At 68.6% G+C, this 54,959-nt stretch carries 55 protein-coding genes and 10 pseudogenes; 31 read left to right on the top strand and 34 right to left on the bottom strand.

Features of this window, described 5'->3' with window-relative positions; all coding sequences use genetic code 11:
* Window positions 1-71: 71 nt before the first annotated feature.
* Window positions 72-983: a helix-turn-helix transcriptional regulator gene (locus tag AB5J53_RS44250; protein WP_369251227.1), complete on the top strand. Its 912-nt coding sequence runs from the start codon at window positions 72-74 to the stop codon at window positions 981-983.
* A 7-nt stretch (window positions 984-990) separates the two neighbouring features.
* On the opposite strand, the gene AB5J53_RS44255 is transcribed toward AB5J53_RS44250, so the two are convergent.
* Complete coding sequence (locus AB5J53_RS44255; RefSeq protein ID WP_369251228.1) at window positions 991-1,905, bottom strand: helix-turn-helix transcriptional regulator; 915 nt, start codon at window positions 1,903-1,905, stop codon at window positions 991-993.
* A gap of 247 nt (window positions 1,906-2,152) precedes the next feature.
* Here AB5J53_RS44255 and AB5J53_RS44260 point away from each other — a divergent pair, with 247 nt between their 5' ends.
* From AB5J53_RS44260 to AB5J53_RS44285, 6 genes and pseudogenes are all read left to right on the top strand, one after another.
* On the top strand, window positions 2,153-3,127 hold the full coding sequence (locus AB5J53_RS44260; RefSeq protein WP_369251229.1) for an aldo/keto reductase: 975 nt from the start codon (window positions 2,153-2,155) through the stop codon (window positions 3,125-3,127).
* A gap of 64 nt (window positions 3,128-3,191) precedes the next feature.
* A complete protein-coding gene (locus AB5J53_RS44265; protein ID WP_369251230.1) occupies window positions 3,192-4,226 on the top strand; it encodes a zinc-dependent alcohol dehydrogenase family protein in 1,035 nt (344 codons plus the stop codon).
* A gap of 133 nt (window positions 4,227-4,359) precedes the next feature.
* Window positions 4,360-5,148, top strand: a pseudogene (locus AB5J53_RS44270) (oxidoreductase); the annotation flags it as partial.
* Window positions 5,149-5,230: 82 nt separating this feature from the next.
* A pseudogene (locus AB5J53_RS44275) lies at window positions 5,231-5,560 on the top strand (2,3-dihydroxybiphenyl 1,2-dioxygenase); the annotation flags it as partial.
* Window positions 5,517-5,942, top strand: a complete 426-nt coding sequence (locus AB5J53_RS44280) for a DoxX family protein (protein WP_369252851.1) — start codon at window positions 5,517-5,519, stop codon at window positions 5,940-5,942. The pseudogene AB5J53_RS44275 and the gene AB5J53_RS44280, both read left to right, overlap by 44 nt.
* Window positions 5,939-7,456, top strand: a complete 1,518-nt coding sequence (locus AB5J53_RS44285; RefSeq protein WP_369251231.1) for a bifunctional 3-(3-hydroxy-phenyl)propionate/3-hydroxycinnamic acid hydroxylase — start codon at window positions 5,939-5,941, stop codon at window positions 7,454-7,456. Before AB5J53_RS44280 ends, AB5J53_RS44285 begins: the two co-directional genes overlap by 4 nt.
* Here the strand turns inward: AB5J53_RS44285 and AB5J53_RS44290 are convergent.
* The 8 genes and pseudogenes from AB5J53_RS44290 to AB5J53_RS44325 all read right to left on the bottom strand — a co-directional run.
* Window positions 7,438-7,557: pseudogene (locus AB5J53_RS44290) on the bottom strand (ATP-binding protein); the annotation flags it as partial. The gene AB5J53_RS44285 and the pseudogene AB5J53_RS44290 overlap by 19 nt on opposite strands.
* Window positions 7,558-7,940: 383 nt before the next feature.
* Window positions 7,941-9,722 carry an MFS transporter gene (locus tag AB5J53_RS44295; RefSeq protein WP_369251232.1) on the bottom strand — a complete coding sequence of 594 codons (1,782 nt, stop codon included), beginning with the start codon at window positions 9,720-9,722 and terminating at the stop codon, window positions 7,941-7,943.
* Entirely contained in the window at window positions 9,719-10,063 is a 345-nt protein-coding gene (locus AB5J53_RS44300; protein ID WP_369251233.1) for a MarR family winged helix-turn-helix transcriptional regulator, read from the bottom strand. The genes AB5J53_RS44295 and AB5J53_RS44300 overlap by 4 nt, the downstream gene beginning before the upstream one ends.
* Window positions 10,064-10,776: 713 nt before the next feature.
* Window positions 10,777-11,031 (bottom strand): annotated as a pseudogene (locus AB5J53_RS44305) (DUF6336 family protein).
* An 879-nt stretch (window positions 11,032-11,910) separates the two neighbouring features.
* On the bottom strand, window positions 11,911-12,144 hold the full coding sequence (locus tag AB5J53_RS44310) for a DUF397 domain-containing protein (RefSeq protein ID WP_369251234.1): 234 nt from the start codon (window positions 12,142-12,144) through the stop codon (window positions 11,911-11,913).
* Window positions 12,141-12,272: pseudogene (locus AB5J53_RS44315) on the bottom strand (Scr1 family TA system antitoxin-like transcriptional regulator); the annotation flags it as partial. The pseudogene AB5J53_RS44315 and the gene AB5J53_RS44310, both read right to left, overlap by 4 nt.
* A gap of 250 nt (window positions 12,273-12,522) precedes the next feature.
* Window positions 12,523-13,374, bottom strand: a complete 852-nt coding sequence (locus tag AB5J53_RS44320; RefSeq protein ID WP_369251235.1) for a helix-turn-helix domain-containing protein — start codon at window positions 13,372-13,374, stop codon at window positions 12,523-12,525.
* Between the two features lie 10 nt (window positions 13,375-13,384).
* Entirely contained in the window at window positions 13,385-14,137 is a 753-nt protein-coding gene (locus AB5J53_RS44325; RefSeq protein ID WP_369252853.1) for a DUF6879 family protein, read from the bottom strand.
* Between the two features lie 165 nt (window positions 14,138-14,302).
* Between AB5J53_RS44325 and AB5J53_RS44330 the strand changes: the two genes are divergently transcribed.
* From AB5J53_RS44330 to AB5J53_RS44350, 5 genes are all read left to right on the top strand, one after another.
* A complete protein-coding gene (locus AB5J53_RS44330; protein WP_369251236.1) occupies window positions 14,303-14,503 on the top strand; it encodes a hypothetical protein in 201 nt (66 codons plus the stop codon).
* The gene (locus AB5J53_RS44335; protein ID WP_369251237.1) at window positions 14,500-14,721 is read left to right on the top strand and encodes a hypothetical protein; all 222 of its coding nucleotides are present in this window, start codon (window positions 14,500-14,502) and stop codon (window positions 14,719-14,721) included. Before AB5J53_RS44330 ends, AB5J53_RS44335 begins: the two co-directional genes overlap by 4 nt.
* Window positions 14,718-14,900, top strand: a complete 183-nt coding sequence (locus AB5J53_RS44340; RefSeq protein WP_369251238.1) for a hypothetical protein — start codon at window positions 14,718-14,720, stop codon at window positions 14,898-14,900. The genes AB5J53_RS44335 and AB5J53_RS44340 overlap by 4 nt, the downstream gene beginning before the upstream one ends.
* Window positions 14,897-15,112 carry a hypothetical protein gene (locus AB5J53_RS44345; RefSeq protein ID WP_369251239.1) on the top strand — a complete coding sequence of 72 codons (216 nt, stop codon included), beginning with the start codon at window positions 14,897-14,899 and terminating at the stop codon, window positions 15,110-15,112. Before AB5J53_RS44340 ends, AB5J53_RS44345 begins: the two co-directional genes overlap by 4 nt.
* A 757-nt stretch (window positions 15,113-15,869) precedes the next feature.
* Complete coding sequence (locus AB5J53_RS44350; protein ID WP_369252855.1) at window positions 15,870-16,571, top strand: hypothetical protein; 702 nt, start codon at window positions 15,870-15,872, stop codon at window positions 16,569-16,571.
* Between the two features lie 73 nt (window positions 16,572-16,644).
* Here AB5J53_RS44350 and AB5J53_RS44355 read toward each other — a convergent pair whose 3' ends face one another.
* Window positions 16,645-17,211 (bottom strand): flavin reductase family protein, encoded by a 567-nt coding sequence (locus AB5J53_RS44355; RefSeq protein WP_369251240.1) that lies wholly within the window; start codon window positions 17,209-17,211, stop codon window positions 16,645-16,647.
* A 309-nt stretch (window positions 17,212-17,520) separates the two neighbouring features.
* On the opposite strand from AB5J53_RS44355, the gene AB5J53_RS44360 reads away from it, so the two are divergent.
* Window positions 17,521-18,729, top strand: coding sequence for an acyl-CoA dehydrogenase family protein (locus tag AB5J53_RS44360; protein WP_369251241.1), 1,209 nt, complete (start codon window positions 17,521-17,523; stop codon window positions 18,727-18,729).
* A gap of 18 nt (window positions 18,730-18,747) precedes the next feature.
* On the opposite strand, the gene AB5J53_RS44365 is transcribed toward AB5J53_RS44360, so the two are convergent.
* The 9 genes from AB5J53_RS44365 to AB5J53_RS44405 form a co-directional block, all read right to left on the bottom strand.
* A complete protein-coding gene (locus AB5J53_RS44365; RefSeq protein WP_369251242.1) occupies window positions 18,748-20,091 on the bottom strand; it encodes a PucR family transcriptional regulator in 1,344 nt (447 codons plus the stop codon).
* A gap of 327 nt (window positions 20,092-20,418) precedes the next feature.
* Complete coding sequence (locus AB5J53_RS44370) at window positions 20,419-21,465, bottom strand: NAD(P)-dependent alcohol dehydrogenase (RefSeq protein WP_369251243.1); 1,047 nt, start codon at window positions 21,463-21,465, stop codon at window positions 20,419-20,421.
* 23 nt (window positions 21,466-21,488) lie between these two features.
* Window positions 21,489-22,757 carry a cytochrome P450 gene (locus AB5J53_RS44375; RefSeq protein WP_369251244.1) on the bottom strand — a complete coding sequence of 423 codons (1,269 nt, stop codon included), beginning with the start codon at window positions 22,755-22,757 and terminating at the stop codon, window positions 21,489-21,491.
* Window positions 22,758-22,818: 61 nt separating this feature from the next.
* A complete protein-coding gene (locus AB5J53_RS44380; protein WP_369251245.1) occupies window positions 22,819-24,222 on the bottom strand; it encodes an NAD(P)/FAD-dependent oxidoreductase in 1,404 nt (467 codons plus the stop codon).
* Entirely contained in the window at window positions 24,219-24,437 is a 219-nt protein-coding gene (locus AB5J53_RS44385; protein WP_369251246.1) for a ferredoxin, read from the bottom strand. The genes AB5J53_RS44380 and AB5J53_RS44385 overlap by 4 nt, the downstream gene beginning before the upstream one ends.
* A 415-nt stretch (window positions 24,438-24,852) precedes the next feature.
* The gene (locus AB5J53_RS44390; RefSeq protein ID WP_369251247.1) at window positions 24,853-25,059 is read right to left on the bottom strand and encodes a hypothetical protein; all 207 of its coding nucleotides are present in this window, start codon (window positions 25,057-25,059) and stop codon (window positions 24,853-24,855) included.
* A gap of 913 nt (window positions 25,060-25,972) precedes the next feature.
* A complete protein-coding gene (locus tag AB5J53_RS44395) occupies window positions 25,973-26,530 on the bottom strand; it encodes a TIGR03086 family metal-binding protein (RefSeq protein ID WP_369251248.1) in 558 nt (185 codons plus the stop codon).
* 2 nt (window positions 26,531-26,532) lie between these two features.
* The gene (locus AB5J53_RS44400) at window positions 26,533-27,066 is read right to left on the bottom strand and encodes an SRPBCC family protein (protein WP_369251249.1); all 534 of its coding nucleotides are present in this window, start codon (window positions 27,064-27,066) and stop codon (window positions 26,533-26,535) included.
* Window positions 27,063-27,425: an ArsR/SmtB family transcription factor gene (locus AB5J53_RS44405; RefSeq protein ID WP_369251250.1), complete on the bottom strand. Its 363-nt coding sequence runs from the start codon at window positions 27,423-27,425 to the stop codon at window positions 27,063-27,065. The genes AB5J53_RS44400 and AB5J53_RS44405 overlap by 4 nt, the downstream gene beginning before the upstream one ends.
* A gap of 458 nt (window positions 27,426-27,883) precedes the next feature.
* On the opposite strand from AB5J53_RS44405, the gene AB5J53_RS44410 reads away from it, so the two are divergent.
* Window positions 27,884-28,819, top strand: coding sequence for an alpha/beta hydrolase (locus tag AB5J53_RS44410; RefSeq protein ID WP_369252857.1), 936 nt, complete (start codon window positions 27,884-27,886; stop codon window positions 28,817-28,819).
* A 275-nt stretch (window positions 28,820-29,094) separates the two neighbouring features.
* Here the strand turns inward: AB5J53_RS44410 and AB5J53_RS44415 are convergent, their stop codons facing one another.
* From AB5J53_RS44415 to AB5J53_RS44425, 3 genes are all read right to left on the bottom strand, one after another.
* Window positions 29,095-32,544 carry a phosphodiester glycosidase family protein gene (locus AB5J53_RS44415; protein WP_369251251.1) on the bottom strand — a complete coding sequence of 1,150 codons (3,450 nt, stop codon included), beginning with the start codon at window positions 32,542-32,544 and terminating at the stop codon, window positions 29,095-29,097.
* A 682-nt stretch (window positions 32,545-33,226) separates the two neighbouring features.
* Complete coding sequence (locus AB5J53_RS44420; protein WP_369251252.1) at window positions 33,227-33,781, bottom strand: hypothetical protein; 555 nt, start codon at window positions 33,779-33,781, stop codon at window positions 33,227-33,229.
* A gap of 206 nt (window positions 33,782-33,987) precedes the next feature.
* A complete protein-coding gene (locus tag AB5J53_RS44425) occupies window positions 33,988-34,359 on the bottom strand; it encodes a MerR family transcriptional regulator (RefSeq protein WP_369251253.1) in 372 nt (123 codons plus the stop codon).
* Between the two features lie 118 nt (window positions 34,360-34,477).
* On the opposite strand from AB5J53_RS44425, the gene AB5J53_RS44430 reads away from it, so the two are divergent.
* Both AB5J53_RS44430 and AB5J53_RS44435 read left to right on the top strand, forming a co-directional pair.
* Window positions 34,478-35,560, top strand: a complete 1,083-nt coding sequence (locus AB5J53_RS44430; RefSeq protein ID WP_369251254.1) for an alkene reductase — start codon at window positions 34,478-34,480, stop codon at window positions 35,558-35,560.
* A gap of 19 nt (window positions 35,561-35,579) precedes the next feature.
* Window positions 35,580-35,732: a hypothetical protein gene (locus AB5J53_RS44435; RefSeq protein ID WP_369251255.1), complete on the top strand. Its 153-nt coding sequence runs from the start codon at window positions 35,580-35,582 to the stop codon at window positions 35,730-35,732.
* A 594-nt stretch (window positions 35,733-36,326) separates the two neighbouring features.
* Here the strand turns inward: AB5J53_RS44435 and AB5J53_RS44440 are convergent.
* Window positions 36,327-36,674 (bottom strand): hypothetical protein, encoded by a 348-nt coding sequence (locus AB5J53_RS44440; RefSeq protein ID WP_369251256.1) that lies wholly within the window; start codon window positions 36,672-36,674, stop codon window positions 36,327-36,329.
* Window positions 36,675-36,762: 88 nt separating this feature from the next.
* On the opposite strand from AB5J53_RS44440, the gene AB5J53_RS44445 reads away from it, so the two are divergent.
* On the top strand, window positions 36,763-37,002 hold the full coding sequence (locus AB5J53_RS44445) for a hypothetical protein (protein WP_369251257.1): 240 nt from the start codon (window positions 36,763-36,765) through the stop codon (window positions 37,000-37,002).
* 168 nt (window positions 37,003-37,170) lie between these two features.
* On the opposite strand, the gene AB5J53_RS44450 is transcribed toward AB5J53_RS44445, so the two are convergent.
* A complete protein-coding gene (locus AB5J53_RS44450; protein WP_369251258.1) occupies window positions 37,171-37,764 on the bottom strand; it encodes a TetR/AcrR family transcriptional regulator in 594 nt (197 codons plus the stop codon).
* A 111-nt stretch (window positions 37,765-37,875) separates the two neighbouring features.
* On the opposite strand from AB5J53_RS44450, the gene AB5J53_RS44455 reads away from it, so the two are divergent.
* The 4 genes from AB5J53_RS44455 (at window position 37,876) to AB5J53_RS44470 (ending at window position 43,300) form a co-directional block, all read left to right on the top strand.
* Window positions 37,876-38,886: an NADP-dependent oxidoreductase gene (locus tag AB5J53_RS44455; protein WP_369251259.1), complete on the top strand. Its 1,011-nt coding sequence runs from the start codon at window positions 37,876-37,878 to the stop codon at window positions 38,884-38,886.
* Between the two features lie 858 nt (window positions 38,887-39,744).
* Window positions 39,745-40,602 (top strand): DMT family transporter, encoded by an 858-nt coding sequence (locus AB5J53_RS44460; RefSeq protein ID WP_369251260.1) that lies wholly within the window; start codon window positions 39,745-39,747, stop codon window positions 40,600-40,602.
* Between the two features lie 418 nt (window positions 40,603-41,020).
* On the top strand, window positions 41,021-41,527 hold the full coding sequence (locus AB5J53_RS44465; RefSeq protein WP_369251261.1) for a hypothetical protein: 507 nt from the start codon (window positions 41,021-41,023) through the stop codon (window positions 41,525-41,527).
* 993 nt (window positions 41,528-42,520) lie between these two features.
* The gene (locus tag AB5J53_RS44470; RefSeq protein ID WP_369251262.1) at window positions 42,521-43,300 is read left to right on the top strand and encodes an alpha/beta fold hydrolase; all 780 of its coding nucleotides are present in this window, start codon (window positions 42,521-42,523) and stop codon (window positions 43,298-43,300) included.
* A gap of 95 nt (window positions 43,301-43,395) precedes the next feature.
* Here AB5J53_RS44470 and AB5J53_RS44475 read toward each other — a convergent pair whose 3' ends face one another.
* Complete coding sequence (locus AB5J53_RS44475; RefSeq protein WP_369251263.1) at window positions 43,396-43,857, bottom strand: hypothetical protein; 462 nt, start codon at window positions 43,855-43,857, stop codon at window positions 43,396-43,398.
* A gap of 992 nt (window positions 43,858-44,849) precedes the next feature.
* Here AB5J53_RS44475 and AB5J53_RS44480 point away from each other — a divergent pair.
* The 4 genes and pseudogenes from AB5J53_RS44480 to AB5J53_RS44495 form a co-directional block, all read left to right on the top strand.
* Window positions 44,850-45,434 carry a DinB family protein gene (locus tag AB5J53_RS44480; RefSeq protein WP_369251264.1) on the top strand — a complete coding sequence of 195 codons (585 nt, stop codon included), beginning with the start codon at window positions 44,850-44,852 and terminating at the stop codon, window positions 45,432-45,434.
* 68 nt (window positions 45,435-45,502) lie between these two features.
* A complete protein-coding gene (locus AB5J53_RS44485) occupies window positions 45,503-46,042 on the top strand; it encodes a transposase (RefSeq protein ID WP_369243776.1) in 540 nt (179 codons plus the stop codon).
* Window positions 46,039-46,587, top strand: coding sequence for a transposase (locus AB5J53_RS44490; protein WP_369251986.1), 549 nt, complete (start codon window positions 46,039-46,041; stop codon window positions 46,585-46,587). Before AB5J53_RS44485 ends, AB5J53_RS44490 begins: the two co-directional genes overlap by 4 nt.
* 155 nt (window positions 46,588-46,742) lie before the next feature.
* Window positions 46,743-47,144: pseudogene (locus AB5J53_RS44495) on the top strand (alpha/beta hydrolase); the annotation flags it as partial.
* 206 nt (window positions 47,145-47,350) lie between these two features.
* On the opposite strand, the pseudogene AB5J53_RS44500 reads toward AB5J53_RS44495, so the two are convergent.
* Window positions 47,351-47,455: pseudogene (locus AB5J53_RS44500) on the bottom strand (IS5/IS1182 family transposase); the annotation flags it as partial.
* 171 nt (window positions 47,456-47,626) lie between these two features.
* Complete coding sequence (locus AB5J53_RS44505) at window positions 47,627-48,301, bottom strand: hypothetical protein (RefSeq protein WP_369251265.1); 675 nt, start codon at window positions 48,299-48,301, stop codon at window positions 47,627-47,629.
* Between the two features lie 392 nt (window positions 48,302-48,693).
* On the opposite strand from AB5J53_RS44505, the gene AB5J53_RS44510 reads away from it, so the two are divergent.
* Window positions 48,694-49,038, top strand: coding sequence for a DUF6236 family protein (locus AB5J53_RS44510; protein ID WP_369251266.1), 345 nt, complete (start codon window positions 48,694-48,696; stop codon window positions 49,036-49,038).
* 202 nt (window positions 49,039-49,240) lie between these two features.
* Here the strand turns inward: AB5J53_RS44510 and AB5J53_RS44515 are convergent, their stop codons facing one another.
* On the bottom strand, window positions 49,241-49,432 hold the full coding sequence (locus AB5J53_RS44515) for a hypothetical protein (protein ID WP_369251267.1): 192 nt from the start codon (window positions 49,430-49,432) through the stop codon (window positions 49,241-49,243).
* A gap of 427 nt (window positions 49,433-49,859) precedes the next feature.
* On the opposite strand from AB5J53_RS44515, the gene AB5J53_RS44520 reads away from it, so the two are divergent.
* Window positions 49,860-50,420, top strand: coding sequence for a hypothetical protein (locus tag AB5J53_RS44520; RefSeq protein ID WP_369252965.1), 561 nt, complete (start codon window positions 49,860-49,862; stop codon window positions 50,418-50,420).
* A 27-nt stretch (window positions 50,421-50,447) separates the two neighbouring features.
* On the opposite strand, the pseudogene AB5J53_RS44525 reads toward AB5J53_RS44520, so the two are convergent.
* Window positions 50,448-50,611, bottom strand: a pseudogene (locus AB5J53_RS44525) (transposase); the annotation flags it as partial.
* A 196-nt stretch (window positions 50,612-50,807) separates the two neighbouring features.
* Between AB5J53_RS44525 and AB5J53_RS44530 the strand changes: the two are divergent.
* Window positions 50,808-51,083, top strand: a complete 276-nt coding sequence (locus AB5J53_RS44530; protein ID WP_369251268.1) for a hypothetical protein — start codon at window positions 50,808-50,810, stop codon at window positions 51,081-51,083.
* Entirely contained in the window at window positions 51,047-51,403 is a 357-nt protein-coding gene (locus AB5J53_RS44535; RefSeq protein ID WP_369251269.1) for a class I SAM-dependent methyltransferase, read from the top strand. The genes AB5J53_RS44530 and AB5J53_RS44535 overlap by 37 nt, the downstream gene beginning before the upstream one ends.
* A 15-nt stretch (window positions 51,404-51,418) precedes the next feature.
* Here the strand turns inward: AB5J53_RS44535 and AB5J53_RS44540 are convergent.
* Window positions 51,419-51,520, bottom strand: a pseudogene (locus AB5J53_RS44540) (IS5/IS1182 family transposase); the annotation flags it as partial.
* A 125-nt stretch (window positions 51,521-51,645) separates the two neighbouring features.
* Here AB5J53_RS44540 and AB5J53_RS44545 point away from each other — a divergent pair.
* A complete protein-coding gene (locus AB5J53_RS44545; RefSeq protein WP_369251270.1) occupies window positions 51,646-52,143 on the top strand; it encodes an N-acetyltransferase in 498 nt (165 codons plus the stop codon).
* A gap of 18 nt (window positions 52,144-52,161) precedes the next feature.
* Here AB5J53_RS44545 and AB5J53_RS44550 read toward each other — a convergent pair.
* Window positions 52,162-52,721: pseudogene (locus tag AB5J53_RS44550) on the bottom strand (transposase).
* Window positions 52,722-52,765: 44 nt separating this feature from the next.
* Window positions 52,766-53,155 carry a VOC family protein gene (locus AB5J53_RS44555; protein ID WP_369251271.1) on the bottom strand — a complete coding sequence of 130 codons (390 nt, stop codon included), beginning with the start codon at window positions 53,153-53,155 and terminating at the stop codon, window positions 52,766-52,768.
* A gap of 260 nt (window positions 53,156-53,415) precedes the next feature.
* Between AB5J53_RS44555 and AB5J53_RS44560 the strand changes: the two genes are divergently transcribed.
* Window positions 53,416-54,594, top strand: coding sequence for a CapA family protein (locus AB5J53_RS44560; RefSeq protein ID WP_369251272.1), 1,179 nt, complete (start codon window positions 53,416-53,418; stop codon window positions 54,592-54,594).
* Between the two features lie 44 nt (window positions 54,595-54,638).
* On the opposite strand, the gene AB5J53_RS44565 is transcribed toward AB5J53_RS44560, so the two are convergent.
* Entirely contained in the window at window positions 54,639-54,830 is a 192-nt protein-coding gene (locus AB5J53_RS44565; RefSeq protein ID WP_369251273.1) for a hypothetical protein, read from the bottom strand.
* Window positions 54,827-54,949: a hypothetical protein gene (locus tag AB5J53_RS44570; RefSeq protein ID WP_369251274.1), complete on the bottom strand. Its 123-nt coding sequence runs from the start codon at window positions 54,947-54,949 to the stop codon at window positions 54,827-54,829. The genes AB5J53_RS44565 and AB5J53_RS44570 overlap by 4 nt, the downstream gene beginning before the upstream one ends.
* Window positions 54,950-54,959 lie beyond the last annotated feature (10 nt).

Raw genomic sequence — 54,959 nt, forward strand, 5'->3', positions numbered from 1 at the left:
TGACGTTCAGGGGTGTGACAGGACCCCCCACGCGCCTGCCGCGCAGGTCAGCGCGGTGTGACACTGGCGCTATGGCATCCGAGCAGAGCAGCAGCGCCGACATGGAACTGGGCCGGTTCCTGCGCGCGCGTCGCACCCAGACCCGCCCCGACCAGGTCGGTCTCACCGTGGGCGCAGGCCTGCGTCGCACCCCTGGTCTGCGCCGTGAGGAGCTGGCGACGCTCGCCGGCATCAGCATCGACTACTACGTCCGTCTGGAGCGCGGCAAGGAGACCCGTCCCAGTCCCTCCGTGCTCGACGCCCTGGCCCGCGCCCTGCACCTCGACGACGCCGAGCACCAGCACCTGCGCGAGCTGGCCGCCCGGGCCGCCAGGTACGCTCCCGAACCCGCGCCGCCGCCCAGCCGAACCGTGCGTCCGCACCTGAAGCTGGTCCTGGAGACCCTGCGGCCGAGCCCGGCCTACATCGTCAGCCGCAGCATGGACCTGCTCGCCTGGAACCCCGGCGGTCTGGCCCTGTACGCGGGCCTCGCCGACTGGCCCGCTGCCCAGCGCAACCTTGCCCGCTACCTGTTCCTCCACCCCACCGCGCGCACTCTCTTCCCCGACTGGGACTACCAGGTCCGGGGCTGTGTCGCCCGGCTCCGCGCCGTGGCCGGCACCGCCCCGGACGCCCCCGATCTCACCAACCTGGTGGGTGAACTCCTGCTCAAAAGCCCCGACTTCGCCAAGCTGTGGGAGCGCTACGACGTCATCGGGCGCAAGAACGTCCAGAAGACCTTCCACCATCCCCAGGTCGGCGTCCTCACCCTCAGCGGCCAGAGCATGCACCTCGAAGGCACCCCCGGCCAACGCCTGGGCGTCTACACCGCCGAACCAGGGACCCCCGACCACGACGCGATGCTCCTGCTCGACATGACCGCGCCTCAGCCCGCCGGACATCCCGACACGAAGGCGGAACAGCAACGGCGCACCCAGTCCTGACGAAGGGTCAGGTCGAGGACGAGGTGGTTTCGTCCTGGGACGAGGTCGGTTCGTGCGGCGTCGGCTGCGAACCGAGCATGTCGAGGAGGACGAGGGCGTCGTAGTCGGGGCTGCCCGGCTCGGCGTAGTACGTGATGAGCCGGTGGCCCGGCGTGCCCTCCAGCTCCATGGACTGATAGCCGAGGGTGAGATCGCCGACCTCGGGGTGGTGGAAGGTCTTGCGGCCGTGGGAGTGGCCCCTGATGTCGTAGCGCTCCCACAGGCGGGCGAACTCCGGGCTTTTGAGCAGGAGTTCACCGGCCAGCCGGGCGAGGTCGGGGGCGTCGGGGTCGGTGCCGGCGAGCGCTCGCAGACGGGCGACGCAGCCGCGGACCTGGGTGGCCCAGTCGTGGAAGAGGCCGCGGGCCGCGGGGTGCAGGAAGACGTAGCGGGCGATGTTGCGCTGCTTGAGGGGCCACTCCTCGATGCCGGCCAGCAGTCTCAGTCCGCCGGGGTTGGCCGCGAGCAGGTCGTTGGTACGGCTGACCACATGCGCGGGGTTCGGCCGCAGGCTCTCCAACAGCAGCTTCACGCCCGGCCGTACGGTCCGGGTGGGCGGCGTCGGAGGTTCCGGCGCGGTGCGGGCGGCGAGGAGGGCCAGGCTGCGCAGGTGCTCGCGTTCGTCCTCCTCCAGGCGCAGGGCACGGGCCAGGGCGTCGACGACGGACGGGCTGGGCCGGGTTTCCTTGCCGCGTTCCAGGCGGGAGTAGTAGTCGATGCTGATGCCGGCGAGGGTGGCCAGTTCCTCACGGCGCAGCCCGGGCGTGCGGCGCAGTCCCGGGCCGACCGTGAGACCGGCCTCGGCCGGGGTGATCCCGAGCCGGCGGGCGCGCAGGAAGCTGCCCAGCTCGGTACCCCCGCTGGTGGGCTGCTCACGTGTCATGCCTTCGAGTGTGCGGACGCAGGTGACCCGCGGGTAGGCGCGTGGGGGGCCCTGTCATACCCCTGAACGCGGTTCCCCGGCACGGCTCGGTCTGGCACGTGACGCGTGCGCGAGGGAGCGTTGCCGGTGTCGGGATCCTCATCCTGACGGCCTTGTGCGCCGGGTGGCCGAGCCGCCCCGCTTTGCGCCCGCACCGCCACTGATGAGGAACACCACCACAACCGCTGACAGGAAGCAGGCAGAGTTCATGCGCACGACGACGCTCGGCACCAACGGCCCGGAGACCGGCGTCCTCGGCCTGGGCTGCATGGGAATGTCGTACGGCTACGACATGGCGACCCCACGGGACGAGGAGACATCCGTCTCCGTGATCCGACAGGCGATCGACCTCGGCATGACCCTGATCGACACCGCCGACGTGTACGGCCCGTACACCAACGAGGAGTTGGTCGGCCGGGCCCTGGCCGACGGCTACCGTGAGCGCGCGGTCCTGGCCACCAAGGTCGGCGTGACCGTTCGCGACAACGCCGAGGCCGCTGCATCCCCACGCCCTGTACCCAACGGCCGCCCCGAGCACATCCGCAAGTCGATCGACGCGAGCCTGCGCCGCCTGGGCACCGACCACGTAGACCTCTACCAGCTCCACCGCGTCGACCCCGAGGTGCCCATCGAGGAGTCCTGGGGCGCGCTCGCCGAGACCGTGGCCGCGGGCAAGGCCCGGTACATCGGCCTGTCCGAGGCGACGGTGGACCACATCAAGCGGGCCCAGGCAGTGCACCCGGTGACCTCCGTGCAGTCGGAGCTGTCGCTGTGGACGCGGGACTGGATGGACGAGGTGCTGCCGTACTGCCAGGAGCAGGGCATCGCCTTCCTGCCCTACTCGCCGCTCGGGAAGGGCTTCCTCACCGGCCGGTTCGCCTCCTTCGACGGCCTGCCCGAGGACGACTTCCGGCGGTCGCTGCCGCGCTTCCAGCAGGACGCGCTGCGCGCCAACTCCGCCCTCGTCGGCAAGGTGCGGGACATCGCCGAGCGTATCGGGGCCACCCCGGCGCAGGTGGCGCTCGCCTGGGTGATGGCCCACGGCGAGTACGTCGTCCCAATCCCCGGCACCAAGACCCCGAAGTACCTGGCGGACAACGCCGGGGTGGCGGACGTCGCTCTGAGCGCGGCCGACTTGGCCGAACTGGACGCGCTGCCCGACCCGCAGGGTAGCCGTTACTGACGGCTCTTCAATCTTTACTGACCACCCATCAATTCTGTATCGAGCAACAAGGAAACTCACCGCTATGCGAGCGACACTCATGTACGGCGCAGGAGACGTCCGCGTCGAGAACGTCCCGGACGCGACGATCCAGCAGCCCACCGATGCAGTGGTACGCGTCCTGCGTTCCTGCGTCTGTGGCAGCGATCTGTGGCCCTACGGGTCCCTGCCGGCCACGGAACACGGCCAGCGGATGGGCCACGAGTTCCTCGGCGTCGTCGAGGAGACGGGCGCGGATGTGCCCGGACTCAGGCGCGGCGACCTGGTCGTGGCGCCGTTCGTCTGGGCCGACAACACCTGCGACTTCTGCCGCGAGGGACTGCACACGTCCTGCCGACATGGCGGCTCGTGGGCACGGAACGGCATCGACGGCGCTCAGGGCGAGGCGGTGCGCGTTCCTCAGGCTCAGGGCACGCTGGTCAAGCTGCCCGTCGCGGAGGACTCGGCGCTGCTGCCCTCGCTCCTCACCCTGTCCGACGTGTTCTGCACGGGCCACCACTCCGCGGTCACGGCCGGGGTCAACCCGCGGACGACCGTGACGGTCGTCGGTGACGGAGCGGTCGGGCTCTCCGCCGTACTGGCCGCCAAGCGGCTCGGCGCCGAGCGGATCATCCTGATGGGCCGGCACAAGGACCGCACCGACCTGGGCCGCGACTTCGGCGCCACCGACATCGTCGCCGAGCGTGGTGCAGAAGGCATCGAGCGCGTACGGGAGTTGACCGGGGGAGACGGTACCCACACCGTGCTGGAGTGCGTCGGGACGCTGCCGGCTCTGGAGACGGGGCTTGGCGTGGTGCGCGCGGGCGGCACGATCAGCCGCGTCGGCGCGCCGCAGTACGGTGAAGTCCCGCTGGGTTTCCCCGAGTTCATGAAGAACGTCACCCTCACCGGCGGTGTGGCCCCGGCCCGCGCCTACATCGAGGAACTGCTGCCCGACGTCCTGGAGGGCCGCATCGAGCCGGGCCGCGTCTTCGACCGCACGGTCGGCCTGGACGGCGTACCGGACGGCTACCGCACGATGGCCGACCGCGAGGCCCTGAAGGTCCTCGTCCAACCCTGAGCCCCGACATCACACTCCCGACACCTTCGGCACCCGTTGGCGGTCAGCTCCGCACACTCCCGACCTGAAGAAAGCTCGCTTCACCGTGCCCACTTGGCTGATCACAGGATGCTCGACCTGACTCGGCCGCGCTCTCGCACACGCGGTGCTCGAACTGGGCTGGAACGCCGTCGTCACCGCACGGAACGTCTCATCGGTGCAGGATCTCCCGGCGCTCTACCCGCACACCGCCCTCGCGCTCCCGCTCGACGTGTCCGACAGTACGCAGGTCGCCGAGGTCGTCCGGGCGGCCGAGGACCGGTTCGGCGGTGTGGACGTGCTGGTCAACAACGCGGGGCACGGCTATCGCGCCGCCGTCGAAGAGGGCGAGCAGGAGGATGCCGCGGAGCTGTTCGCGACCAACTTCTTCGGCCCGGTCGACCTGATCAAGGCGGTGCTGCCGGGCATGCGGGAGCGTCGCAGCGGGGCGATCGTGAACGTCTCTTCCATCGCCGGCCGGCTGGCCCTGCCCGGCTCCGGCTACTACTCGGCCACCAAGTTCGCCCTCGAGGGTCTGTCCGATGCCCTGCGCAAGGAGGTGGCGCCGCTCGGGATCAGGGTGGTCCTGGTCGAGCCCGGAGCCTTCCGGACGGACTTCGCGGGGCGCTCGCTCCAGCAGTCGAGCGCCGCCATCGCGGACTACGACGGCACGGCCGGCCTCCGACGCAAGGACAACGACACCACCCACGGCCGCCAGCCCGGCGATCCGGCCCGCGCCGCCCAGGCCATTGTCGGGGTCGTGGACGCCCACGAAGCCCCGTTCCGCCTGCTGTTGGGCAGACCAGCCTGGACGCCCTGGCGTGCCTGGTCTGCTGGGCCATACCTGCTCACCTCTCCGAGGTTGGTCTGGGCTGCCCACGGCGACACCCGGAAACCTTCATGAATGATGGAATCGTCAGCTGGTATTGACTGACGCCTCAATCGTAAGTGAGGATTTCGTCACCCGTCCGAAGGGAGCCTGTAACATGAACCGGCAGGACCCGCATACCGATCTGCACAGCGAGCAAGGTGCGTTGGCGGGCGAGCACCCGGGCAGGGCGCGCAACCCGATCGTGAAGGTGCACGACCTGGCCTGGCTGGAGTTCGAGAAGCCCGATCTTGAGCGGGCGGAGATGTTCGCCCGGGCGTTCGGCTTCACCGTGTCCCTGCGTACCCATGACGAGCAGTACCTGCGCGGCACGGACCCGGGCTCGCCCTGCGTCCTGATCCGCCGCGGCCCCCGTTCCCGGTTCCTCGGCTCGGCCTTCAAGGCTGCCGACGCGAAGGACGTGCTGCGGCTCGCGGACGCGACCGGCGCGACGATGTTCTTCAAGGGCCAGGCTCAGAACCACAAGCGGCCATCCTCGCAGTGCTGCTCGCGCTGATCTTCTTCGCCCTGGGCACGGCCAAGGTCCTGGCCCTGCAGCCGATGCGCGAGCTGGCGCGGAGGTCGGGTTCTCCACCGCCGCGTATCGCCGGACCGGCGGGCTCGAGGTCGCCGGGGCGGTCGGACTGCTCATCGGCCTGATCGAGCCGCTGATCGGCACCCTCGCCGGTGCCGGGCTACTGCTCCTGCTCGCCGGAGCCCTCGTCGTACACCTACGTAAGGGTGACGGCCCGCGGAAACTCGCCCCCACTGTCTTCTGCGGACTCCTTTTCTTCGCCTACCTCATTGTCCACATGGGAGCGACACGATGAACACGGTTCCTGTAGTAATCGTCGGCGCGGGCCCCACCGGGCTCACCGCTGCGACGCTGCTTGCCCAGTACGGCGTCGAATGCCTGGTACTCGAGCGGTGGGAGACGATCTACCCGCTGCCCCGCGCTGCCACTCTCGACGACGAGGTCCACCGCATCCTCGCGCGCCTCGGACTCCGCGACGATTTTGCCGCGATCTCCAGGCCGCACCGGGGCCTGCGACTCATCGACAGAAACATGCGGGTGTTGGCCGAGTTCCAGCGTGACACCGCGCCAGGCAGACACGGCTACCCCCAGGGGAGCACGTTCGACCAGCCGGAGTTGGAGTCCATCCTTCGTACGAATCTCAAGCGGTACCCCACCGCCACCCTGCGCGGCGGCATCGAAGTCACCGGACTTACCCAGGACGGCAGCGGGGTGGTGGTTGACGTCACCGACCGGACGACCGGCACGGCGGAATCCATCCGCGCGGCGTACGTGCTGGGCTGTGACGGCGCCAACAGCCTGGCCCGGGCCTCGATCGGCGGCAGCATGCAAGACCTGAAGTTCGAGCAGCGCTGGTTCGTCATCGACGTGCTCACCGAGGCCGACCTCGGCCAGTGGGAAGGCGCGCACCAGCTCTGCGACCCGGCCCGCGCCGGCACGTACATGCGGATTGGAAAGACCCGCTACCGCTGGGAGTTCCAGCTGACACCCGGGGAGACCGCCGACGACTACCCCGACCTGGACCGGCTGCATCCGCTGATCTCGCGCTGGACCGGGAACATCCCCGTCACGGAGCTGGAAATCGTCCGCGCGGCGGAGTACACCTTCCGCGCGCAGATGGCCGACCGGTGGCGCGACCGGCGACTGTTCCTGCTCGGCGACGCCGCCCACCTCACCCCACCGTTCATCGGCCAGGGCATGTGTGCCGGGGTGCGCGATGCGATGAACCTCGCCTGGAAGCTCGCCGGCGTGCTCGGTGCGACCCTGCCCGAGACCGTGCTCGACACCTACGAGATCGAACGCAAGCACCACGCCCGCGCCATAATCAAGCTGGCGAAGCTCATCGGCGCCGCGATGACGGCCGGCGGCGAGCTGGGCAACATCATCCGCCGCGCGGTGGCGCCTCGGCTGCGCCACGTACCCGGCCTCATCGACCTGGCTACCGACAGCGAGACACCCCCGCTGCGCCGCTGCGACCTGGTGGTGCGGCCGCGCCTGCGCCGTACCCTCGCGGGCCGGCTGTGCCCGAACGCGGTCCTCGACGGCGACCGCCGCTTCGACGACGTGGCCGCGGGCCGCTTCGCGATCGTCACGTCCACCGAGCCGTCTGCGGAACAACGAGCCGAAGCGGAGCATAGGGGAGCAGTTCTCATCACGGCCCGACCGGGAAGCGAGCTGCACCGATGGCTGACGGAGGGTCGTGCACAGTCAGCCATCGTCCGCCCCGACGGCACTGTCCTTGCTGCCTCGAAACAGCTGTCGAGGCTCTACAAGGTTCTGCCTACGCCGGCGTCGACGATGATCCGGTAGGAGATGTCAAGCCTGAGGCCGGTCCCCTCGCCCGCGGGCTTCGTGGTAAAGAACGGCTCGAAGATCCGCGGCCGGACTTCCGGTGGGATTCCGCAGCCGGTCCTCCCTGCGGCGTGTGCTCGTAGAACCCTCGTAGTGGGCCGTCGAGATCGACAAGGTCGAGCCGTCCATCTCTGGCGAGGTCCAGCAGCTCGCTCCACGGCGTGGGCGAGCGCCGGCAGCAGGTCGCGGTGATCTGCCACCTCGCCGTCGCGCCAGCTGCCGCGCGGATTGAGGATGTACTGGTCTTCACACACGAGCCAACGGACGTCCTTCGCCATGGTTGCGACCAGCAGCAACATCGGACTCATTCATCTAGCTCACGCCCGGGGTCCGTCAGCAGGGCCGCGCCGCAACGCCCGACCTGGCGGTTGAACCCCCACGCTCCACGGCCGGCCTCGATGTCTTGTGCGGGGGAAAATGCGCATGCCCCTGTCGATGACGGCTACTGCGAGGGCGCGTTGTGTCGACGCCGTGTTGTCTCGCTGGGGTCGGCCCCGGCGGGAGGCCGGTCCTGCGAAGGGCTGTCGTGCGTGGGGCGATGCCCGCCGCGGAGGGCCGAGGCGACCGCGGAGACCAGCGCCATGCCCGCGGCGACGCTGAAGACGACGGCCAGCCCGTGGTGGAACGGGCCGGAGACCAGGTGCGGGAAGAACGTGTGACCGGTCAGGGTGGCACGTTGGGCCGCGGAGAGGTGGGTGAGGACTCCGTCGGACGCGAGCAGGTGCTCGATGGGGTTGTTGCCGAGGAATGTGGCGAACAACGTGCTCACCGGAGGCAGCGATGCCGCGTGCTCGGCCGCGCCGGCCGGCACGCCGTGGGTCTGGAGTCCGCTGCTGAGCGCCTTGGGTAGCGATGAAGCCAGCCCGGAGACCATCAGGGAGAAGAACACGCCGATCGACAGGGCGGTGCCCGAGTTCTGGAACGTGGAGCGCATGCCCGAGGCGACGCCCCGGTACTCCGGCGGCACGCTGCCCATGATCGAGGACGTGTTCGGAGCGGAGAACATGCCCTGGCCCAGCCCGTTGAGCAGCAGCAGTGCCGCGAACAGCCCGTAGTCGAAGTTGACCGGCAGTGTGAGCAGCCCGAGGAAGGAAACCGCGACGACGAGCAGACCGGTCGTGGAGAACATACGGGCGCCGAACCGGTCCGACAGATAACCGGACAGGGGACCCGCTATCAGGAAGCCCAGCGTCAGCGGCAGCATGAAGATGCCGGCCCACAACGGGGTGTCCTCGAAGGCGTAGCCGTGCAGGGGCAGCCAGATGCCCTGCAACCAGATGATGAGCATGAACTGCAGCCCGCCGCGCGCGATCGCGGTCAGCAACGCGGCCAGGTTGCCCGCGGCGAACGCCCGCACCTTGAACAGGGCCAGGGCGAACATGGGGTCGGCGACGCGCGACTCGACGTAGCAGAAGAGCAGCAGCAGGACGGCGCCGCCGATCAGGCCGCCGAGCACCCATGGATTTTGCCAGCCGGTGGCGTGGGAGCCGTAGGGCTGGATGCCGTAGGTGATGGCGGCGAGCAGGATTCCGGCGCCCGCTGCGAAGGTGATGTTGCCCAGCCAGTCGATGCGGCCGGGGTGCCCCGCCGAGGTCTCGCGCAGGCTCAGGTACGACCAGATCGTGCCGGTGATGCTGATCGGCACGCTCACCCAGAACACCGCGCGCCAGTCGACGGCGGCGAGCAGACCGCCGGCGAGGAGGCCGAGGAATTGGCCGGCGAGCGCGGTGATCTGGTTGACGCCGAGGGCCATTCCGCGCTGGCGGGCGGGGAAGGCGTCGGTGAGGATCGCGGCCGAGTTGGCGGTGAGCATGGAGCCGCCGAAGGCTTGCACGATGCGCCAGAGAATGAGCCACAGGGCGCCGGCGCCGGCCCGGAACGGGTCGAGGGACAGGGCGACGGAGGCACAGGCGAAGATGAGGAAGCCGAGGTTGTAGATCCTGACCCGGCCGTACATGTCGCCGAGCCGGCCGAGGACGACGACGAGCACGGCCGACACGAGCAGATAGCCCAGGATCATCCAGAGCAGATAGCCGATGTTGCCGGGCGCGAGCGGGTCGAGGCCGATCCCGCGGAAGATCGCGGGCAGCGAGATGATCACGATGGAGGCGTCCATCGTGGCGATCAGCACGCCGAGCGTGGTGTTGGACAGGGCGACCCATTTGTAGCCGGGGCCCGCGGGAGCGTCCTTCCGGCGCGCCGAGCGCACAGCACGCGCGGTCACAGCCGCTCCGCCAGTCGGTCGAGGAGGGGCAGGGCGGAGGCGAGTGTCTCGCGCTCCTCCTCGGTGAACTCGTCCAGGACGACCGAGAGACGGTGGACGGACTCGGAGCGTCGCTCCGCCAGCATGGCCTGTCCCTCCTGGGTGATCGCCACGATGATCCGCCGCCCGTCCGCCGTGTCGGGGGTACGGCCGACGAGGCCGCGTTGTTCGAGTACGGCGAGCGTGCTGGCCATCGCCTGTGGCCGTACGCGCTCCAGTTCGGCGAGGGAGCCGGGGGAGTTGGGGCCGTCGGCAGCGAGTCGTGCGAGCACCGAAACCCCGGAGAGTGACACGTCCCCCACGGCGTGAGCCTGGCGTAGTCGCCGGGTCATGCGGCCCACGGCGAGGCGAAGGTCGGACGCGAGCTGGGCGGTGCCGCTCGGGACGCGAGTGTGATCGGTGCCTGTCTCTATGACTGCCTTCACAGGTATTAACACTAGGTTTATCAACCTGAAGTAATCAATCAAACGTAAGTAATGATTGGACGGGGACTCCCGCGGCTCGGTCGTTGTGTTGCGGCTGAATCGGTGGGACAGCCGCGGGTCCGGCCTACCGTCCCTCTGGCTGGCAGCACCGCGGTGCGGTCGGGTGCGAAGGAGCACTCGGCGGCGGCACTGAGGGGAAGGAGGAGCGCTATGGGTTGCGCAGCCGGTCGGCGCTTCGTGGCGGAGGCGGACTGCGCCGCCGCTCTGGGGGCGTACCTGCGGGACGTCGCTCGCGCGGAACTGGTTGGGCATCAGTCATCCACACCTGGTGCGCACGTGTCGCCCCTTCGGCTCGCACGAGTCACAGTCCTCGCATGCAACCCGGAGGTCGGTTGCGCAGGGCTGCGCGTAGCTGCGGAGTGGGACCAGAGGTGCGTGGTTGGGGCCGACCACAGACCCGACCACGGCACTCCGGAGGCCAGTCCCAGCGCCGCGGCCGCACAGCTGGCCTGGCGACGGCCTACTGACCCGGCTCACCCGGCGCGCATGAGAATCTCAAGTAGAGGCGGCATCCCCACCTTTCGCGGTGCTCAACTCCCTTCTATGCAGCTCTCGTACGCAGCGTTGTCGACCAGGTGGTAGAGCTCGAGAGCGCCGTGGACAAGCACAAGGGTGAGGACACCGGCCCGAATGAGAACCGGCGCCATAATCGGGACGCCGTCTCACTGACCGGTGACTGTGCGGCCGTCACGCCAACGCTTGATGTCACCCGAGCAAGCCGTCCAGAACCAGCCCACATGATGATTCCCACCCCTGCGAGGGACCGCAGAGAGCCTTGCGACCACGGTGGAAATGTCTCGCGGCCATGCGGACTTGCCGCGGCCATGCCACTGATGCGGCGGGCGATGGTCGCCGGCCTCCTCCTCGAGCAGATGCGTCGCGGCCGTCTCCGTGCCCGGTCGACGTTCTTGCGTGCAGGGCGCCCGGCAAGCCGACGGCGGCGCGCCAGCGAGTCGCTGCGCAGCACATCTCCTGCGGCAAGAGTTGCGCCATCTCTTGCCGCAGCTCTTTCAACTTCGGTTGCTCTCACCAGAATTGGGCCCCAGCATCATCGCTGGTCACCACACGATATTTCTGTGGTCGGGGGCCTGACATCCCCTCAGCAGCCCCCTGCACCCACCCAGCACACGGAAGAAAGGAGGGAAGGGGTGGGGGTAGAGTGCGCTGCTTCGGGGGATCGGGGCGGCTGTTAAGTGGTTGCGCGTCGGCGGGGCCTCCGCGCCGGCCGGCGCTACCACGCCACCGCAGACCCAAGCCCACGCCGTCGGCGGAGTCGGCACCGCCACCGCTGGCCAGGAGGCGGATGTGCGTCGGCGACGCTTGAGCTGCCACCCACTTCTACGGCTCGGTTCCAGCGCTTGTCGCACCACCTCTTGATCACGATGGGCGTGTTGATGGCGAGGCGTGGTCGCAAGGGCGGACTCGAACTCTCGGCCGAGTATTGGCGCTTGCTGCAGTCCGGGGTGGGAACGGTCGAGGCGTGCAGGCCGTAGGCATCGGCCGCAAGACCGGCTACCGCTGGCCGGCGGAGAACGGCGCCCTGCCACCGGACAGACTTGCCTAGTCCTCCCGCTTGGGACGGTGCCTATCCCTGCTCGAGCGGCAGCGCATCGCAACGCTGGCGAACGCGGTCTGAGAGTTCGTGCCATCGGGGCTCCTCGTCCTCACAGAACCCCGCACGCCACCCAGTTGATCAACGCGGCCGCCGCTGCCCGCGAGAACATGAGTAGCCGAAGTTCAACGTCCTTGGAGTCGCGCATTGCGACGTGACCTCCCAGTTCCGAAATCTCCACGCAGTCGTTCGCTCCGCCACTGCACGAGCGCTTCCGCCACCCCGCTATCGCGAGGTCGACGTCGTGAGGAGCGTTGCGTGGAACGGTCGTACGGGACGTGTTCACTGATCGAGCTCCTTGCTGATGCGTGCGATCTGAGTGCGTGTCTCCGACGGGCTGATGGCGCCGGCCCTCAACTGGTCAAAGATTTCTGTGTAGTTGTCCACGTCCTCGGCGGACTCCAGGTACACGCCTCGGGGCCGAGAGCGAGCTTGAAGCGGCTACGTACCCACCACCTCCAGCTGCCGGTCAGGAGGGTGAACGCGAACGCAGCCCATCCCGTCAGCTTGGGCCAGTCGGCCCACCATGACGGGTCAGTACAAGAAGCAACCATGCGCGAGATTCTGGCGGTAATCAGGTGAGCTGCGTGGCCCGTCCGTGAATGTGATGTTCGCGAGGCTGCTGTGCTCGCTGGCTCAGGGCTAGACCTGCCGGTCGGCGGAGCTAGTCGACGTTGAGGGACCGGCGTGCGGCGCTGATGATCCGATGGGCGTCGGGACCGAAGACGGCGGACTCCCGCAGCGTCTTCCAGACCTTCAAGTGGGTTGAGACGCTCCCCATGTCGTCGAGCCACAGCTCCGCGTGCCAGTTCTCCACGATGACCTGGGCGTCGTCGTAGATCCAGAAGCCTCCGCCGGGCGGGAGCTTGAGAGACGCGGAGAGCGGGACGATCCCGAGCTCGACCGTGTCCAGGCCGACGACTCCGGCGAGCCGGTCGAGCTGCCCGGCGAGGACCGACGGCGGGCAGATCAGCGACCGGAGGACCGGCTCCCAGAGCAGGATGTGATAGCGCCTGCCGGAGTCGTAGAGTCCCTCTTGGCGCCGCATGCGGGAGCGCACGCCCTCTTCGATGTCGCGCGGCGACTGGTGCAGTTCGGCGAAGCGGCTGAGAATCGCGCGCGCATATTCCGGTGTCTGGAGCACGCCGACGATCCAGCTCGACTCCCAGGCGCGCAGCACCGTGGAGGCCGCCTGCGCGGCGTTGTGGGCTTCCTGCACGGCCTTGTGGCCGGAGGCGAGCTGCCGCCGCCAGCTACGGACGTGAGACTCAAGCCCCCTCAGACGGGCCAGCAGTTCCTCGGCCGAGTCCGGCTGGTCGGTCGCCTCGGCCCACGCCTTGAGGTCTTCCGCCGACGCGGTCTGGCGGCCGGTCTCCAGCTTCGAGACCTTCGACTGCGTCCAGCCCAGGCGCTCGGCCAGGGCGGTGCCGGTGAGCCGACCTCCCGGCGTCGACTCGCGCAGCTCCCGCAGGCGTTCACCGAGGGCTGCGCGTGCCGTCTGGAAGTCGGTGCTCACCGAGTCTCGCTCATTCCTTCGCGGCCAGGTCTGCCGCGAACTGCTCGTAGGGGACGGCATGATGCCAGGCGGCATCGCGCACCATCGAGTACCGGATCACCTCGTCCGGCTGGGTGATCAATTCGACGTTGACCAGGTTGTCGGCGTCGTCGAAGTTGAGCAGGGCGACCAGCCGCGAGTCGAAGATCCAGAAGTCCTCGTCAGGGAGCCGGAGGCCCTTCGCCTCGTCGCGGGACAGGTTGCGGATGTCCTCGCCCAGCGCGGCGTTCTTCTCGGCGTGCGTGAGGAGGTAGCGCTGCCCCGGGGTCGCGGGGCTGTCGACGAGGCGCACCCGCTCGACCCGCGCGCCCTGGCCGGTCTGCTGCCGGATCGTGCGGCAGTACGGTGTGTCCATGTCCCAGGTGGGGCGTTCGCCCCGCTCGAACTGGGCGTAGGCGTCGGTGGCCTCGTCACTCGCGTACCGGCGCCGAGTCTCCAGCCGCCAGGCAGTGTGCTTGAAGGTCTCGAACAGCCCGTTGAAGGCATCCAAGTCGATGATCTTGGCTTCGCGCGTCAAGTCCTTCGGTCCCCAGTCAGTGATCAGTTTGCGCGGGACGACGATGGGCACCTCACCCTCGCCCAGGTGCTGAAGCTGGGCGATGTCCTCCGGATCGGTGAGCGGCGGCCCGTGAACGATGATCTCGCGGCTGTCGAGATCCTCATGGACGGACGGGCAGCCGCCCTCGCCGGACCCCGTCCCGTTGAAACGCAGTCGCCTCATGATCTGCCTCCCTCGCAGGGTTTTGGATCAGCTTCGCGTCCGGTCTCGCTGCGCGGCTACGGCCTTCTGGCTGCCAGATGAGAATGTCCATGAATAACTCGGCCCGAACAAAGAATAGTTGAGAATATGCGCTAGCTGCCTCAACTGGTGCTCCCCAACGCTGAGTTCATGACCATTGCACAGGAGCCCGGCACCACCGACGCCGTGGAGGAAGTCGAGGTGTTGCGGGGGCGCACGGCGGCGGGCGTCGTGCTGCCGTCGCTGGCGGCGGACCAGGCGTCGCCGTCACTGAACCTGATCACTCTGGGCCGGGTGCGCGCCGACGTCGCGCTGAGGCTCGCCGACCTCATCAGGCGGGGGTGCGCATGAGCGGATATACGCCGGCGATCGGCGATCTGGCGTACGACGAGGCGACGAACCAGGTCGGCCGGGTCGTCGACCGCATCGGCGGCTACTGGCAGCTCAGGCCGTCGGGTGGCGGTCGCGAGTGGGACGCGCACGGCCCACTGCGCCCCGCCACGCAGGCGGAGCGGCTGTCCTGTGACGTCGCGCTGGCGAATGCGACGAGCCGGGGTGAGCGGCTGTGAGCGCCGCGACCGATGAGGTGACGCTGTCGGCCGAGTGCACGCTCGCCCGGCGGCCGGGCTACAAGGACGTGCACCGCGAGTGCCGCCAGACCAAGGACGTGCCTCTGCCGCACTCCAACGGCATTCTCCTTGTGGCCCGCTGCGGCTGCGCCTGTCACCGCCGGGGCGGTGGGTCGTGACCGAGGCCCCGCACGTCTGTCGTCACTGCGACGAGGAGATCACCGACCCGGACGACGCGGTCCATCTCGGGCACGAGCCGGGCAGCTCGGGGCCGGGGTGGGACATCTGGGCGCACCGCGCGCACGCCTACCTCGTCGGGCCCGACCCGAAGGCGACGGAGATCCTCGCGCGCGTCCTGATCGCGCGTGCCCTGCAAGGGAGCGATCCGTAAATCCCAACGGCCTATGTGGGGAGTGGACTTCGGCGCTCGCGATCCCCTTCCGCGACGACGGGTCGTGGCGCGGTCCGAACTCACCTCTGCGGTGTGAGCTTGAGGCTCGCCTTCAGGGAGTTTAGCCCAAGGCCGTGAAGTTACGGCGTTGTGCCTGATCGCAAGGTCGGCTGTGTATCTCGCGGTTGGGCGGACGCAGGAAGCGGAGCTCCGGTAGAACGGCTTGTCCTCCAAGACGAGTCGTTCACCACGGGAGCTTCGCTGTCCGGTCAGCGTGTCATCACCCGCGAGATCGCGGTAGCCGAAGGTCTCTTCGCGCCGGGCCACCTGGGCGAGTTGACCCAGCTCGTACCCTTCGAGATGGTCGACGCCGCGCTCGTCGAGTGCGGTGCGGTCCAGCGGCGGCTGCGCAAGCTCCCGGCCCCCCGCAGCGGCGGCGAAACCACCCACGGCAAGCGCCTGTCCCGCTCCCTGCACACCGGGATGATCGTGCTACTGGACCGGGGCTTCTCCTCCAACGCCTTCCTGGCCACGGTCTCCGGGACCGGGGCGGCATTTCTAGTCCGCTTGTCGGCCACCCGCAAGCCCACCGGTCCTGCGACGCTTCGGCGACGGTTCGTTCCTGTCCCGGATCGGCACGCTGGAGGTCCGCATCATCGAATGCGAGATCACCATCGCCACCACCGCTGGGCGCACCACCGGGGTCTACCGGCTGGCCACCACCCTGCTCGACCACCGCAGCCACCCGGCATTCGAGCTGGTCAAGCTTTATCACGAGAGATGGGAAGTGGAATCGGCCTTCTTCGCGATCAAGAAATCCATGCTCGGGCGACGCGTCTTGCGCGCCCGGACCATGCCCGGCATAGCCCAGGAGGTCTACGCTCTGCTGGCCACCTACCAACTGATCCGCACCGCCATCGCCGACGCAACCACGACCGTCCCCGGGGCCGACCCGGACCGGGCCAGCTTCAGTGTCGCCCTTCAGACCGCCCGCGATCAGGTCGTCCAGGCTGCGGGCGCGATCGCCGACACTGCCATCGACCTCGTCGGCGCGATCGGCCGAGCCGTCCTCGACAAGCCGATGCCCGACCGCCGCCTCCGCGTCAGCCCACGTGCTGTCAAGCGCCCACTGTCCCGCTACGCGTACAAGAGCCTGGGTCGACCGGCGCACTTACAACGCCACCATCAGCATCGACATCCTGTTGACAGAGCCGATCAGCCCATAACTTCGCGGCCGTGGGCTTTCGGCGCGCGACGCGAACCCCGTGCGATACCCGGGTGGGAGGCCGCCTTCCTCTTACCGCCACCGGCGTGGGCCTGGTGCTGCTCGCCTTCGCGCCGTCGGCCGTCCAGGACCTCTCCCGTCGGCTTGCTGAGGATGGCGGTCGGGCCATGCCCTCCAGAGGTGCGGATGCACGTCGGTGAAGGCACCGGGCGGTCGCTGCAGCAGGGTATGTGACACCTCTTGCCACCGGCGTCGCCGTGTCGGTCGCCGTCGTGCCGGTTCACCGGCGGGGCGTGCGGGCCTGAGGTCAGATGTCCCACCAGTCGAAGGAATGGGTGGGCACATGCATGCCGCAGGCACGATCGAGGCGGACCAGTTGGCCGCGGTGGAAGATCAAGGGTTTGCGGGGGCCGCCGGCCGCGGCCAGACGCTGTACTCGGCCCACCACCGCTACGTGGTCGCCTGCGGGGAAACTGTCCTCCACGTCGCACTCGATCCAGGCCGCCGCCCCGCCGAGGCGCGGAGCCGCCTGGTCCGTCAGTTCCCAGTCGCCGGTGGCGAACCGGTTGGCCGAGCGGCCTGCGAAGGCCGCGCACACCTGCTGCTGGTCTTCGGCCAGCACGTTCACGCGGAAGTGCCCTGAGCGGATGATCGCCTGTGCGCTGGCTGACTGCCGGCCGCAGTAGAAGACCACGAGAGGCGGGTCGAGGGAGACGGAGGTGAAGCTGCCTACCGTGACGCCCACCGGGCCCTGCGGCGTCGTGGCGGTCACCACGCACACCGAGGTCGGCACATGGCCGAGTACGCGGCGGAACACCGCGGGCTCGGCCGTGGCGGCGGTCGGGTCTGTTGCGGCAAGGGCGGTTGCGGACACAGCAATCTCCAGGGGAGCGGGAGCCGGACCATGCGCCGCCTGCCGTCGCTCGCGGCGTCGGCGGCGTGGGTTTCACTCCAGTGAATCCACGGTTGCCTCCGCATGGCATTGGGCTGGGCGGCCAAGTTGGGCGCACGATTTAGGGCCACGGAGTCAAGTTGTCGCCGAACTGGTCCGGTGGCCCAACCGACGAGACGAACTCTGCGGTCCCGGACACACGACAGCGATGCGGACCGGGCGTGGAATGCCGGTGGCGGCACCTCGCCACGTGAGGTGCGCCACATGAGCCGCGAAACTCCGGAGGACCCCATGACCACGACCACATCCGCCCCGCAGGCGACCGCCGCGTCCGCCGCGGCGCTGAAGGAGAGTGCTGCGGCACTGGTGCCCTTGCTGCGCGAGAACGCCGCCCGCACCGAAGCGGACCGCAAGGTGGCCGAGGAGAACATCGCGGCCCTGTCTGAGGCGGGGCTGTTCCGGTTGACCGTGCCGCGGCGCCTTGGCGGCCACGAGGCCGGCATCGGGACCTTCCTGGAGATCACCTCCGAGCTCGCGCGCGGATGTGGTTCCACGGCCTGGGTGACAACGCTGATCAACGTCTGCAACTGGATGGTCGGCCTCTACCCCGAGCGGGCCCAGCAGGAGGTGTGGGGCGAGAACCCCGACGCGCGGGTGTGCGGAGTGCTCGCCCCCAGTGCCACCAGCCGGGCCGTCGAGGGCGGACTGGTCGTCACCGGACGCTGGGGCTTTGCCTCGGGCAGCCTGCACTCTCAGTGGGCGTGCCTCGGCGTCCCCGTGGTGGACGCCTCCGGACAGCAGGTCGACCAGGGCTCCGCTCTCATCCCGATGGAGGATCTGACGATCGAGGACACCTGGTATGTGGCCGGCATGCGGGGCACGGGCAGCAACACCCTCGTCGCCGACGAGGTCTTCGTACCCGCGCACCGCATCATGTCGGTGACCCAGGGCGTGCAGGGCACCTATCCGACCGAACGCAAGGACGAGGCGCTGTATCGCTCGGCGCTGGTTCCGGTGCTCGCGCTGGTGCTGGCGGGACCGCAGGTGGGCCTGGCGCAGGCCGGCATGGACGTGGTCACCGCCTCCCTCGCCAAGGGCAGGGGCATCTCCTACACCTTCTACGAGCGCGCCAGTGACGCCCCGTCCACGCAGATCCAGCTGGCCGAGGCGGCCCAGCTGATCGACACCGCCCGCCTGCACCTGATGCGGGCCGCGGACGACATCGACAGCTGGGCTGCCCACGGCGAGTACATGCCGTTCAAGACGCGGGCCCGGGTGCGGATGGACACCGGCTACGTGGCCCGCCGCTCCCGTGAGGCCCTCGATCTGCTGCTGAGTATCCAGGGCGCCGGCAGCTTCGCCGAGGCCAATCCGCTGCAGCGAATCTGGCGGGACCAGGAGACGGGCAGCCGGCATGCGGTGATCAACCCGGCCATCGCCGGTGAGGTGTACGGGCGGGCGCTGCTGGGCATCGAGGAGCAGGTCACTCCCCTGATCTGAGCGGATCAGCCGTAATCGTCAGGAGCGTCGGGAAGCACCGTCATGCGAGTCATCTTCCTCCGGTCGGAGCACGGCGGGGCCCAGCGTCTGCGCGGCCTCCAGGGCGGTCATCAGCTCGGGCAGTCGGTCCGTCAGGTCGTGCCCGAGCAGTTCCTGAGCACGCTTGACCCGGTAGGTGACGGTGTTGCGCGCCACGTGCAGCTGCGCCGCGGCGACCGTCAGGCTCCGCTCGTTGCGCAGGTACAGGCGCAGCGTCCGGCGCAATTGGCCCGCGTGCCGGCTGTCCGCCGCCAGCGCCCCCAGCTCGTCACTCACGAAGCGGCGCAGGGCGGGCAGGTCGGCCGAGACCAGGGCCGCCAGCTCGACATCCGGGTAGTCGACGACCGAGCCCGTGCTGCCGGGATTGAGCTGCATGACCCGGACCGTGTGCTGGGCGTCCTCATGCGACTGGCGGAACCCCGGCAGCCCGTGCCGTACCGAGCCGCAGGCGAAGCGGATGCCTTCCTGGTACGGCAATTCGCCCGGCGTGCCGGTCGGGGGCGCGGCGTGCGGTTCTCCCCACGCCCACACAGTGGTCCGGCCGGTGGGGATGACCAGGGTCGACGTGCAGCCGCGCCGGTGCAACAGTTCGGCCGCCGCCCGCTGCAGATCGCCGGCGGCGTCCGCGGTCGGGCTGTCACACCAGGCGATGACGGCGAGATGGCGGCCCTCCAGCCGGTAGGCGAGGAGCTCACTCGCGGCTTCCTGCCGTACCGGTTGACCGCCGAGAATCAAGCGGACGGTCTCCTCGCGGGCTGCGGCGCCGCTGGTGAGCCAGCGGTCGTGCTCGGCCAGGTACTCGGCGGTCATCCGCGAGGAGAACTCGTCGACAAAGCCGAAGAGCAGCTCGGAGACGCGGCGGAACTGCTCCGCGCGTTCGGGCAGCGGAACGATTTCCTGGCACGCGGCCATCAGGGCGTTCGTCAGCGCAGCGTGGGAGACGCGGATGCCGCGCAGCACCTTGTCCAGGCCGAGGCGCCTGCGAGCGAACTCGCGGTCCCCCAGCAGGGATTCCTCCGGGACAACCAGGTCGGCCGCAGGGTCGGCCAGCAGGAGCAGCGCGTAAAGCGTCGCGGCTTCGGTCCCCATCCGGAGCGTTTCGTAGGGCGCCGGTCCGCCTCCCAGTTCGGGAACCTCGTGGATGATGACACGGGCCAGCTCGTCACCGACAGCGATGGCCCAGGCCACGGGCTGGGGGCCGAGGCGGTCGGTCGCCTCGGTGATGCTCTGCGCCGAACTAACGGGAGTTCGCGGCGCGTCCCCACGGCCGGGAGCGAGCCGGTAGATCCAGTCGGCGGGACCGGATGTGTGGTGAGCCGTCATGACGCCGCCCTTGCCGTAGTGAGAGCAGCATGCGCTGCTGTGCCTTGCGGAGCTCCCGTGGTGAACGACTCGTCTTGGAGGACAAGCCGTTCTACCGGAGCTCCGCTTCCTGCGTCCGCCCACCCGCGAGATCCACAGCCGACCTTGCGATCAGGCACAACACCGTAACTTCACGGCCTTGGGGTTTAGCCCGGTCTAAGTCACCAGCATTGTGCCTAGCCACAACGGGAGAAGCCCCCGGATTTATCCGGGGGAGGAGTCGCGACGTGTCCTCCGACAGTTCAGTTACGGCCTACGGCACCAGCCCGGTCGCGCTGATGACAGTACTCACGGGTGGGGGGTGATGACGGCGCGTCCTTGGATCTTGCCGCCGTGCAGGAGCTGGTATGCCTCGTTGGCGCGTTCCAAGGGGAAGTGCTCGACCAGCATCTTGATCTTTTGCTGTTGGGCGAGGGTGATCACTTCCATCAGTTCGGGAAGGGAGCCCCAGTAGGGCGAGGCCACCGAGCACTCGTGCGGCGGGCTCGAGAAGTTGACGGGCAGGGCTCCGCCGCCGAGACCGACGATGGTCAGCTGGCCAAGCACCCTGGCCACCTGAGCAGCCATCCGCAGAGTCGGGTCTATGCCGACCATGTCCAGCACGAGCTGAGCGCCCTGCTGCCTGGTCATGTCATTGATGCGCGTGACCGCCTCCTCGCCCGAGAGCAGCACCTCGTCCGCGCCCATGCGCTTGGCGGTTTCCAGCTTGCCGGCATCGGTGTCCACGGCGACGACGGTGGTCGCCGCGCTGAGCGCTCGCACCATCTGGATGGCCATCTGGCCCAGACCGCCCACCCCGATCACCACCGCGGTCGAGCCCGGCCCCAGCAGGTGCACCGATCGCTTGACGGCGTGATAGCTGGTCAGCCCCGCGTCGCTGAGCGGGGCGGCCTGGCGGGGGTCGAGGATGCCCAGCGGAATCAGGAATCGCGCCGCCGGGACCAGCAGGTACTCAGCCATTCCGCCGTCGTGACCGCCTCCCAGGCCCCCGCCCTGACCACTGACCTTCTGGCAGTAGTTCTCCCGGCCCTCCCGGCAGTTGGCGCACACCCCACAGCCCCAGGGACCATAGACCATCACAGGGTCTCCGGGCGCGAACCCGGTGACGCCCGGTCCCAGCCTCTCCACCCATCCCGCATTCTCATGGCCGAGCGTGAAGGGCAGTTCCGTGGCGAGCCCAGGTGGTGGTCCGGGTGCCTCCATGATGTGCAGATCTGAGTGGCACGCACCGGCACCCCCGACCTTCACCAGGACTTGCCCCGGCCCGGGCTCGGGCACCGGCACCTCGCGCAGCTCGGGCGGTTGCTGCCATCCGACTAGTTGAAAAGCCCGCATAGCGATCCTTTACGCATGCCGAGTCAGTCGCGGATCCCGTCGATGTCGACCAGGAGGTGGCGCGGGCCGCGGAAAATCTGGTTGTGGCGGTACGGCGGTGGGTCCTCTACGAGCCGGGGGTTTTCCACCCGGCGGACGAACTCGCCGACCGCGACCTGGACCTCGAGCCGCGCGAGCGGAGCGCCGAAGCAGAAGTGGATGCCCTGGCTGAACCCGAGGTGCTGGTTGTCTCGGCGTTCGAGGTCAAGCTCGTCGGGGTTGGCGAACCGCTTCGGGTCGCGGTTCGCCGAGCCATATGCCAGGAAGATCGGCGCGCCCTTCGGGATGGTGGTGCCTGCGATGTCGATGTCTTCCACCGCGGAGCGGGTGTGCCAGAACTGGACCGACGACTCGAAGCGCAGCAACTCCTCGACCCCGGGCACGATCAGCTCGGGCCGGCGGCGCAGCTTCTCGAGCGCGTCGGGGTGCCGCAGCAAGGTGAGCACGCTGTGGGCGATGAGATTGACCGTAGTTTCATGCCCGGCGAAGATCAGGAGCAAGGCATTGCTCACGAGCACGCCCTTGGACATCCCTGCCTCCGGGCCGTCCTCGTTCACCATCGCCGAGAGCATGCCCGGGCCGGGCTGCTGGGCGTACCGGTCGAGCAGCTCAGCCGCGAACTGCCCGAACTCCTCTACGGCCTGGCGACCCCCGGCCAGTCGGCTCTGCATCTCCTCGGAGGCAGCCTCGGGGCCGAAATCCAAAGAGTCCAGGGCCGTCTCGATCCAGCCGTGGAAGCGTGACTCGTCTTCCAGTGGCACGCCCAGGACCTTGCAGATCACGGTCACCGGCAGGGGGTAGGCGAACTCGTCGACGGCATCGATCCGGGTCTTGCCCTGCATGTTGTCCAGGAGGCCGTCCACGATGCGGCGGATCTCAGGTTCCAGGTCGGAGATCAGGTGAGGGGAATGGGGCGGGCCGACGAAATGCGGCGTCATCATCCGGCGATCTCGATCGTGCTCGGGTGGATCCTGGGTGATGATGTTCGGCTCCAAAGAGACGACCGCCTCCGTGATCGGCTCGGCCTCCGCCGAGCCCTCGGCCGGGGGCGCAACCGGGACGGGGAGCTTCCTGACATCCGAACTGACCCGGGGGTCGTGCAGCAGCGCGACGATCTCTTGGTAGGTACTGACGACGTAGGTGCCGTCCGGCTGCCGCGCCACCGGTGTCCTGCGGAGTTCCTCGTAGAACGGGTACGGATTGGCGCGGTTGGCGTAGCGGAGGGCCTGCTGCCAGGGGGTTTCCTCGACCACGAGGCTCCCCTCCTTCTTCCTGTGGATGCTGTCCGCTTGCACGCCCGACCCGGCGGGCGCGTCAACGAGGGCGAGACCGGAACTCGGCCCTCCGCTCGCTCGGGTCGTGGCCGGTCAGGACGACGTCGGGGATCGCCGTCGGGACGCCGGGTTGCGGGAACTCGGCCGGGATCGGCTTCATGTCGGGGGGTTGGTCCCAGCCCGGCGGCGGGGGCGGGAACGGACCCGAGTGCTCGATCAGCTTCCCGTAGTACTCCAGCCATTTGCCGTGATCGAAGGTGACGGCGGCGACGATGCGGCCGCGGCGACCGTAGGCGGCGGCGAAGTGGCGCTCCTTGACGGATCCCTGCGTGAAGACGATCTCGTCGCCGAAAGGCGGCACGCCGACGGACTTGATGTTGACGCCGAACTGACCGGACCAGAAGCCGGGCAGCAACAGATGCGGGCGATAGTGGGGCTCGAGGTTCACCATGTTGTGGGCCGCGACCTCGGCGCCGAGAACGGCATTGTCCCAATGCTCCATCGCGAGGAACTGGTACTCGTACAGCACGTGGGGCGCGCGCGCCACGTCCCCTGCCACGTAGATGCTGTCGGTGATCACGCCGTTGACGTCGAAGGCGCGACCGCCGGCGTCGCAGCCGACGCCCCAGAAACCGGACGCCAGCCCGGCGTCCTCCAGCCATTCAACGTTGCGGATCGACCCCAGCGAGGCCACCACCACGTCGGCGTCGATGGTGGTTCCGTCCGAGAGATGAGCACGCCGCACGTGTCCGCCGGAGTCGCCCTCCAGTGACGACACGCCCAGCCCGCAACGCAGGTCCACGCCGTGGTCGCGCTGCATCTCCGCGGCGATCTCACCGATCACCCCGCCGAGCGCGCCGACCAGCGGCGCCGAGCCCCGCTCGACGACGGTCACCGGGAGATCGAGTTCCCGGCAGACGGAGGCCACTTCCGAGCCGATGAACCCGGCCCCGATGACCATGACCCGCGACGGCGGCGCGGCCAGCGCCTTTTGCAGCTGTGCGGCATCATCACGCGAGCGCAGCGTGTAGACCCCGTCCAGGGCGGCCTCGTCCGGGTTGGGCCACTGTCGCGCGCGAGTGCCCGTGGCGATCAGCAACCGGTCGTACGGGATCTGCTCGCCGTCGGCCAGGCGCACCTGCTTGGCGGCCCGGTCCAACCCGGTGGCGGCCACCCCGAGCCGCCACTGCGCATTCACTTCTCGCAGGCGGGGCAGCTTGGTGTGGTCGGCCGACACCCAGCCTTTGAGCACCTGCTTGGACAGCGGGGGACGGTCGTAGGGCTCGTACGGCTCGTCCCCGATGATGGTCAGAGACCCGGTGAAGCCCTCCTCACGCAGGGCTTCGGCAGCCCGCAGTCCGGCCAGGGACGCACCGACGATGACGATCCTGCCGTTGGCCCTGAACTCGCGCACCAGTTCTGCGACCGTTGCCGGCACGGTCATGACGTCGCGCTCCCCTCCGCGCCGTCCAAGCGGTCGATCACGATCGCCTGCACCGGACACGCCGCAGCGGCTCGCTCGACCTGCAGGCGCCGCTCGTCATCGGGGTTCGGCTCGTAAGTGAGCGCCTCCTGGCCAGTCAATCTGAAGTCCTCGTGCGCCAAATACACGCATTGTGCGTATCCCTGGCACCGATTCAAGTCCACGGCGATCCGCATGGGCAGACTCCTTCCGATCTGCCGCCCAGCTGGACAGCCCACCCGTCGCCCCGCCGACGCCGCCGGCTGAGCACCCGTATGTTCGATCTTCTTCGCCACGGCGGTACCTTCGCGGGGACGCTTACTGCCGGTGAGCGTCACGGCCCGAAGGTCACGGCAACATCCGATGGCGTCGGCATCAAGATTTGCCCCGGCCGTTCCCCCTAAAACAATGCTCGCCCTGTCTTCCGACGACCGCAAACCCGCTGTTACGGAAGACATCTCTCAGGGCAGCTGTCGTTCTTGATCACTGACCGGTTCGTGCAAGTCCCGGGGGGCTTCCGGAGTGCCCGCCCGCACGGAAGCGGCCACCGTGATCATGAGCGTTTGTGGAGACAATACGGCCCCGGCCGACCGAGCCGGTTGAAGCCGCTGATCACGCCTTGCACGCCCGGTCACCACCCTCAAGGACCTCACGGTCGGGTGCCACTGAAGGACCCGGGCCAATGTTGTTGGGCAGCGAGCGGAGTAGGGCCGTACGTTCTGTCATCTGCTGGCGCAGGAGTTGGTTTTCGACCGTCGTCTGGTGCAGGGCGCCGATGAGGACTTCGACGTCGGCCTTGAGTAGCTGGTCGGCGAGCACGCCGTTGAAGCCCTACCCGCCCGGTGGCGCCATCGACGAAGCTGCCTGCAGGGAGCGCGGGACCCGGCTGCCAACGGGTGTGCGGCACGATTTTTCGACATTCCTTGGCCCGCGACGCTCGATAGTCGATGCGGTCGATTCGCAGATCGGGCAACACCTCGCCGAGTCACCGCACATGCCGACCAGCAGACTGGTCGTCGGCGGTCTGTTGCGGACCTGGCAGTTAGTCAGTGTGCGATGAAGTCGCCGTCGATCGGAAGAGCGACACCGACCACGAGACTGGCACTCGGCTGCACAGCCGGAGAACGGCTGCGGCGATTTCGTCCGCGCGCCCCAGCCTTGCGATTCAACGCGGCGAAGGGCGGAGGGTCTGCCCGGTCTGCGGGGTTGACTGGGTGGGGGTTCATCGCCGTAACGCGGTGTACTGCTCAACATGTTGCCGGAAGAGGGAGCGGCGACCTGGCGCTCCTCGACGACCATGATCGCAGCCGGTGGGACCGGGAGCTCATCGCCGAGGGCAGACCGTGGTCCGTCGATGTCTACGCCGCGGCCGGCCAGGGCCCTACCAGACCCACGTCGCGATCAACACCGTCCACAGCGACGCTCCGACGACGGACGCCACCGTCTACGACCAGCTGATGGCCCCGACCCCGGTGGTCGCCCTTAACCGCGCGGTCGCCGTGGCGGAGACCGCGGGCCGGCGGTGGCGCTACCCCTGTTCGACGCCCTGGATTCTGGATGGCCACCACGTCTTCCACGCCGCCCGCGTCGGGCTGCTCAGCCGCCTCGGCCGCGGCGGCGGGAGCGTACGACAACGCGGCGGAACACGCCGACAACGCTGCAGAGCGGGCGTACCTGCACCGGGCCCGCGATGTCCTGCGCTGCCCCCGCCGACGGTTTACCTTCCGGCTCGTCAGGGCTTGCGGCCGATGAAGGCGAGCAAGCGAGTCTGGACGTCGGCGCTCTCCGGTACCTCGACCCGCGGTCCGTACTGCCCGCTCGCACGGAGCACGTCGTCGAGCGGCAGCATCCCGTCGAGCAACTGGGCGCATTTGGCGGGATCGAGGTGTTCGTCCTGGCCGGTGGCCCGTGCCAGGTCCCAGGTGTGCATGAAGACGTCGGCGGTGTAGAACTGGTCGACCGCCCGGTCCAGTGGGATCTCTCCGATGTGCGGGTTCGACAGCAGCTTGTGTGCGGTGGCCGGATCGTCGAGGAGGTCCTGCACCCCGTCGCGGTGGATCACCCAGGCGGCCACCGGGTCGTCGTCCACCGAGGGCCCTTTCGGCAGTTCGACTCCGGCGCCGGCTTTCAGGAAGGCGGGGAACCACTCGACGAGGTGACGGACGACGTCCCGGGCGGCCCACCCCTCGCACGGTGCCGGCTTGTCCCATGCCTGTGGATCCGCGCCGCGTACGCGGTCGGTGAATACGCGTGCCACGGTGCGGTGCTCATCGGCTGCTGTTCTCGCCATGATCAAGATCCCGTCTCGGTGTGTCGGTCGGCGCTGTCGCTCTGTTGACCGGCGAGCAGCTCGTCAAGCCGCTCGTAGCCTTCGCGGACGCCGTAGTCCATGCCGCTCTTGAGCATCGAATCGCGGGCTTCGATGGAGTCCATGAGCGACTTGCCGGTGACCCGGGTGCGACCACCGAGGTCCTCGAAGACGGCCGTCTCCAGGCTGACGCCGTCCGGAAATTCCTCGTAGGTGAAGGTCTGCACGATGCGTTCGTTGGGGCGCACCTCGTGGAACACACCGTGGAAGCCGTACTCGGTCCCGTCTTCGTCGCGATGCACATAGCGATAGGAGCCGCCGCTCCGCGCGTCGTACTGGTCGATCCGCATCGTGAGCCGGCGCGGGCCGAGCCACTGGACGACCAGATCGGGGTCGGTGTACGCCCGGAACACGCGCTCCGGTGGAGCGTCGAACTCCCGGATGATCAGGATGGTGGGCAGATCCGGGTCGGCCTCGATCCGCGTCTCGTTGCGGTGGGGCGTGTCGGGGGTGCTCATGATGCCGCCTCTTTCGTCGGGGTGCCGGTCGCCGGCTGCTCGCCCATCTGTTCAAGGAGGGCATCGAGACGGCGGAAACGGTCCTCCGCCTCGCGCCGATATCGTTCGATCCACTTCGTCATCAGGTCGAAGACCTCCGCCTCGAGGTGGCAGGGTCGCCGCTGGGCGTCTCTGCTGCGACTGACCAGGCCGGCGTCCTCCAGGACCTTGATGTGCTTGGACACGGCCTGAACCGTGACGTCGTACGGCTCGGCCAGTTCGTTGACCGTGGCGTCCCCGGCGGCGAGCCGGGCCACGATGTCGCGCCGAGTGGGGTCGGCCAGTGCGGAGAACACCAGCGACAGCCGATCGTCGGTCACTTCGCACCCTCTCGTATTCAACCGATTGGTTAAATACCATACGGCCGGGGTTCGGGCTTGTCAACCAATCGGTTGAATAACGGCGCGCCGTCCGCGCACGGCGAGAGGCGTCCGTAGCCGGGCGTCAGCCGTCGGTGCGTCGCCGGGGGCGGCGTCATGTATGGCTACGCGCGAGAGCGGACCACGCTGCGTAGCGAGCTGCCCAGCGACATCGGGAGGCCGATGCCGTCCAGGGCTGCCCCACGCGACACAGCTCACGCCACTCTCATCCTCAACTGCCGCTGGAACTCTGCCTTCCGCCAAACCTCAGCTGTCTGGCGTAGTGACCCATGCCCCAGCGATCCGTACGCTCCCCGGTGGCACTGATCCGAAGCCGATCGGTTCGCTGGGAGTGGAGGCCCGCCGTGCACCCAGGCCGTACCCGCGTGTTGATCTGGACAGCCCTGGCCACACTGGTCATGGCGGTCCTGCCCGGGACCGCGACCGCGACCGCGGGCGTCGGCGGCGAGGGTGGGGGCGGCGGCGCCCGTGTCGTGGCGGAGGAGAACGTCGGCCCTCACCTGGTCGACCTGACCGTTTCGTCGCCCGCTCTGGGCCGAACCGCCAAGGTGCGGCTGCTGACCCCGGACGGCTGGAACGAGCGGCGGAAGAGCCAGCGGTGGCCGGTGTTGTACCTGCTCCACGGCTGCTGCGACACGTATGACAGCTGGACCCGCGAAACCGACGTCGCGACGCTGCCGCAGCTCCGCCACACACTGGTCGTCATGCCCGAGGGCGGACCGGCCGGGTGGTACAGCGACTGGTGGAACCACGGCAAGGGCGGCCCGCCGGCGTGGGAGACCTTCCACCTGCGCGAGCTGCGCCCGCTGCTGGAGCACGGCTACGGTGCCGGCGAACGCCGGGTGATCGCCGGGCTGTCCATGGGCGGCCTCGGCTCCCTGCTCTACGCCGCGCACCACCCCGGAATGTTCCGCGCGGCGGCGAGCTACAGCGGCGTGGTGCACCCCTTGTACGGCGACTTCCCGTCCGGCCTGATGGGCGTGTTGAAGGAGTTCGGCGAGGACCCCCTCGCCCTGTGGGGCGACCCGGTGGCCCAGCGCGCCATCTGGGAGGCGCACGACCCGTACTACCTCGCGAACCGGCTGCGCTCGATCCCCGTCTTCTTGTCGAGCGGCGACGGCACCGCCGGCCCGTTCGACCCGCCCGGCGCCTACGACGACCTCGAGGCACTGCTGAACGAGATGAACCACGCTGTCGCCGACCGGCTGAAGGCCGCCGGGGTGCGGCTCACCACTGACTTCTACGGACCCGGCACCCACGACTGGCCCTACTGGGAGCGCGAACTGCACCGCTCCCTGCCGCTGCTGCTGCACGCCCTGCAGCCGGGCCGCTGACTGAGCCCGACTGAACGTTGTAGCTGCGTGCGTGAAGCGCAGGCTCGATCAGGTACGGCCGACTGTGCGTTGGCCGTAGCCGTCACGGAAGCGCGGTCACAACCGTTTCAAGACGCCTCATCAATTGACGCCCCACCCTCGGTGCAGCGCAGCGCTGCGCAAAGCTGAATCCCAGGTCCTCGGTGCACATCCAGGTCCAGCAGATGGAGCGGCTGGGGACTGCGGAACGCCGACGGGGTGCCCGACCCTGCTCGGACACCCCGTCATGGGTCAGGTCACCGGACGATGACCTGGGCGCTGCCCGTGATGCCGCCGGAGGTCACCGAGATGGTGACGGTGCCGGGACGGTGGGCGGTCAGGGCTCCGGTGGAGGGATCCATCGAGGCGACCTCGGGGTTGTCGGAGGTCCAGACGTGGGAGGCCGGGTCCGCGATCGGGATGGTGAGCGGTGCGATGTTGTCGCCGGCGACTTGGTCGCCGGTCGCGGTCAGGGTGACGTGGTCGCCCTTGGCGATCGGGTCCTTGGGGGCCTTGACGGTGATCGACGAGAGGGCGGGCTCGACGGTGTACTGCAAGTCACCGTCGTCGCCGATCCGGATCAGACCGAAGTGGTAGATGCCACCCTGGTCGGCCGGGGCGTAGGCCGGCATGCCGAGGTCCGCGAAGGTGAACTGCGGGATGCCGCCTTCGGCGGTGGTCACGCTCTGACCCTCGGGGTCGAGGATCTGCTCGGCAAAGCCGCGGGCGTGACCGTACATCATGACCACGTGCTGCTTCGGGTGCGTTTCCTGGTAGCGCTGCACCAGCCGCAGGTACATCCGCGCTTCCCAGCGGTCCGTGAACTGGCTGTTCGCGGCCGGGTGCGGGTCGTACGCGGGCATGTGGGTGATGACCAGTACGTCCTTGGCGGTGGTGTCTGTCAACTGCTGGACCAGCCAGGGGTACTGTGCGCCCGCCGGGTCCTGGAACGGGTCCGAGGACTGCAGGCTGCCGTGCGAGTTGTCGGTGACGATCAGCCGCGCCGCGCCCTGAGTGTAGGAGTAGTGGGTGTCACCGAAGGTGTCGCTGTAGTTGCCGTTCTCGGAGTCGGCGCCCTGGGTGATCTCGTGGTTGCCGACGATGTCGCGCTCGGGGATGCCGAGGGCGTCCATCTTGGACTTGGCGTACTGCAGGTCCGCCGACTTGCCGTCGTCGGACATGTCACCGAGGAACTGGGCGGCGTCCGGCCGGGCCTGCGGGCTGAGGGTGGGCAGCCGCTTGGCGATGGAGTCCATCACGTTGCTGCTGACCGACCCGGGGTCGCCAGCCAGCATGTGCGCGTCGTCGCCGGCGAGGAGGGTGGTGCCGCGCCTGGCGAAGTCGGCGGAATCCTCCTCGAAGGACAGCCACTTCGGGTTCTGCGGGATCGCGTGGTACTCGGGCGCCGTGACCGGTCGCGGCGAGTACAGCGCCTGCAGGCCCGCGACATTGAGCGAGCCGCTGTAGGCGGTGCTCGGGCTGATCGCCAGGAAGTCGATGAAGCTGATGGTCAGCGGGAACTGCATGCCCGCCGGCAGCTGAGCGACTGCCAGGTGCCAGTCCTTCCAAGTGACGTAGGTCGGGTAGAGCGTCGTGGACGTGCCGTTGACGCCGATGTACTTCTCGGCGAGCTCGATGCCGTTGCCGTCACCCTTGATCCACACACCGATGGCGGTGGGAACCTGGCCGTTGTTGGTGTCGGTCTTCAGGGTGGTACGCGGCGAGAGCACCAGCTGCTTGACGCCGGAGCCGGCCGGCATCGAGTAGTCGAGCCGCAGCGACCCGGACTCGGTGGAGCCCGGCGGGACGACGCCGGGGTCGGCGGTCAGGGTGGCGGGCTTGCCGGTGGTGTTGTTGCTGAGGCGCCAGACGTCGAGGCTGGTCATCGGGTCGATGACCTTGCTGACGCTGCCGACGGCGATCGACGTGGTAGCGGTGGCGCCCGCGGCCGTCGCGCTCACCTCGGCGAGACCGCCGTTGTCGTCGGTCGCGGTGAACAGGCCGTGCGCGTCGAGGGTGCCCAGATTGTCCGGCGTGACCTTCCAGTTGGCCGCCTCAGCGGGGATCTGCACCTCGCCGCCGTCCTTGACGGTTCCGGACAGGGCGAGCTGCTGGGTGGCGCCGTTGTCGAGGTCGGCCTTGTCGGGCGTGACCGTGAGGGTCTCGAGCTTGCTGACGACCTCGAGCTTCTCGGAAGTGAAGGCCTTGCCATTGGAGGCGATGATCCGGCCCGTGCCGGTGCGGTGCGGGGTGAGCTTGCCGTCCTCGTACGTGGCGAGGCCCGAGGGCTCGATCCGGACGTCGACCCGGCCGGCCGACGGGTTGGCGAACCGGTCGATGGAGTGCACCGGGAGCGGGATGGAGCCGCCTGCGACGGTGGTGACCGTCTTGCCGCCGTTCACCACGACCTTGACGGCCGGTCCGGCCTCCTTGGCGGTGGAGTAGAAGAAGATCCCGTTGGCGACCGGGCGCTCGGTGTTGCCGGGCAGGTCGGACGGTGTGTTGACGACCTCGGCCTGGTCGGCGCCGGGGGCGCGGCTGACCATGCCGGTGGAGCCGCCGCCGTCGAACAGCATCGCGGTGTGGGCGCCGTGGGCGACCATGTAGCCGGCGACCTGCTCCGGCGTCACGCCGAAGGCCGTTGAGGCGCCGCCGTGGCCGTCGACGGCGACGACGATGGCGTGCTTGCCGTCCTGGGTGATGCCGACGGCGGTCTCCGGGTTGGCGCCGCTCGGCGGGGTGCCGGTCGGGTCCTTGTAGACCTTGCCGTCCTTCACCAGCGTGGCGACACCGCTGATCAGCTGGGTGACATCGTTGTCAGGAGACAATTGGGTGGTGATGCCCACCGTGTCACCCGTGCGCAGGTCGTTGCTCAGCCACTGCCCGCCGTCGCCGGCGCCGAGCAGACCGAGTTGGTCGGCCGAGAGCCGCGGCACGGTGGTGACACCGGTCTGCACGCTGTCGACGACGAAGCCGCCGTCGGTGGTGTGGCCGAGCGCAAGGGTGGAGGGCTTGGACAGGCCCGGGGTCTCACCCAGGTCGGGGGTGACCTCGGTGATGCCGCCGGACGCCACGTCGTTCACGGTGTTCACCGAGGTGAGCGCGCGGGTCGCGGAGCCGGCGGTGATCGTCCCGGAGAAGGTTTCCGGGCCCATCACCATGGTGCCGTCGGGCTTGACGCCCAGCTGGGAGGCGAACCCCGGCTTGGGGCTCTTCAGCAGGTGCCCGTTGGAGATGATGCCGCCGAGCGGACGTCCGCTGGCGTGGATCTCGAAGTAGTCGCCGTTGACGCCGGCCACCGCGTGGGTGCGGTGGGCCATCGATGACGGGGTCTCGTCCGCCGGGTTGGTGATGGTGTCGCCGGCCTCGACCATGCCGACCCGGAGGTTCGGGTCGCCGAGGTCGGCCTTGAGCACCTGGATGTGCTGGCGGCCGCCAACGGTGTCGTAGGTCTCGCTGTAGTGCTGCAGTCCGCGAGTGACGGTCTCGGCCGGCGTACGGGTGTAGTCCACCACCGACGGCCAGTTTTCCGGTGTGTCCGGGAGCCAGTTCCGGTCCACCACATGGCTGTTCGCGACCGGGTCGTCGGCGGAGCCAAAAGCGGTTCCCGCCCCCGTCACGGCACTGGCGAGCGCCAGCGCCACCGCGGTTGCCAGTGCGGTACGGCGAGCGCCGGCCCCCACAATTCTCTTTGCGCCAAGTCTCATTGCGTGCTTCCTTACGGACGTGCGCGCCGGTGGGTCACCGGCGCGCACAACCACCGCACACCCGCCCGGCGGATCACAGGTTTCCGTTGCGGGTGACGCAGATGACCATCAGAAATGCTCTCCGACCGCATTCAGTCAAGTTGCGTTAACCGTCAACTTTCACGCGCCTAGGAGGACCTGCTAGGTCTTCCCCGGCATAGATGATCTTGAGTCAGGAGCTCGCTGCCGCCTGCCGGCATCAGGAGCACGCTGCCGCCTGCCAGGTGGAGCAGAGCAACTCCCATGATTGCGCCACGTTTTGGAACACCGGACGCACGGTCCTGTCCATGGGGCGTGTTCCGGAACCGTTCTTGTCCTTGGCGGTCTGTCGGCGCGCCGCAGCGGGCGAGGCTCCCGGCGGGCGCGATCTGCTCTGCGGAGTCGATGGTCAGACGGTAGCGGGTCTTGTCGGCGACCCGATCGGTGACGTACTGGCACCAGTTGGTCGGCGTACGGCGGAGCCATGTGGACGGGTCCTGGTCGGACTTGGACCGGTTGGAAGCGCGCGGATTCGTGGATTCCTGGACCATTGCAATGTCGACCCCATCCTGCGGGCGCCGTAAAGGGCGTCATCGCGAGCGAGTTCGGCAGTATCCAGGCGGCGCGAGCGGTTGTCGGTGCCGAGAGGGCGGCTGGGACGTGGTCACGCCCGGCGAACGGCTCTGTGGAGGATTCCCCCCCCGCGCCCGGCGTCGAGGTGGCGCACGCCGGCTTCGTCGCCCTCGAGGTCGGTGAACTCCCGACCCGCGTACCGTGACAGCATCCCGCGCCCCACCGTGATCGTTCTCGCCGATAGCCGCCGTACCAAGGCTGGCTGGAGGATGCACAGGACGTTGGCCCGTCCGCGGGCGAATCGGATGGCGTGGTGGAGCTGTCTATCCCTTCGGGCGGGGCCGAAATGATGCAGTACACCGGGGCAACCAGGCCGAACGTGGTCAGCAGGGCCCGGCGGCGTCCAGGCGGGTGGTGCCCCGTGCGCGCTGCGATGCAGCCGGGTCCGCGGATGGCCCTCCAGCGCCTTCAGCAGGCTTCGTGCGGCGGTGGCGTACACGGTGGGATCGGCGATCGAACGGGTCACCGTGTCGGCGATGTCCTTGGCGGCATTGCCGGGCTGGAATCCGCTCATCGGCACGTCGAGACCGGGGAGGGCGGCGACGCTGTCGACGTCGAGGAGGTTGATGCTCTTCCTCCGCCGCAACTGCCCTACAGCCAGGCATCACCGCCTGGATCCAGACCGGAGGCAACTGGGCCCGTTACGCCGTAGAACTCCACAACCGCCCCCACCGCAGCCTTCACTGAGCCACCCAGCAGATGCTAGTAAATCGCGGAGCGCTTGACGGTCCAGCGGCCCTGTCCTCTCAGCCAGGATTCAGAGCGATTGAAAAGTTCATCTCAAAGGCCTCCTCATGCCGCGGTCCGGCGGGTGTCGCGGTGGGTCTGGGCCGCAACCATCAGGCCGTCGAGCGCGTCGCGGGTGTTCAGCAGGTCCTCGATGTGGGCGGAGAGCCGGTCGCGCTCCTTGGCCATGCGTTCCAGCGCGGCGTCGGAGTTCTCGTCGCTGGGCGCGTCGCGGCACGGCATCAGTTCCATGATGGTGCGGCTGGACAGCCCGGCCTTGTACAGGCGCTGGATGAAGGCGACCCGCTCGATGTCGTCCTCCGTGTAGTGCCGCTGCCCGCCGGCGCTGCGGGTGCTGGTGAGCAGTCCCTGCTCCTCGTAGTACCGCAGCGAACGGACACTGGCTCCGGTCCGCGCCGCGAGTTCGCCGATCCGCATCTCACCCTCCCGACCGTGACCTGGGCCCCAGGACTTGCATCTCACATTGATGTCAGGTTTTAGCGTACCTGTCGGGCCCGCCGTCCTGGGCCCTCGACTCGTACGAAGGAGTTCCGGCATGACCGGCAAGACCACGCTGTTGGACCGCTACCGCCTCGGCGATCTGGAGCTGCCCAACCGTGTCGTGATGGCGCCGATGACCCGGGTCCGGGCCGCGGCCGGGAGCCTCGCGACCCCGTCCATGGCGGTCTACTACGCCCAGCGGGCCACCGCCGGGCTGATTGTCACCGAGGGGGTGCAGCCCAGCCTGGTCGGGCAGTCCAACCCGGGCACCCCGGGGCTGTACACCGACGAGCAGGTGGCAGTCTGGCGGCCCGTCACCGACGCCGTGCACGCCAACGGCGGGCGAATCTTCGCCCAGATCATGCACGGCGGCCGGGTCTCGCACCCCGACACCACCGGTCTGCAGCCGGTCGGACCGTCCGCCGTCGCCGCCGTGGGCGACGTGTTCACCCCGACCGGGCCGCAGCCCGCGCCGGTCCCTCGCGCACTGGACCTCTCCGAGGTGCCCGAACAGGCCCGCTCGTACGCCGAGGCCGCCAGGCGCGCCGTCGACGCCGGGTTCGACGGCGTCGAACTGCATGGCGCGAACGGCTACTTGATCTCACAGTTCCTGTCGTCCAACGCCAACCTGCGCACCGATTCCTACGGCGGCCCGATCGCCCACCGCATCCGCTTCGCCGTCGAGGCGGTCGCCGCCACGGTGGACGCCGTGGGCGCGGCCCGCACCGCGATCAGGCTCTCGCCCGGCACCACCTTCTGGGGCGTCGAGGAGACCGAGGTGCCGGAGCTGTACGCGGCCCTGCTCGCCGAACTCGCCCGCTTCGACCTCGCCTACGTACACCTGGAGGCGACGGCCGAGGAGGAGGTGCTGGTCGGGCTGCGCCGCGCGTGGCCGGGCAGCCTGATCATGAACCCGGTGCTCCCGATGGGCCCGAAGCAGACCGACCGGACCGCCGCCGACCACTGGCTCGGCCTGGGCGCGGATCTGATCAGCTTCGGCCGCGCCTTCATCGCCAACCCCGACCTGGTGGAACGGCTCCGCACCGGCCTGCCGGTCGCGCCCGCCGACCCGGCCACGTACTACCAGGGCGGCGACGCGGGCTATCTCACCTACCCCGCCTACCAGTACACCGCCTGACCGGATACGAGGGACAGCGATGAATTCGCTGAACAAGCCCCAGGGCGACGCCCGGACGGCCGTCATCATCGCCGGCCGGGTCATCGTCCCCGCCGAGGACGTCGAGACGTTCGTCGCCGAGGCATGGGCGACGTCGTACCCGCTCGCCGCGGCGAACCCGGGAACCTGCTGATCTCGTTCTGCGTGGAGGACGCGGCGAGCGGAACCGTCACGGTGCTCGAACAGTGGGCGTCCCAGGAGGCCCTCGACCGGCACGTGGCCGCACCGGAGGTCACGGCGCTCCTCACCAAGTGGGGCCCCGCATACGCAATGAGGTGCGCAGGTTCGACGCCGACGAGAAGGACCCCTGGGCCTGAGCCGAGCCGGGTCAGGCGTGGGACCTGGCCGTCGCCGCGAACGCGTCGGCGGCCGCCGGCACATGCCGGGCGTATGGATCGGATGCAGGAACGGAGGCCGTCGCAGCACCCTGAACCCGCTTGCCAGACAGTCGTTGGACCCGCTTCTGGTGCGCGGGTTCGGGAGATTGGAAGTGCAGGGTCTGCTGTCCTCGGCCGCTACAGCTTGACCGCCTTCACTCCGGTCGGCGACCTGGGCCCGCTGCGCGACCCGGACGCGCCGGAGCCGGACGAGGACGACGATGGCGAGGAGGACTGAGAGGGCGGTACGTGAGCTGATATCCGTGTTCGGGGTCGACCCGGGGGAAAGATCGCTTACCAGCCCAACGACCACCAGGGACATCACGTTCCACCAACAAGATCACAACACACTAGGCCCAGATGTATTCCTCAGCAATCGCGCCGTCGAGCCACTTGGCGACGGTTACCATCCGGCCTCCGCCTTCGAACTCGCCGACGACACACGTCCACGCCCCGGATCCAAAAGCGATCGGGTGGGATGTGATCTGAGGCGGGGTGCCGCCCGCTGATTCGACGTAGGCCTTCATGGCGTCGATGTGCTGCTCAATTCCGCGAGTCGGTGCTTGACCCTTCCAGTCCACCACTACGTCGTCGGTGTGGTGGTGGGCAAACACGCCGTGCCAGTCGGCGGTGTTCCATCCGATGAAGTCAAGATCATCCATACCCTTGAGGTTGCTTTCGATCTGGTCTTCTTGCATGAGTCACCCCTTTCCTGGACGAACGAATCCCCCGGCCGGTGGCCGGAAACCCACCAAGAGGTCGGATCGCCTCCGCGTCGATGTCGATTTGAACACGCCGTTCCAGTCGGCGCCTGTCCGGAACAATCCAACGCCACGTACCCCGAACGCCGAGATCAAGGTCGCTGGCGAGGACGGTGAGGGTCTTCTGGGTGCCGCGGAGCTTGTCGGCTTCCTCGTCGAGGGCGGCCAGGCGCGCGGTCAGTTCCTCAATGCGGGTCCGCAGGTCCTCGGTTCCGCCGGTGATCTCGCGTTCGCGGGCGTCGATTCGATCCAGGAACGGCGCTGAGCAGCTTGCGCGCCGCCGTCTTCGTCAGCCGCTTCTCAGCGGTCGCGGTCCGATCCCGGGGAGCGCGCGGCTCGATGCCGATGACCTTGACCGCCTTGGCGAACTCGGCGTCGAACCGCTCCTTGCCGAGCGTGCTGCCGAGTTCGCCGGTCCGCGTGCGCGACGAATTCAGGTACGGGCGCGAGGGCGGCGTTCCTCCTCGGCATCGCTGCTCGCTGCGCCGGTCAGGATCGCGCTTGCGACAACGTCGAAGAGGCGATCGGCGCGTGGCGCTAGCGAGGGTTGATCGCCGAGCCAAGCAAGCGCCGCTACCAGCGCGAACAAATCGGCGCCATCAATGTCGGTCCGCGCCATGCCCGCAGCCTGGGCACGGGTGAGGAGCCGCGCACCGGCCGCGCGCAGGGTGACGCACGAAGCGTGGAGTGCGGACTCGGTGTCCTCGATGGCGGCTGCCATCAGCACGGTCACGCCTCGATACTCAGTTGTCCACGCGACGCAGTCGCGTAGCCACGAAACGAGAGCATCGTCGGGCGAGCTGGACGTTTCGAGGGCGCTTGCCTGAGCGGTCAGCTCGTCGAAGCTTGTGCGGAGCAGGGCATCGAGCAGCGCCTCGCGCGTCGGGAAGTGACGCAGCAGTGTCGCGAGTCCGACATCGGCCCTGCGCGCGATGTCGCGCAGTGACACGTCGACGCCTTGCTCGGTGATGGCGGTGCCCGCTACTGCGAGCAGGTGGTCGCGGTTCTTCCTGGCGTCGGCCCGCATCTGCCCCTCTTGACTATTCGGATCAGTGGTCCATATATTCGGATCAGTGGTCCATTTATGTGGATCGCTGATCCGAATAAGCTTATCCCGCAGCGCGGGCAGGAGAAAACGATGCCGACACACACGATGAGGGCGGTCCGGCTCCATGAGCACGGCGGCCCTGAAGTTCTGCGTTACGACGAGGTGCCGATTCCCGAGCCGGGGCCGGGTGAGGTGCTCGTTCGCGTGCACGCGGTCGGCATCAACCCCCCCGACTGGTACCTGCGCGACGGGATGTCCAACCTGCCTCCGAAGACGAGGCCGAAGTTCAGCTTGCCCGTGATTCCGGGGACGGACCTGTCGGGCGTCGTCGAGGCCGTCGCCGCGGATGTGGACGGCCTCTCCGTCGGTGATGAAGTCTTCGGTCTCCTTCGCTTCCCCAGCTTCGATGGCAGCACATATGCCGAGTACGTGGCCGCGCCCGCGTCGGACCTCGCGCTCAAGCCGGCCGGCATCGATCACGTGCACGCCGCCGGGGCGCCTATGGCCGCGCTCACCGCGTGGCAGTTCCTGATCGAGCTCGGACACGATCACCCGTCGCCCTTCCAGGCGGCGCAGCATCGCCCGGTGCCACTCGACGCCAACGTGACGGTGCTCATCAACGGAGCCGCGGGCGGCGTGGGGCACTTCGCGCTACAGCTGGCGAAATGGAAAGGTGCACGTGTCATCGCGGTGGCATCGGGCGCGCATGAATCGTTCCTGATCGACCTCGGCGCGGACGAGTTCATCGACTACACCAAGAGTCGACCCGAGGACCTCGTGCACGACGTCGACCTCGTTCTCGACACCGTCGGTGGCCCCGACAGCAGCCGCTTCCTGCGCACGCTCAAGCGCGGCGGCTCCCAGTTCCCCGTGTTCTTCGGCGAATTCGACGAAGAAGAGACCGCGAAGCTGGGCGTCACAGTCACGGGCACCCAGGTCCGCTCGAACGGCGCGCAGCTTGCCGAACTGGGACGCCTCCTCGACGCGGGCACAGTCCGCGTCGCGATCGACAGCACCTTTGCGCTCGCGGATGCCCGAGCAGCGCACGAACGCGCCGCCCGAGGGCACATCCAGGGAAAGATCGTGCTTACGGTCGCTTAGGAACGAGCCGTTTCGCCGACGCGTTGGCGCTCCTCCGCGGGGCACCGGTGGCCATCGAGACGCCGATGCGGAGAGATTGGGGCGCGTCTGGGGACCAGGCGGCCGCGATACTCGCTGCGGCGAACCGGGCGGACCCGTGCGGTCGGCTCGGTTCGCCGCAGGAGATCGCCGAGACGGTCGCATTCCTGATGCTGGCGGAGCCGCGTCTATCACCGGCCAGCACATCACTGTCGCCAGCGGCGGCGGTCCGGCGTCCTGACGGTGGAGCAGTCGGTCGCGACGACGGCGGTGATGGTGTCACCTGGGCAGCTTCGTGGTCCGTTCGGGGTGGGCGGCGGCGATGTAGCGCATGGCGGTGCCGACGCTGATTCCGAACAACCGCATCGGCCGTAGAGGGCCCGCAGAGGTGAAGGCTTCGTCGAGGATGCGGTCCTCGCGCTGTTGCCGCAGCGATAGCCCCAGTGAAGGGAAGTCGTTTTCGGCATGGTGACGTCGACGGTCGGGTGGTGGGGGTCCATCGCGGGCTGCTGGCTGACCAGCAGGTGGGGCGCTGTCATGGACTGCCTTCGCACAACGGTCGCGGCTCTGCAGCCAGGGCCGGCCGGCGTCGAATGCACGGGAAGGCATGACAGCGCCGTCTCCGCAGCTGCCGGGCGCGCGTATCGCGCGGCCAGCAGGCGTGCTGCGCTGCGTGCCTCCCAAGCACTGGCACCGACCCCAACCCGGATGACCATGGACATCGCGGGGGCCTGCGCAGAAGGTGAGCGCGGAGGATCAGGTCCGGTCTGACCCGTCGGACCTGAGCCGGTCGGCCGGTCCGGGGAGGCCCGGGGCTCCTTTCCCGGGCATGGTGGAAGGGTGATCGTGCTGGCCGTACTGTTCGCCCTCTTGGGGGCTGCAAGTAATGCGATGGGTACGGCCTTCCAGCGCAAGGCGGCTGCCGACGTGGCGAGCGGCGGCGGCCTGCGACTCCTGCTCGAACTGGCCCGACGGCCGTCCTGGCTGATCGGCATCACCGGCGTCGTCGGGGCCGCGGTCTTCCAGGCCCTGGCCCTGGTGAACGGGCCGCTGGCCCTGGTGCAGCCCCTGTTCATCCTGGAACTGCCTTTCGCCCTGCTGATCGTCATCCCGCTGCTGCACCGGCGTCTGCCGCGGGCCGGCTGGTGGGCTGTCGGCGGTGTGGTCGCCGGCCTCGGCCTGGTCCTCGGCTCGGCAGCCCCCTCGGGAGCACGTGACCATGCGTCGATGGAGCGATGGATCCCCGTACTGTCGGTCTGCCTGGGAGCCGTGGGAGGCGCGATCGCCGTCGCCCGCCCGGGGCGCCCGCCGCTGTTCCGGGCCGCCGTGCTGGGATCGGCGTCGGCCATCAGCAACGCTTTGACCGCCGCGCTCCTGAAATCGGCCACGGGCACGCTGGCCGACCACGGCTTGTACGCCTTCCTCACCACGTGGCACACCTATGGATTCGCGGTGACCGGCGTCACCGCCGTCCTATTGCTGGAGAACGCGTTGCAGGCCGGCCCGCTGGCGGCTTCGCAGCCCGCCCTGACCATCGGCGACGCGACGGTCAGTCTCTTTCTGGGCATCGTCCTCTTCGAGGAGAGCATCCGCACCGGCTGGTGGCTGCTCCCGGAAGCGATCGGGGTCGGACTGATCCTGTGGGGTGTCCTCCGGCTGACCCATGTGGTGCCTCACATCGGCGGTGTCGCCCACTGACCGACGGCCGGCAGGGACAGGCGGGCCGCGCAGCACGGCCGGTCCGCGGTCCGCCGCGGTGACGGTGGTCGGCACGACCTGGCCGGAGCCAAGGCCGGCAGCACGGCGCGCCGGCGACCGCCGTCGGATGCGGCGTGGGGTGCGTCAGGCGACCGCGGGGTCGAGCAGTCCTGTACGCCCTCTCCCGCCAACCGAACTGGTGAAGGGACCCGCAAGGCATTGCTGGCGTGTTCTCGCAGCTCACGCGGCCAGATCAACGCCGAGGGAGTGGACGAGGGCGGGCGCCTGCACGGTGACCAGCACGGCGAGAGCGGCGCCGGTCACGACGAGCAGCGAGGATGGATGCCCGGCACCCGGGCAGTGATGTGCGTCCGTGTCCGGCCAGGGGCACCGGCCCGGCTCGCGGAGGGAGACAGGCGTGGAGCAGCTGACCGGAATCGAGGAACAGGTCGCACTGGTGGACGCCGCAGCGCGGCTCATCGCTGAGCGGCCGGTAGACGTTACTGACCCCAACTGGCAGGCGACAATGCGGCAGAGGCCTGCCCCGCTGGACGAGGCGGGGGTCCGTGATCAAGCCGAATCAGCACTGCGATCCGTGATCGCGGTCTACGAGTACGGAGACGAGGCGCTTCGCGCCGCCATTCGCGCGCTCTTTTCCCGCTACACCTCCTTCCGCTGGGCGGCGCATCTGCCCGTTGAGGCCACAGCCGAGGGATTACGGATGCGCGTTCTGCACATGTCCGCCGTCGACCAGGGCGCCGATACACGTGATGAGCTGGTTGCACTGCACTGCGTGTGCGCGCAGGCTCAGGAGGCGGGGATCGACATCCGGCCGATCCTGCGAGAGGTTGCGGAACTGTCCAGCCGGGACGACAAGTACGGCATGGGGTCGATGCGGGACATCCTCCTCCGCGCAGCGCGATGACGCGCTCTCGCAGCCGTACCGACCAGTCCTGTTGGGACCCACGCCGTGGTGAGGACACCAAGGAAGCGCAGCAGCGACGGGGCTGTGCCAGCAGCTCGTAGGCCTCCTCACCCAGCCGGCTGAGGAACGCCGCCTGCACAACGAGCAGCACTGGCCGCCCCTGGACGGAGCCGGCCGATGCGAAACGGGCCTCGTCCGGGGGGAGTTCTCACAGTTGCTGTGACTGGGATGGGTCTTGCTTCGCGGCGGCGTGATCTTGCACGCTCATGGAGCCCGCGAAAGGTGTCGAGGAGGATCGTGTGCCGACTGAAGCCAGCCGACATCCTGGCACCGCCCGGGGCGGTCGCTGACCGCGTTGCACGATGGGAGGCGATCCTCGACACGTCGGTGTCGGCGAAGCCGGAGTATGAACTCATGGTCCCGCTCGAGCAGGACGCGGGAGTGACCGCCGGTTCTCCAGCCGGGCGCCGAGCACTTCTACGATCAGATCGCCTGGTTCACCAAGGGCCAACAGCAACGCCCCGTCCCGGGGAGAATGACTCTGTCAGCGAGAAGGCCCTCCGGAACCCTGCAGATGCCTTCGCATGCCGATTCCCCCGCCAGTGGGCAAGGTTGTGCGGATGGTCAGGATGTCGGGGTGGCACTCGTACCCGGCCTGGCAGCAACTCGGCGTCTGCGGCTACGGCATCGCCCGCAGGCCCGTGTACATCAGGGGCCTTGTGGACGTCGCTCCGCGCGCAGGCAGTTGCCTTCGGCGGAGTCTGGTGACTGGAGGCCGGGGTCTGAGAGCAGTAAGGGCTGCGCCACCGATGGTGTATCTCCGTCGGCTCTGCTGCCCGCGCCACAGCGGTAGGTCCCCAGCTGGTGGCTGGAGCTCGACGCACGAACCTGCCGTGCTCAGTATGACCGGACCCCCACTCGGGGCGGTCCGACATCGGCTGCCCCGGTCGAGGTCGCGTTGTCGCGAGCCCCCTGCGCGGTTAGCCTGCGGGGATGGAGATCCGGGTGGGCCAGGTGGTGGTCCACTACGTGGAGCACGGGACCGGTCGACCCGTGCTGGTACTCCACGGCGCCGGCGTCGACCACCGCGAGGCCGAGGCTTGCTTCGAGCTCGTTTTCGACGGCGTTGCGGGGCTGCGGCGGATCTATCCTGACCTCCCTGGAATGGGCCGGACAATCGCTCCCGAAACGCTGCGCAGCGCCGACGACGTCCTCGACACGCTGCTCGACTTCGCCGACGAGGTCATCGGCGGGACCGCGCACCTCCTCATCGGTCACTCGGCGGGCGCGTACTACGCGCAGGCGATGGCCGCGAGGCGCCCGGCGCAGGTCGCTGGTCTGGCGCTCGTCTGTCCGTTGTTGCCAGGACTGCGCGATGTCCCAGAGCACCGCGTCGTCGCCGGATCGGGTGAGATCGGTGACGACGTCTTCCGGAGCTATTTCGTGATCCAAACCCCGGAGATGCTCGACCGGTACGAGCGTTACGTCGCCCCGGCCGCCGCGCTCGTCGATCAGGCAGCGCTCGAGCGAATCGGCGAACGGTGGGCGCTCACCCCCGATCACGCGCCGGCTTACGCGGGTCCGACAGTGGTCGTGGCGGGGCGGCTGGACTCGACGGTCGGGTATGCCGCCGCTACCGACCTCGTCGACCACTACGCGCACGCCTCGCTCGCCGTGGTCGACGACGCCGGACATGCCCTACCCCACGAGCAACCGGAAATCCTGCGCGCCCTCCTCGCTGAGTGGCTTGCGCGCGTCGACCGCTCGAGCTGACCCGAAACAGGCTCGGCCCGGATCAGCATGGTTCCGAGTTGAGCGCGGGTGGAATGCAGGGCCAGGCCCCGTGTGGCCATGGGGTCAGCGCACGGTCACCAACCCGCCTCCGGCGTACGGGACGTCTGGCCGGCCGTGCAGGCCGAGGCGCCGGCCGCGGATCGTCCGCCGCCTGGCCCGGCCTCACCGCCAGACCGATGCGCCGCCGGCCAACCCCGCAGCCGCCTGTAGGTCACGCTGCTGTCGTCGTTCCGAACGACGAGGGACGCGCGGGTGCGCACGCCCCTGCGCACAGGAGCGGGGGCCTGCCGGTGAGTCAGCTTGTGAAGAGGAAGTACTTCCAGCCGCCGTGCGTCATCGAGTTCAGGCGTCAGTGTCGGCGTGGCGCGCGAGACGTCGACGGTGTCGGCCGCGGTCGCCGCGGTGTGCGACGCGTCGCGCGCGTAGGTCACCGTGTACTTCACCGTGCCGCCGCCGGGCGGAGTGTCCGTGAAGGAGAACTTGCCGCCGGCGCCGAGGGACTTGGTGCCGAGCGACTTGCCGTTCGGCGAGTCCATGTCGGTGCGGGTGACAGTGAGCGGGGTCCCGGCGGCCGGCGCGAGGGTCGAGGTCAGTGCCCTTGACCCTGCCGGCCCGCGACGCCCTGCAGGGGCTCCCGATCCAGGACGAGAGCAGGGCCGACTACGAGTGCAGCAAATTCCGCCACTGGACCGACGCGGACCGCGACGGCTGCAACATCCGCGTTATCTGCACTCCCAAATCGGGCTAGAGCAGAACGTCCCTGGTGCATAGCGATCTTAATATGCCGACAGATTTGAGGCACATGAGGCACACACATGAGGCACATGAGGCACAAGGGGCCTGCTGCGTTCAAGCTGATCATTCCCCATCGCGTTGCGGCAGACGTCGTGGGGGAGTTGTCTCCTGAGCCACAGTGTCGCCAACGCGACGGTACGAGGTCGGAACGAAGGCTTCTGACCAAGGACGCGCAGGGCGGCCACCGCTGAGTGGGTGGTCGGCAATGATCAGTGCATGAACGAGATCGTGTTGATGTCAGATCCAAAGGTTGCGGCGATCCCGACAGCCGACCGCGGCGAACGGAGATGTGGACGGTGTCCCCGGGCCGGGCGTAGTCGAGGAGTGCGCGGAACTTCGGCCGCTGGAGGGGGTGGAGGCGGCTGGACGTGCCGCCGTCCTCCTCGAAGACGACTGTGGATCGACAGCGCTCCGAGGCCCCGGAATGTCCGGGTTCATTGGACACGTCGACCGTCTGTCGTCAAACGATCGTTTGACGACAGGCGGTCAGGGTTCGATCCTCGGTCGCAGGGTTGAACCCTGGTGAGGGTTCTGCCCGTTTCCCGCCGCCCCGTTCGGCCTTACGCCCTCGCGGCCGCCAGAGGCCGGCGACGGCGCCCGCTCTTCGCCCCGAGGCAGTGCCGTCCGTGAGCGTGAACAACGGCGGCCATGGCCAGGCCTCGGCTCTGCCAGTCGTTGCGGACCATGTACGGGATCTTGAGACCACGAGCAGCCCATGGCAGGCTCATGCCGCATGATCGATGAATTCGCGAAAGACAACCTGCACGGGAGACTGCGGCGGGACCGCAAGGCGCTGCTCTGGAAACTCGACGGCTTGTCCGAATATGACGCCCGCCGACCTTTGACAGCGACCGGGACCAACCTCCTCGGCCTGGTCAAACACGTGGCCAGCGTCGAGGCCAGGTACTTCGGCGAGGTCTTCGACCGCCCTTCCCCGGAACCGCTGCCCCGGTGGCAGGACTCCAACGGCAGCGATCTGTGGGCGACCGCGGACGAGACCCGCGATCAGATCATCGGGTTCTACCGGCGCACGTGGGAACACTCGGACGCGACGATCAACGAGCTTCCCCTCGACGCCCCCGGCCACGTGCCGTGGTGGCCGGAGCCTTATCCCAACACGAACCTGTTCGCCATCATGGTCCATGTCCTCGGCGAGTCCATCCGGCATACCGGGCACGCCGATATCCTGCGCGAGGGCCTCGACGGCCGGACCGGGGTGCGCGCCGAACACGAGATGCAGATCGACGAGGAAGCCCGTGCAACCTACTGCGCGAAGATCGAGCAGGCCGCCAGGTCGGCCGCACCAATCAAGGCTTAGTTACTGACTTTTGCGGCGTGATGTCGTTGAGGGATGACGATGTGTGATCGTCGCGGTATGCCGGTTGTGTGAGATATCCGCAGGGTGGTGGGCTGACGCCTGAACGGCAGGCGTTTCGCGAGCGGATCCGGCTGGAGGCCGCGGAGCGCTTCGCAGTCGGTGCCTCCACCGCCGAGGTCGCCAAGGAATTACGGGTGAGTGTGCGCTCGGTGCAGCGCTGGCGCCGGGCCTGGCACGACGCCGGCGCGGAGGGGCTGCGGTCTGCCGGACCGGTATCGCTGCCCAAGCTGAGCGAGAAGCTGTTCGCCGTGCTCGAGCAGGAGCTGGCCAAAGGGCCGGTCGCCCATGGCTGGCCGGACCAGACGTGGACGCTGGCGCGGATCAAGACGCTGATCGGGCGCCGGTTCCACAAAAGCATGACGCTGTCGGCGATCGCGCGGATGCTGCACCGGCACGGCTTCAGTCACCAGGTCCCAGCCCGCCGAGCCATCGAGCGCGACGAGGAGGCCGTGGCGGGCTGGGTGAAGGAGACCTGGCCGCAGGTGGAAGGGCCGTGGCGGCGCTCGACGCCTGGCTGTGCTTCGAAGACGAAGCCGGGTTCTCGATGACGCCGCCCACCGCACGGACCTGGGCCCGACGCGGCCACACACCCGTCATCCGGGTCCGGGGACGCTCCCAGCGCCGCTTCTCCGTTGCCGCGCTCGCCTGCTACAAGCAGGGCGAACACTCACGGCTGATCTACCGGCCCAAACGGCATCTCGATCACAAACGCGGTGGCAGACGCAGTTTCACCTGGACCGACTATCGCGACCTGCTCATCGCCGCCCACCGGCAACTCGGCGCACCGATCGTGCTGGTGTGGGACAACCTCAACGTCCACAAAGACCGCCGATTACGGGAGTTCATCGACACCCACGACTGGATCACCTGCTACTTTCTGCCGGCCTACGCACCCGACCTCAACCCCGTCGAGGGCATCTGGTCCCTGCTGCGGCGCAGCAGCCAGACCAACACCGCCTTCACCGACCCCGACCACCTCATCAGCACGCTTCGGCACGGTCTCCGCCAGATTCAGTACCGCAGCAAGCGCATCGACGGATGCCTCGCCGAAACCGGCCTCACCTTGACGACATCACAGCGACAACGTCAGTAGACATACCAGGCAGCCTGACATCAGCTCCCTTACCGGCGCTTGCGTTTTCCGAGCACCCCGGCCACCTGATATGCCCGCGTCACCCGATGTGGGCGTTCAGTCCACGCCTTCGTCGTCCTCGTCCAGCTCGGGCGCGTCCGGGCCGCGCAGCGGGCGTACCCGAGTGGCAGGCGACCCTGGACGCCCTCCAGGACCTTCCGGAGATCGGCACCGAAGGGCCGGTCGGCTACTTCGGCCTGAACATGGGCACCGCGATCGGCGTGCCGCTGACGGCGATCGAACCCAGAATCACCGCCGCGGTCTTCGGTCTCCACTGGCCCGACTCCCTGGCCAAGATGGCGAAGCAGATCACCATCCCGATCGAATTCATGCTCCAGTGGGACGACGAGCACATCCCGCGCGACGCCGGTCTCGCATTGTTCGACGCCTTCGCCTCGAAGGAGAAGACACTGCACGCCAACGCAGGCATGCACAAGGAGCTGCCGAGGTTCGAGGCTGACAGCGCGGTCCGGTTCTTCGACCGACACCTCGGCCGAGCGGTCACCTCGCCAGCCTGACCTGAGCGGCATCGGCGTCCGGCTCGCCGGTAGGGCGCCGATACCGCCGCATTCGCCTCTCCGGCCTCTCTGCAGGCCACCATCGCGGTTTGACCCGTAACCGCATGGGGTGTTTTGTCGGCAGCTACCGCGTCGGGTCGGGTGCGCGGACGGCCCACCGGCCCGCGCACCTTGAACGTCTCCAACACCGCGACGAACGGGGGCCTGTCGGCGGCCTGCCCGGGCATGAGCACGAACGCCAGCGGGCGGCAGCGCCGGTCCACGGCGAGGTGGACCTTGCTGGTCAGCCCACCGCGCGAGCGACCCCGGGCCGCTGCCCGCGGCCTACCGGCCGGTTGCCCTACCTGTGTCCCGCTTTGCCTCGTCGAACATGGCAGCAAGCAGGACGAGGCCCGCCTGGCTTCGATGGGTGTACCGCAGCTGTGGGTCCTTCTGGGGCCAGCGTCGCTCCGCCACCAGTTGTGCCAGACCCCAAGCCACGTTCATTCCGCCAGGAACGCCTCTACGCTTTTCCAGCGGGCACTCTGGAAGCGGACGGTGGCATAAACTGCGAGCAGTCCGGTCGCTACCCCGACGGGGAGAGCCGCGGCAAGCGGTGCATTCAAACCGTAGACCAAGATTCCTGCGTCCGCGCCGATAACTACGCTGGTGATGACGCCCACGCTGCCTGCGACGCTGAGCATCCGCTGGAACGGCTTGCGACTGGGTGTCAGCATCACGATCGCCTGTTCGGCTCCCGCGACCGCGCGAAGGTTGTCAGCCAACTCTGGCACCAATTCCGCGTAGATCGCTCGCAGTTGGGTAATGCGGCGGCAGAACTGCCAGTCGTCGATTGAGATTTCCAAGCATCGGACGAAGGTAACCAGGCCGAGGAAGGCCACGGAGGAGAGCACCACGACTTGAAAGATAGTGGTACCCGCATTGCGCCCGGAGTGACCGTAGAAGCCGAGCGCGATAAGGCCGGCCGACACTGCGCCAAGGAACATGCTGGCACGCCCGTTGGCTTCACCGATTGTGCCAGCGCGCGCGGTCTGTAGGTTGTAGTGCTCAGTGGTCAATAGCGTGATCCACGCTGATGCCGCCCCGCCAGCGGCGGAGAGCCGCAACGCATCCCCCGACTCAGAGGCCGGCGACTGCCCGGAACCGGATTCAGTCATGTGGGGGGGAACCTAACGTCGTTGATCGAACGTCGTCTGCAGGTGGCTTGCGCCGCAGCAAGAAGCTACAGCCGTGCCCGGGAAATCGGGGCGTAGAGCACAAGGCCGAGTGAGCGTGTCCGGGAGTGGATCCCGCTGAAGCCTCCGCGCGCCCGGACAGGTGGCGTGAAACCGTGTCCCGTCAGGAGGAGTTCTCGGACCGCTACTCCCACTTCGGCAGGGCCTCCAGCAGGCGCGGCATTTCGGGGGAGGCGACTTCGCGGAGGGACTGCGCGTATCGGGCAGGTGTGGCACCGTGGCGGTAGGCCTGGCCCGTCGCCTTCCCCCGTGGCGACGGGCCAGGGCTCTGTTCAGCGGGCGGGGCTTTCGGCGAGCGCGGTCGCTATGTCTTTATGGAGGTAGGGCGCAGATTCGAACGTCCCCTGGAGGAGCTGCGGCGAGCGATGCGCGGGCTCGGCATCGACACCGCGTTCAGCGCCGCGAATCTGAAGTTCGCCGTCCCGGCCGCGCTGGCGGGCATGGCGAGCGGCGTGTACGCCGGCCCGCTGGTCAGCACTGTCACCGGCGTCACCTTGGCCCTGGCCGGCCTGGCTCGGACGGTGACCGGCGAACGCCAGGCCCTCCGAGCCTCCTCGCCCTCCGCGTACCTACTGTCCGTGGAGAAGGGGCTGGAGACCCGGTCCCTCGTCCGCCGCGTTTGCCGTCGGATCCCCGGCGTGGGCGGCGACATCGCCTGAGGGTCGAACGGCGCCAGCTGGATCTGACGCAGGCCCAGATCGCTCGGTGGCCTACGGATTCCGGCCGCGGGCGCCGTCGGTGGCTGCCGCTGTGCGGGAACTCCCGTAGGCATTGATCCCACGGGGGCTCTGCGCCCAACTGTCGTCCCTCCCATGTCACAGACGGCCGGGCTGTCTTGTCTCGGGTAGCGAAGACACACGCTTACGTCAGGAAGATGATGGTCATGCGGGTGCGGGTGCGGGTGCGGGTGCGGGTGCGGGTGCGGGTGCGGGTGCGGGTGCGGGTGCGGGCAATGTTGTCGCCACGATGGAGCCGCACCGGGTGCGTCGGCTCGCCGTGGTCAGCTCGAGCGGGGTCGACCCGCACTCGTACTCCGGACCTGGCCGCGAGCATGCTGGCCCTGCTGGACGACGACCGCTACCTCCACCATCGGCGTCGTCACCACTGTCGACAACCCCACGTTGCTCCAGTGGATCCGCCGCGAAGCACTCGCCAAGAGCTGAGCTGATTCGTCCGCATTCCGCCGAGGCGCTACCGCAGTCGCGTACGCGCTCCTTTTCGACGGTACGCACCCCGTATTGGCATACATCAGGGTGTGTATCGCCAGGAAGAATCGATCTCACCGCTATCGGCTGTTCCGTTGTCCGGCACCCTCTGTGGTCAGCTTCGGCTGTCGCCGGGGGTGAGCAGACCTCGTCAACTTGGCGATTGCCTCCGGCAAGGGTCCTCGCAGCCCAGGAGGTCGGGCGAGCCCTCGACAGGCGTGGGCGGGCGGTGTTCGATGTAGGAAGGTCGGCGACGGGGGAGGATGAAAACTGCCATGGCTGGTTCGCCGCCGCTTGTGCGGATTGTTCCTGCTGAGCTGGGCGAGGGCTTGACAGGGATCCTGGTGGGGATTCCCGCAGACGTACTGATCTTCTTCACCATGGATGATCTGAGGCTCTCCGGCACCGCTGGGCGCGTTCAGATCGGCGGCGTTGTCGTTCTGGCGCTGCTCTGGGCGGTCAATCTTCTGGTGTCCCGGCCGCGTCAGCTGCGTGCGTTCAGCTCCGCTGTGGCGGTCGAAGATGCGTCGGTGCCGGGGCCGAACGAGGAGCGGACTCGCCAGCTGCGGCGGGGCTGCGTTCGCGTGGCGGCCTTCGTTCTCCTGGTGACGCTGGGCGGTGCGTACGTCGCCCATTGGCCGCTCTTTGGCCTGGGCGTTCAGCTGATACTGGGCCTCGGACTCCTTCACACCTGGCGGACTGCGATCTGGTGGGAGCGTCGGCACGGCGTCCATCTATGGAAGCCGGCACTGTCTGCCGTAGGTCGCGAGAACTGGCGTCGCTCCCCGTACTATGCGACGTCCGCAAGGGCCAGGTCCCTCACCAACAACGGCTAGCATAGTGCCCCGAGTTGCCTGGTGCGTGATGAGGCAGCAGGCGAGTCTGTGAAGGCCTCGCGGATGTCGTCACGTCGCTCCCAGCGGATGCGCAGTCGCTTGAAACCGTGCAGCCAGGCGAAGGTCCCCTCGACCACCCACCGGTAGCTACCCAGACCGGTGCGCCGTGCCGTCCTGACCCGCGACCGCACGCCTTCGGTTGGAGCGGCTCCTCGCACGGCGGCCCCAACCGAAGCGAGCCACGCCCTCCACGCCACGCGCGAGACGTAGATCCACCACCCGTGCCCCGGCCACCGACAGCCCGAGGTCGATCCCATCTGACTCGGCATTCGCGCCGGCCCGCTGCGGTGCGGGAGGTGTGGCGGGGTCGCGTGCTTCGATGTGGACGTGGAGAGCATCACGCATCGGCTCCTGACCAAGGGCTTCGGCCGGCCCAGTGGGCTGCTCGGCTGTCTCGGCGGCCGGCTCATGGCCCACGGCAACGCCGCCACCGAACGCCATGCCGTCGCCCTCGCAGCGCCCGCCGAACAGGACGTCGTCCTCGTCATCGGCCCCGACCCCGGCGTCGGCCTCGAAGCCGCCGCCCAACGCTCGGCCAGTGTCATTGGCATCGACCCTCAGACGTCATGCGCGCCATGGCCCGCCGCCGCTGCGCACCCCTGATCACACGCGGCCGCCTCCGCCTCGCCCCCGGCACCGCCGCCCACACCGGCGAACCGGACGCCACCGTCGACGTCGTGATCTCCGTCAACAATCTCCAGCTCTGGCCCGACGTCCCTGCCGCCCTCGCCGAACTCCACCGCGTCCTGCGCCCCGGCGGCCGCCTCCTCCTCTCCACCCACGAGAAGTGGCTCCCCACCGACCTCCCCACCCTCGCGACCACGGTCTCCGCGGCCGGCTTCACCTCCGTCCGCACCTGGACCTGGGAGCCCCCGACCCGCATGGCGTCGACGGCGGCCCAGCTGAGTGCGGTGCGCCCCTAGAGCCTGCCTGTTGGATCACTTGGTCCAGAGGAAGATTGCTACGATGTACAGGGCGGCTTGGTAGATGCGGGCGGTCTTGTCGTATCGGGTGGCGATGTCACGCCACTGCTTGAGCCGATTGATGCAGCGCTAGATGGTGCCTGCGCTGCTCGCAGGCGGTCTTGTCGAAGCCTGGTGGCCGTCCGCCGTGGCGCCCGCGTCGCCTGGATCATCCCGCGCGACCGGCTGTAGCGTCGGACCTTATGAGTTGGCTTCCTGACGACTTCGTCCACCCCGTCTACGTGCCCGTGCCCGACACCGCACTTCACCTGCGGCCGATCCGGGAGGCGGACACCGCACTCGACTACCCCGCCGTGATGGGGTCCCGAGAGCGCTTGTGGGAGATCTTTGGCCCGGCCTGGGCTTGGCCCAAGGAGACGATGACCTTTGAAGAGGACCGCATCGACTTGCTGCGGCACGAGAAGGAGATAGCCGTGCACCAGTCGTTCAACTACGCGCTGCTGGACGAGGAGGAGACGGCGATCCTCGGCTGCGTCTACATCGACCCGCCCGAGCGCACCGGCTCCGACGGTGAGGTCTCCTGGTGGGTAGTGGACGACCTTGTCGGCGGCGAGGTGGAGCGCGCGCTCGACGCGCTGGTGCCGCAGTGGATCGCCGCCGACTGGCCCTTCCAGCAGCCCCGTTGTCTGGGCCGCGACATCACCTGGCAGGACTGGCTCGCGCTGCCGCGCGCCTCGTGACACGTCCGAGGCGGCGCCTCAAGGGTGTCCCGTAAATGATCTCGGCGTTGTGTAGGCAAGCCGGGGTCTGAGCAGTCTGGTCTGCCATCCGGTGAGCGCGAGGTTGTGTAGCCGGGCAATGCCGCGCATGGCGTGGTGAATGCCGTCGCCCTTGAGGCGGCAGTCTCGCAGGACCTTGCAGCTCTTGATGCGGGCGAAGGCGTGCTCGACGCGAGCGCGGACTTGCTTGTGCAGCCGGTTGTGTTCGGCCTTCCAGGCGGCAAGTTCGCTTTGCTCGGCCGGCGCACGGTGCGGGATGACCAGCCCGGTTCCGGAAGGCAGCGGACTTCGAGACGCCGAACCGCGGGGCAAGCTGTCGCACCGTCAAGTTGGTTCGCCAGTACGCCGTGACCAGCAGTTCCGTACGCCGCGACCAGCAGCACCCGGTCTTCCCGGCATCATCCCCACGGTCGGCCCCTGCGGGCTGCATCGGCGCCCTCCCGCCGCGACGTAGCCACCAGCTTGCCGAAGCGATGGGCGCTCAGCCCGGTGAACGGGGCTGTCCAGGACGGCTCCGACGCCGTGATCACACGAGCCACGCCGGAGATCGTCCCACCCCTGGCAGGCCGCCCGCGGAAGAGGTTCACGGGCGTAGCGGGAACAGGCAGAACTCGTTTTTCTCGGGGTCGGTCAGGACGCAGTGGTCCTCATGGCGGGCCAGGACAGTGGCGCCGAGCGCGACGAGTCGGTTGCTCTCGGCTTCCAGATCGCCGGAGAGCAGGTCCAGGTGGAGGCGGTTCTTCGCGCGCTTGGGTTCCGGCACGAGCTGGCACCACAAGCGAGGCCCACTGTCTCGCGGCTCGATGAGGACAGTTGGGTCGTCCTCTGGGCCGGCGATCCCCTGCGCGCGCAGTCGCGCGAGTTCCGCGTCGTCGTAGGGGGCGACGGCGTATCCGTCCAGGGCAGCTGCCCAGAACCGGGCAGTGCCGGCGGGATGAGCACAGTCGATGACGATGTCGTGGAGTCGCGCCATTAGGACATCATGCGCACCAACAGCCGCCGCCGTCAGCACCGCCCGCTCGGATCGAAGAGCACTACTGAGGTTGAACTCGTAGTGCCTTGCGGGACCGGTTGGGATGCCGCCTTGCCGGACACTACGCCCGCCTGATCGGCTCGGCGGCCGGTGCCGCGAGGCGGCGCGGACAGCGTCGAGCGCGAACGGGTACGGCGTCGGGAACACGCCGGTGGATGATCCTGCGTGAAGGATGGGTGCCTGCTTCGTAGCATGAGCCGGTGATCACGTCCGGCGGACAGTGTCCTCAGCAGCGGCGCGAACGGCAGAAGGCGGTGCGCCGTCACCGCCTCTTCGCCCTCGGCCTGGTCGGAACCGGTGTGGTGGTCGCTGCGACGTTCGTGTTCCGTGCCGGCTCCGAGGGCACAGCCTCCATCGGCTCCGCCCAGGCCCCCCCAAGGACGACCGGGATCACGGCGTCCGGTGCACCGGCGCCGCCGCGCCCTACAGGCAACGTGCGGATCGCTGCCGTGGGGGACGTCGTGATGGGCTCGCTGCCGGACGACCTGCCGCCGGATGGTGGCGCCTCATTCTTCGACCCTGTCGACGACCTGCTCGCCGGCGATGTGGTGCTCGGGAACCTGGAGGGCACACTCACCACCGGCGGCCCCAGCAAGTGCTACGACAACGACAGCCCGAACTGCTTCGCGTTCCGCACCCCGCCGTCCTACGGTCGCTGGTTCAAGAAGGCCGGGTTCACCGTCATGAACACGGCGAATAATCACATCGACGACTTCGGGGCGGAGGGGCGGCGCGAGACGTTCGCCGCCCTGCGCTCCGTGAACCTGCCGTTCACCGGCCGCTTGGGCCAGATCACCATCCAGCGGGTACACGGCATCCGGGTCGCACTGATCGGGTTCGCTCCCGACCGAGGGTCGAACGACCTCACGAACATCCCCGCCGCAAAGCGACTCACCGCCCGCGCCGCAACGATGGCGGACATCGTGATCGTCACGATGCACGCCGGCGCGGAGGGCTCGGACCGCACCCACGTAGAACCCGGCACCGAGTACTTCCTCGGCGAGAACCGCGGCGACAGCTACCGCTTCAGCCGTGCGGTGATCGACGCCGGCGCCGACCTCGTCGTGGGCAGCGGCCCGCACGTGATACGGGGAATGGAGTTCTACAAGGGCCGACTGATCGCCTACAGTCTGGGCAACTTCTCCGGCTACAAGGTGCTCAGCCTCGGCGGCACACTCTCAATCAGCGGCGTGCTGCAAGTCACCCTCCGCGCCGACGGCACCTACGTGTCCGGGCGCCTGCGCCCGACCCAGATCGTGGAGCCCGGCACGCCGGAGCCGGGCGGCGAGGCAATCGACCTCGTCTCCAGCGTGTCGGAGGAGGACTTCGGCTCGCACGCCGCCCACATCTCGGCGGAAGGGACGATCCAGCGCCCGTAATTGGGCGCCGTAGACGGCTGCCTCGCCGAGTACCGGCCTGAGCATCAGACCCGCATGACCTGCCGCGACACATTCGGATAGCCGGCGAGGTGTTCGAGGATCTCGTCTGCGGTGTTGGTCCAGACGTAAGGCTTCGGGTCGGTGTTCCCAGCGGCGATCCAGGTGCGGATGTCCTTCTCCAGCGCCTGGACGGTTTTGTTGACGCCTCGTCGTATCTGTTGGTCGAGCCGGCTCATCGTCCTCTGTGGATGTCGTCGTCCACCGGCGGGTCGACCCCGATGTAGTCGTAGTGGTCGTTGTCCAAGATCACGTCCTCGGCCAGGTCGCTAGTGATGACCAGCTTCTTGCTGCCCACTTCGAGGTCG

The organism is Streptomyces sp. R41 (assembly GCF_041053055.1).
Classification (GTDB): Bacteria; Actinomycetota; Actinomycetes; order Streptomycetales; family Streptomycetaceae; genus Streptomyces.

Bases quoted from the DNA above. Each gene is read 5' to 3' on its own strand.
- AB5J53_RS44250 (WP_369251227.1), top strand. From the start codon at position 72: ATGGCATCCGAGCAGAGCAGCAGCGCCGACATGGAACTGGGCCGGTTC.
- AB5J53_RS44255 (WP_369251228.1), bottom strand. From the start codon at position 1,905: ATGACACGTGAGCAGCCCACCAGCGGGGGTACCGAGCTGGGCAGCTTC.
- AB5J53_RS44260 (WP_369251229.1), top strand. From the start codon at position 2,153: ATGCGCACGACGACGCTCGGCACCAACGGCCCGGAGACCGGCGTCCTC.
- AB5J53_RS44265 (WP_369251230.1), top strand. From the start codon at position 3,192: ATGCGAGCGACACTCATGTACGGCGCAGGAGACGTCCGCGTCGAGAAC.
- AB5J53_RS44285 (WP_369251231.1), top strand. From the start codon at position 5,939: ATGAACACGGTTCCTGTAGTAATCGTCGGCGCGGGCCCCACCGGGCTC.
- AB5J53_RS44330 (WP_369251236.1), top strand. From the start codon at position 14,303: ATGACCATTGCACAGGAGCCCGGCACCACCGACGCCGTGGAGGAAGTC.
- AB5J53_RS44335 (WP_369251237.1), top strand. From the start codon at position 14,500: ATGAGCGGATATACGCCGGCGATCGGCGATCTGGCGTACGACGAGGCG.
- AB5J53_RS44360 (WP_369251241.1), top strand. From the start codon at position 17,521: ATGACCACGACCACATCCGCCCCGCAGGCGACCGCCGCGTCCGCCGCG.
- AB5J53_RS44365 (WP_369251242.1), bottom strand. From the start codon at position 20,091: ATGACGGCTCACCACACATCCGGTCCCGCCGACTGGATCTACCGGCTC.
- AB5J53_RS44370 (WP_369251243.1), bottom strand. From the start codon at position 21,465: ATGCGGGCTTTTCAACTAGTCGGATGGCAGCAACCGCCCGAGCTGCGC.
- AB5J53_RS44380 (WP_369251245.1), bottom strand. From the start codon at position 24,222: ATGACCGTGCCGGCAACGGTCGCAGAACTGGTGCGCGAGTTCAGGGCC.
- AB5J53_RS44385 (WP_369251246.1), bottom strand. From the start codon at position 24,437: ATGCGGATCGCCGTGGACTTGAATCGGTGCCAGGGATACGCACAATGC.
- AB5J53_RS44395 (WP_369251248.1), bottom strand. From the start codon at position 26,530: ATGGCGAGAACAGCAGCCGATGAGCACCGCACCGTGGCACGCGTATTC.
- AB5J53_RS44400 (WP_369251249.1), bottom strand. From the start codon at position 27,066: ATGAGCACCCCCGACACGCCCCACCGCAACGAGACGCGGATCGAGGCC.
- AB5J53_RS44410 (WP_369252857.1), top strand. From the start codon at position 27,884: ATGGCGGTCCTGCCCGGGACCGCGACCGCGACCGCGGGCGTCGGCGGC.
- AB5J53_RS44415 (WP_369251251.1), bottom strand. From the start codon at position 32,544: ATGAGACTTGGCGCAAAGAGAATTGTGGGGGCCGGCGCTCGCCGTACC.
- AB5J53_RS44425 (WP_369251253.1), bottom strand. From the start codon at position 34,359: ATGCGGATCGGCGAACTCGCGGCGCGGACCGGAGCCAGTGTCCGTTCG.
- AB5J53_RS44430 (WP_369251254.1), top strand. From the start codon at position 34,478: ATGACCGGCAAGACCACGCTGTTGGACCGCTACCGCCTCGGCGATCTG.
- AB5J53_RS44435 (WP_369251255.1), top strand. From the start codon at position 35,580: ATGAATTCGCTGAACAAGCCCCAGGGCGACGCCCGGACGGCCGTCATC.
- AB5J53_RS44440 (WP_369251256.1), bottom strand. From the start codon at position 36,674: ATGCAAGAAGACCAGATCGAAAGCAACCTCAAGGGTATGGATGATCTT.
- AB5J53_RS44450 (WP_369251258.1), bottom strand. From the start codon at position 37,764: ATGCGGGCCGACGCCAGGAAGAACCGCGACCACCTGCTCGCAGTAGCG.
- AB5J53_RS44455 (WP_369251259.1), top strand. From the start codon at position 37,876: ATGCCGACACACACGATGAGGGCGGTCCGGCTCCATGAGCACGGCGGC.
- AB5J53_RS44470 (WP_369251262.1), top strand. From the start codon at position 42,521: ATGGAGATCCGGGTGGGCCAGGTGGTGGTCCACTACGTGGAGCACGGG.
- AB5J53_RS44475 (WP_369251263.1), bottom strand. From the start codon at position 43,857: ATGGACTCGCCGAACGGCAAGTCGCTCGGCACCAAGTCCCTCGGCGCC.
- AB5J53_RS44480 (WP_369251264.1), top strand. From the start codon at position 44,850: ATGATCGATGAATTCGCGAAAGACAACCTGCACGGGAGACTGCGGCGG.
- AB5J53_RS44490 (WP_369251986.1), top strand. From the start codon at position 46,039: ATGACGCCGCCCACCGCACGGACCTGGGCCCGACGCGGCCACACACCC.
- AB5J53_RS44505 (WP_369251265.1), bottom strand. From the start codon at position 48,301: ATGACTGAATCCGGTTCCGGGCAGTCGCCGGCCTCTGAGTCGGGGGAT.
- AB5J53_RS44510 (WP_369251266.1), top strand. From the start codon at position 48,694: ATGGAGGTAGGGCGCAGATTCGAACGTCCCCTGGAGGAGCTGCGGCGA.
- AB5J53_RS44515 (WP_369251267.1), bottom strand. From the start codon at position 49,432: ATGCTCGCGGCCAGGTCCGGAGTACGAGTGCGGGTCGACCCCGCTCGA.
- AB5J53_RS44520 (WP_369252965.1), top strand. From the start codon at position 49,860: ATGGCTGGTTCGCCGCCGCTTGTGCGGATTGTTCCTGCTGAGCTGGGC.
- AB5J53_RS44535 (WP_369251269.1), top strand. From the start codon at position 51,047: ATGCGCGCCATGGCCCGCCGCCGCTGCGCACCCCTGATCACACGCGGC.
- AB5J53_RS44545 (WP_369251270.1), top strand. From the start codon at position 51,646: ATGAGTTGGCTTCCTGACGACTTCGTCCACCCCGTCTACGTGCCCGTG.
- AB5J53_RS44555 (WP_369251271.1), bottom strand. From the start codon at position 53,155: ATGGCGCGACTCCACGACATCGTCATCGACTGTGCTCATCCCGCCGGC.
- AB5J53_RS44565 (WP_369251273.1), bottom strand. From the start codon at position 54,830: ATGAGCCGGCTCGACCAACAGATACGACGAGGCGTCAACAAAACCGTC.